The organism is Stenotrophomonas sp. ESTM1D_MKCIP4_1 (assembly GCF_003086895.1).
Lineage (GTDB): Bacteria > Pseudomonadota > Gammaproteobacteria > Xanthomonadales > Xanthomonadaceae > Stenotrophomonas.
In genome coordinates this window covers 3,962,850-4,020,520 of sequence record NZ_CP026004.1, presented here as the reverse complement: position 1 = coordinate 4,020,520, position 57,671 = coordinate 3,962,850, and the positions used below count along the sequence as shown (strand labels likewise).

General features: G+C 67.9%; 34 protein-coding genes (2 of these 34 cut by a window edge). 19 read left to right on the top strand and 15 right to left on the bottom strand.

What is annotated here, in order from left to right; all coding sequences use genetic code 11:
- From C1924_RS18165 to C1924_RS18150, 4 genes are all read right to left on the bottom strand, one after another.
- On the bottom strand, positions 1–1,105 hold the 5' portion of the coding sequence (locus C1924_RS18165) for a sensor domain-containing diguanylate cyclase (protein ID WP_108766559.1). 470 nt of this gene lie to the left of the window's left edge; the window shows 1,105 of its 1,575 coding nt (coding positions 1–1,105); its start codon is at positions 1,103–1,105; its stop codon lies off the left edge, out of view.
- Positions 1,106–1,213: 108 nt separating this feature from the next.
- Positions 1,214–2,230 carry a cupin-like domain-containing protein gene (locus C1924_RS18160; protein WP_108766558.1) on the bottom strand — a complete coding sequence of 339 codons (1,017 nt, stop codon included), beginning with the start codon at positions 2,228–2,230 and terminating at the stop codon, positions 1,214–1,216.
- A 62-nt stretch (positions 2,231–2,292) separates the two neighbouring features.
- Complete coding sequence (locus tag C1924_RS18155) at positions 2,293–5,280, bottom strand: TonB-dependent receptor (RefSeq protein WP_108766557.1); 2,988 nt, start codon at positions 5,278–5,280, stop codon at positions 2,293–2,295.
- 542 nt (positions 5,281–5,822) lie between these two features.
- A complete protein-coding gene (locus C1924_RS18150) occupies positions 5,823–6,830 on the bottom strand; it encodes a LacI family DNA-binding transcriptional regulator (protein ID WP_108766556.1) in 1,008 nt (335 codons plus the stop codon).
- A gap of 341 nt (positions 6,831–7,171) precedes the next feature.
- Between C1924_RS18150 and C1924_RS18145 the strand changes: the two genes are divergently transcribed.
- On the top strand, positions 7,172–9,703 hold the full coding sequence (locus C1924_RS18145; protein ID WP_108766555.1) for a glycoside hydrolase family 3 protein: 2,532 nt from the start codon (positions 7,172–7,174) through the stop codon (positions 9,701–9,703).
- 88 nt (positions 9,704–9,791) lie between these two features.
- Positions 9,792–10,895: a hypothetical protein gene (locus C1924_RS18140; RefSeq protein ID WP_254051171.1), complete on the top strand. Its 1,104-nt coding sequence runs from the start codon at positions 9,792–9,794 to the stop codon at positions 10,893–10,895.
- Positions 10,896–11,000: 105 nt separating this feature from the next.
- On the opposite strand, the gene rho is transcribed toward C1924_RS18140, so the two are convergent.
- Both rho and trxA read right to left on the bottom strand, forming a co-directional pair.
- The gene (rho, locus tag C1924_RS18135) at positions 11,001–12,752 is read right to left on the bottom strand and encodes a transcription termination factor Rho (protein ID WP_108754357.1); all 1,752 of its coding nucleotides are present in this window, start codon (positions 12,750–12,752) and stop codon (positions 11,001–11,003) included.
- Between the two features lie 227 nt (positions 12,753–12,979).
- Entirely contained in the window at positions 12,980–13,309 is a 330-nt protein-coding gene (gene trxA, locus C1924_RS18130; RefSeq protein WP_025878607.1) for a thioredoxin, read from the bottom strand.
- Between the two features lie 521 nt (positions 13,310–13,830).
- On the opposite strand from trxA, the gene rhlB reads away from it, so the two are divergent.
- The 5 genes from rhlB to ung all read left to right on the top strand — a co-directional run bounded on the left by rhlB (position 13,831) and on the right by ung (position 18,985).
- Positions 13,831–15,555 (top strand): ATP-dependent RNA helicase RhlB, encoded by a 1,725-nt coding sequence (rhlB, locus tag C1924_RS18120; RefSeq protein WP_108766553.1) that lies wholly within the window; start codon positions 13,831–13,833, stop codon positions 15,553–15,555.
- A gap of 218 nt (positions 15,556–15,773) precedes the next feature.
- Positions 15,774–16,460, top strand: coding sequence for a cell division ATP-binding protein FtsE (ftsE, locus tag C1924_RS18115; RefSeq protein WP_108766552.1), 687 nt, complete (start codon positions 15,774–15,776; stop codon positions 16,458–16,460).
- A gap of 3 nt (positions 16,461–16,463) precedes the next feature.
- Entirely contained in the window at positions 16,464–17,411 is a 948-nt protein-coding gene (gene ftsX / locus C1924_RS18110) for a permease-like cell division protein FtsX (RefSeq protein ID WP_108766551.1), read from the top strand.
- A 7-nt stretch (positions 17,412–17,418) separates the two neighbouring features.
- Positions 17,419–18,261, top strand: a complete 843-nt coding sequence (locus C1924_RS18105) for a response regulator (protein ID WP_108766550.1) — start codon at positions 17,419–17,421, stop codon at positions 18,259–18,261.
- A 10-nt stretch (positions 18,262–18,271) separates the two neighbouring features.
- Positions 18,272–18,985: a uracil-DNA glycosylase gene (ung, locus tag C1924_RS18100; RefSeq protein ID WP_108766549.1), complete on the top strand. Its 714-nt coding sequence runs from the start codon at positions 18,272–18,274 to the stop codon at positions 18,983–18,985.
- A gap of 16 nt (positions 18,986–19,001) precedes the next feature.
- Here the strand turns inward: ung and C1924_RS18095 are convergent, their stop codons facing one another.
- On the bottom strand, positions 19,002–19,355 hold the full coding sequence (locus C1924_RS18095) for a helix-turn-helix transcriptional regulator (protein ID WP_301554024.1): 354 nt from the start codon (positions 19,353–19,355) through the stop codon (positions 19,002–19,004).
- Positions 19,356–19,679: 324 nt separating this feature from the next.
- On the opposite strand from C1924_RS18095, the gene C1924_RS18090 reads away from it, so the two are divergent.
- The 4 genes from C1924_RS18090 (at position 19,680) to rpoH (ending at position 41,880) form a co-directional block, all read left to right on the top strand.
- Positions 19,680–21,836, top strand: coding sequence for a DUF11 domain-containing protein (locus C1924_RS18090; RefSeq protein ID WP_159094837.1), 2,157 nt, complete (start codon positions 19,680–19,682; stop codon positions 21,834–21,836).
- A 108-nt stretch (positions 21,837–21,944) separates the two neighbouring features.
- A complete protein-coding gene (locus tag C1924_RS18085; protein WP_159094836.1) occupies positions 21,945–37,001 on the top strand; it encodes an Ig-like domain-containing protein in 15,057 nt (5,018 codons plus the stop codon).
- A gap of 1 nt (position 37,002) precedes the next feature.
- Positions 37,003–40,686, top strand: a complete 3,684-nt coding sequence (locus C1924_RS18080; protein WP_216821561.1) for a TonB-dependent receptor — start codon at positions 37,003–37,005, stop codon at positions 40,684–40,686.
- 318 nt (positions 40,687–41,004) lie between these two features.
- Positions 41,005–41,880: an RNA polymerase sigma factor RpoH gene (gene rpoH / locus C1924_RS18075; RefSeq protein WP_108766545.1), complete on the top strand. Its 876-nt coding sequence runs from the start codon at positions 41,005–41,007 to the stop codon at positions 41,878–41,880.
- A 176-nt stretch (positions 41,881–42,056) separates the two neighbouring features.
- Here rpoH and purD read toward each other — a convergent pair whose 3' ends face one another.
- The 4 genes from purD to purH are packed head-to-tail and all read right to left on the bottom strand — an operon-like array spanning position 42,057 to position 46,474.
- On the bottom strand, positions 42,057–43,355 hold the full coding sequence (purD, locus tag C1924_RS18070; protein ID WP_108766544.1) for a phosphoribosylamine--glycine ligase: 1,299 nt from the start codon (positions 43,353–43,355) through the stop codon (positions 42,057–42,059).
- A complete protein-coding gene (rhuM, locus tag C1924_RS18065) occupies positions 43,352–43,990 on the bottom strand; it encodes a RhuM family protein (RefSeq protein ID WP_108766543.1) in 639 nt (212 codons plus the stop codon). The genes purD and rhuM overlap by 4 nt, the downstream gene beginning before the upstream one ends.
- Positions 43,991–44,006: 16 nt before the next feature.
- The gene (locus C1924_RS18060) at positions 44,007–44,873 is read right to left on the bottom strand and encodes a hypothetical protein (protein WP_108766542.1); all 867 of its coding nucleotides are present in this window, start codon (positions 44,871–44,873) and stop codon (positions 44,007–44,009) included.
- A gap of 17 nt (positions 44,874–44,890) precedes the next feature.
- Positions 44,891–46,474 carry a bifunctional phosphoribosylaminoimidazolecarboxamide formyltransferase/IMP cyclohydrolase gene (gene purH / locus C1924_RS18055; RefSeq protein WP_108766541.1) on the bottom strand — a complete coding sequence of 528 codons (1,584 nt, stop codon included), beginning with the start codon at positions 46,472–46,474 and terminating at the stop codon, positions 44,891–44,893.
- Between the two features lie 212 nt (positions 46,475–46,686).
- Here purH and C1924_RS18050 point away from each other — a divergent pair, with 212 nt between their 5' ends.
- The 6 genes from C1924_RS18050 to C1924_RS18025 are packed head-to-tail and all read left to right on the top strand — an operon-like array spanning position 46,687 to position 52,488.
- Positions 46,687–47,304 carry a CDP-alcohol phosphatidyltransferase family protein gene (locus tag C1924_RS18050; protein WP_108766540.1) on the top strand — a complete coding sequence of 206 codons (618 nt, stop codon included), beginning with the start codon at positions 46,687–46,689 and terminating at the stop codon, positions 47,302–47,304.
- Between the two features lie 30 nt (positions 47,305–47,334).
- A complete protein-coding gene (locus C1924_RS18045) occupies positions 47,335–49,086 on the top strand; it encodes a bifunctional alpha/beta hydrolase/class I SAM-dependent methyltransferase (protein ID WP_108766539.1) in 1,752 nt (583 codons plus the stop codon).
- The gene (locus C1924_RS18040; protein ID WP_108766538.1) at positions 49,086–50,420 is read left to right on the top strand and encodes a phosphatase PAP2/dual specificity phosphatase family protein; all 1,335 of its coding nucleotides are present in this window, start codon (positions 49,086–49,088) and stop codon (positions 50,418–50,420) included. Before C1924_RS18045 ends, C1924_RS18040 begins: the two co-directional genes overlap by 1 nt.
- Entirely contained in the window at positions 50,417–50,854 is a 438-nt protein-coding gene (locus tag C1924_RS18035; RefSeq protein WP_108766537.1) for a hypothetical protein, read from the top strand. Before C1924_RS18040 ends, C1924_RS18035 begins: the two co-directional genes overlap by 4 nt.
- Positions 50,855–50,866: 12 nt before the next feature.
- Positions 50,867–51,496: a lysophospholipid acyltransferase family protein gene (locus C1924_RS18030; RefSeq protein WP_108766536.1), complete on the top strand. Its 630-nt coding sequence runs from the start codon at positions 50,867–50,869 to the stop codon at positions 51,494–51,496.
- Positions 51,493–52,488, top strand: a complete 996-nt coding sequence (locus tag C1924_RS18025; protein WP_108766535.1) for a phosphatidate cytidylyltransferase — start codon at positions 51,493–51,495, stop codon at positions 52,486–52,488. The genes C1924_RS18030 and C1924_RS18025 overlap by 4 nt, the downstream gene beginning before the upstream one ends.
- Positions 52,489–53,161: 673 nt before the next feature.
- On the opposite strand, the gene fis is transcribed toward C1924_RS18025, so the two are convergent.
- The 3 genes from fis to prmA all read right to left on the bottom strand — a co-directional run bounded on the left by fis (position 53,162) and on the right by prmA (position 55,258).
- Entirely contained in the window at positions 53,162–53,437 is a 276-nt protein-coding gene (fis, locus tag C1924_RS18020; protein ID WP_006397198.1) for a DNA-binding transcriptional regulator Fis, read from the bottom strand.
- A gap of 114 nt (positions 53,438–53,551) precedes the next feature.
- The gene (locus C1924_RS18015; RefSeq protein ID WP_108766534.1) at positions 53,552–54,295 is read right to left on the bottom strand and encodes a DUF3426 domain-containing protein; all 744 of its coding nucleotides are present in this window, start codon (positions 54,293–54,295) and stop codon (positions 53,552–53,554) included.
- A gap of 42 nt (positions 54,296–54,337) precedes the next feature.
- A complete protein-coding gene (gene prmA, locus C1924_RS18010) occupies positions 54,338–55,258 on the bottom strand; it encodes a 50S ribosomal protein L11 methyltransferase (RefSeq protein ID WP_108767117.1) in 921 nt (306 codons plus the stop codon).
- Positions 55,259–55,421: 163 nt separating this feature from the next.
- On the opposite strand from prmA, the gene C1924_RS18005 reads away from it, so the two are divergent.
- Positions 55,422–56,387 carry a hypothetical protein gene (locus tag C1924_RS18005; protein WP_108766533.1) on the top strand — a complete coding sequence of 322 codons (966 nt, stop codon included), beginning with the start codon at positions 55,422–55,424 and terminating at the stop codon, positions 56,385–56,387.
- Positions 56,384–56,758 (top strand): hypothetical protein, encoded by a 375-nt coding sequence (locus C1924_RS18000; RefSeq protein WP_108766532.1) that lies wholly within the window; start codon positions 56,384–56,386, stop codon positions 56,756–56,758. Before C1924_RS18005 ends, C1924_RS18000 begins: the two co-directional genes overlap by 4 nt.
- Positions 56,759–56,886: 128 nt before the next feature.
- Here the strand turns inward: C1924_RS18000 and accC are convergent, their stop codons facing one another.
- On the bottom strand, positions 56,887–57,671 hold the 3' portion of the coding sequence (gene accC / locus C1924_RS17995; RefSeq protein ID WP_108766531.1) for an acetyl-CoA carboxylase biotin carboxylase subunit. It continues 583 nt past the right edge of the window; the window shows 785 of its 1,368 coding nt (coding positions 584–1,368); its start codon lies off the right edge, out of view; its stop codon occupies positions 56,887–56,889.

The window sequence follows — 57,671 nt, the reverse complement described above, 5'->3', positions numbered from 1 at the left end:
CGGTACGGCTGGCGCGGTTGAGGGTGCCGATGCGGTCCTGCAGCGCATTGAAGCTGTACAGCACGGCCTGCTTCAGCTGCGCGACTTCAAAGTACCAGGCGCGGATGCCGGTGACGTGGTTGATCGCATTGCCGGTGTCTTCGCCTTCCTGCACATTGCGCGCCAGCTGCCACAGCGGCATCGAAATGCGCCGCGCGAACCACCAGGTGATGAGCAGGGAGAGTACCGCCAGCGGAATGGCGTTCCAGATGACCGACGTCATCAGGCGTGACAGCGGCTGCAGCGTGGCTTCGGTCGGGCGCTGGGCGATGATGCCCCAGCCGGTGGCGGGTACCGGCGCATAGCCGGACAGCTGCGCCACGCCATGGTTGTTGACCAGTTGCTGGCTGCCGGAACGACCGGCCATCACGGCTTTCACCGCCGGATTGTCCAGCGCGTAGGTGCCCACTTCCTTCGGATTGTTGTGGTAGATGATGCGACCGTTGTGGTCGACCACGTACAGGTAGGAACCATCGCGGTAGTAGTGCTTGCCCAGCAGCGTATGCAGCGCACTGCGCTGGCGCAGGTACAGGGTGCCGCTGACGTAGCCCAGGTAGTCGCCCTTGCGGTCGAAGATGGGGTGGGACAGCGAGATCAGCAGCTTGCCGGTGGCCGACTGGTAGGGATCGGTGATCAGCGGCTGGCGTCGTGCCAGCGCCATCTGGCTGCCTACGCTCTTCAGCACTTCGCCCTGCAGCTGCAGTGTCTGCGGCGACGTGGCGATGACCAGGCCATCCACGTTCACCACCAGCGATGAGTTGAAGCTGCTCGATTGCAGCTGCAGGCGGCTGGCTTCGCGCTGTGCCTGGCCCGGCTCCAGCCCGGTCTCGCCCAGGCGGGTGGCGGCGTAGGCCAGTTGCTGCTGCGCCGACAGCAGGAAGGTCTGCGTCGTCTCGGCCAGCTTGCTGGTGTAGACGCGGTTGGCTTCCAGGGTGTTGCTCACCAGCTGGTCGCGCTGCACGCGGTAGCTGGCCAGCAGGGTATTGGCCAGGGCGATGAGCGTGCTGAGCAGGGCCAGCGCTAGGATCAGCTTGCCCAGGTTGAGGCGGTTGGAGATCGGCGGCATGCGGCGGCGGTGCGCAGCGCAGCGGGGGCGCTGCCTCGCACGGAGGGTGGGGGAACCGCCATTATGGGCACATTCGCTTGCCCTGGGGTTAAGTACGGTCTCCCGGTGTCAGCGCTGCAGGCGCCGCCGCAAGGTGTCGCGCACGCGTTCGGCGCCCGCAGCGTCCAGCGGCGCCAGCACGCCACGTGCGTCCTGCGGCACGTGCGCTGCCGTATGCTCGCCGGCATCGAACACATAGTGGTCAAGCATCACGCGCCAGTGCGTGCGCTGTTCCGGTGGCAGGTCGCGCAGGGCGAGGATGGCCAGCATCAGCGCGTTCATCGGCGAATCCATCCAGGCCGGCACCGGTCGCCACCAGCTGTTGACCAGCACGTTGAACGCCTCCAGCCCTTCCATGTGGTGCCACCACAGCGAGGGAATGAACACCGCATCGCCGGGTTCCAGCTCGGCCACCAACGCATGTTCCAGCGCCTGCGCGAAACGCGGGAAGCGCTGCAGGTCAGGGGCGTGGAAATCCACCAGGCTGATGGCCTGGCCAGCCGGGGTGAAATCCAGCGGCCCCACATACAGGTTGTCGATCTGCTGCGGCGGGAACAGCGTGACCCGGCGGCGGCCGGCGGCCACGCAGGCCAGGTTGTCCGGCACGTCCTGGTGGGCGGCGATGCGCGAGCGGTTGCCGATCCAGATGCTGGCCAGGGGCTCGGCCACGCCCAGCTGCAGCGGGTTGGCCTGGCTGAAGCCGGGCAGGAAACTGTCCAGCGTGGTCGAGGCCACGTAGATCGACGGTGGCGCCGGATCGGGGGCGTACTTCAGCAGTGTGGCCAGCACCACCTTCAGCGGTATCTGCTCGCGGCGGAAATTGAAGCCGCTCATGTCCTCGTTGTAGAACAGCCGGCCGTGCGTATCCGGCGCCGTCGTCGTCGCCGTCACCGGCATCTGCCCGTGGTCGAAGCGGGCCAGGTGGGCGACGGCCTCGGCGGCGGACCGGCGTGCTGCGCTGACCAGCGGCCAGTGCGCCACCAGCCCCCGGATCACCTTCGGCGTGGTCCAGGTGGGCAGCTGGGTGGGCAGCTGCGCCGGGTCCAGGCCGTGGATCTCTTCAATGGGGCGGGGCTGGGGCAGCATGCGCGGGTATCCGGGGCAGTGTGGAGCCGGGCCTGGGCTCTGCTCCACACTACTGCAGCCGATCAGAACTTGTAACGCACGCCGAACATGTAGCGCGGCCCGGTCTGGGTGGCGTAGCGCAGCATGTTGGTGTGGCGCGAGTAGGTGCGCATGGTCTCGTCGGTCAGGTTGATCGCTTCCAGGCTCAGGGAGAGCTGCTCGCTCACCGCGTAGCTGATGTTCAGATCGAGCTGGCCGTAGGCCGCGGTGTAGTTCGGGTTCGGGCCCTGGCCGCCGATGCCGTTGAGGAACTTGTCGCGCCAGTTGTACGCCGCACGGATCTGCCACGCGTTCCTGTCGTAGAACGCAACCAGGTTGGCCGAGTCGCTCAGGCCGATCATCGGGTACTGGTCACCCAGGCTGAGATTGTTGAAGGTCAGCCCGGACTTCACTTTGGTGTAGTTGGCGGCAACGCCGAAGCCGGATTGGCCGAACAGGTGCTGCACCGCTACTTCCCAGCCATCCAGGTGGTCCGAATGCTGGTTGGCCGGCACGGTGATGTCGAAGCCGGCGATCGGGTCGGTCGGCAGGCCTTCGATGGTGCCGGTCAGCTGGCCGGCCGAGTTGACGCCGGTGAAGTTCACGCCCGGATCGCCCGCGTGGTTGGTGAAGATGTAATCGCGGATGCAGGGCATGTCGGTGCCACCGCAGGACGCCAGCGCTTCATTCCAGTAGGCGCCGCCGACCGGCGTGTGCAGGTTGCCGCTGTTCTCGCGCACCACGGTGTCACTGATGAAGTTCTTGATGTTCTTGCGGAAGAAGCCGGCCGAGGCGTAGCTGGCTTCGCCGTAGTACCACTCCAGCGAAAGATCGAAGTTGTCCGAGATCAGTGGCTCCAGGCTGGGATTGCCGCGGCTGCCGCTGCCACCCTGGGTACGCACGATGTCCGCCAGCGACTGGCCGCTCTGGATCTGCGTCCAGCTCGGGCGGCCCAGCGTGCGGCTGTAGCTGCCGCGCAGCGCCAGTGATTCGCTCAGGTCCAGCTTCAGGTCGACGTTGGGCAGCACGTAGTCGTACTTGCCACGACCACCGACGAAGCTGCTTTCCGGCGCGTAGACGATGTTCAGCTCGTTGGCCGAGCCCCAGCTGATGCCGGTCGGCACGCGCACCATCGCACTGGATTCCACTTCGGTCTGCTCGTAGCGCACGCCGGCGGCCACGTGCAGCGGCATCGACCAGTCGAAGGTGGTGCGGTACTGCAGGTACGCGCTGCGCGTCTTCTCGGTGGTGCGGATGTCCTCGGAGTATTCGGTGGGCGCGTAGTAGCAGGTCGGGCAGGCCGGGTCGGAGGCGGTGCCTACCTGGGCGGCGCGGTCGATCAGGCGGTCGAAATCGAACACCAGGAACTGGCCGGTCAGGCGCGGATCGCTGTGCCCGGAGAACGCCTTGAAGTACTTGGCCATGTTGTCCGCATACCAGATGTCATCGGCATAGTCGGATGGCGAGCCCAGGCCGCCCCAGGTATTGCGCTGCATGATGGCCGAGGCCGAGCGGTTCTCCACCTGGCTGTGGCCGATGCCGAAGTCCAGCGCCGAATAGTCGGCGAAGCGGAACGTACCGCGGCCCTGGTACTGCTGCACCTCGGACTTGTTGTAGCTGTTCTGGAACACCGAGCCGGTGACCAGTGCATCGGACGCCTGCACGCCGCCCGGCGGCAACGCGATGTTGATGATCGGCAGGTCGCCGCTGTAATCGACGGTGGTCTTGCCGCGCACGAAGGCGGCCACGCCGAGCACGCCGGCCGAACCGTACGGGCTGTCCGGCTGCGATTCGGCGGTGGAGTTGTGCGCATCGAACGACAGGTCCAGTGCGTCGTTCACTTCCCAGTCCACGTTGAAGCCCAGCGAGTGCATGCCGGTCTTGGTGGCCAGCCGCGCGCCGCCCATCGACACGTCCGAATTGGTCATGTCTTCGCTGTAGATGATCGGCGCGGACACCGGCCCGTTGGTCCAGGTGCTGTCGCCCGGGCCGTAGTTGAACCACACCGACAGTTCGCTGCGCTGCTGCTGCACCTTGTTCTCGACATAGGTGTAATCCAGCGTGGTGGTGACATTGTCGGCCGGCTTCCACTGGAACGTGGCCTGCGCATTGGTGCGCTGGCGCTGCACGCCGTTGACGTTGTAGGCGGTGTTCTGCGGCCGGCCGTACACATCGTTCGGGCCGGGCCGGTTGGTGATGCGGTCCGAATAGCCCTGGCCCGGCTGTGGCAGGGCGCGCCAATCCGTGGTGTCGTTGCCGTACATGGTGGCCCAACCCTCGGCCACGGTGGCCTGGTTGAAGCCCGAATCACGCTCCTGGTGGCTGGCGCTGAAGGCCACGCCGAAACGGTCGTCCGCATAGCGCTGGCTGAAGATGCCCGACAGTTCGCCGGTGATGTTCGAGCCCTGCAGCGTGCGCGGCAGGTTGTCGTTGGACGAATCGTTGACCGCCTTCAGGCCCAGGCTGATCACCGGCTCCGATTCCAGCGGCCGCAGCGTCTTGATGTTGATGGTGGCGCCGATGCCACCGGCCGGATTGTCGGCGCGGCTGGTCTTGTACACCTCCACCGCCGATATCGATTCGGAGGCGAGGTTGGCGAAGTCGAAGGAGCGCGAACCGTTGAGGCCACCGCCGCCATTGCCGAGGTTGGAGGCCGGCATCTGCCGTCCGTTCAGCAGCACCAGGTTGTAGTCCGGGCCGATGCCGCGCACGGTCACCTTGGAACCTTCGCCGCTGGACGTGCGGTCGATCGATACACCGCTGATGCGCTGCAGTGATTCAGCGAGGTTGGTGTCCGGGAACTTGCCGATGTCCTCGGCAACGATGCCATCGACCACGCCTTGGCTGTCGCGCTTGAGGTTCATCGAGGACTGCAGGCTGCCGCGGATGCCGGTGACCTGCACCGTGTCCAGCGTGGCCGGGTCCGGCGTTTCGCCGGCCGGTGCATCCTGCGCCCAGGCCGGTGCAGCGAGCGCTGCCAGCAGCGCGGAAGTGAGCATCGTCTTGCGAGGTACTGCCTTGTACGTCTTCATGGAAGCTCCCTCCCCAGGGAATTCGGTGGTGTCGTTGCGGCGTTGTCTTGATCGCGGGTTGTGCACGTGGCCGGATTGGAGCCACGGTTGACAGCGTTGTCAACAAACTGCCATCAAGCGCGCCCTGCGCGCCGTGGTGCGCGTCGCGATGTAACCGTTGCCATGCGTCCACTCATGTCGATGAATTGCCTTTGATGGCGGCGCCTGCGGCGCTTTTTCAGGGATGACAGCGCTGCCAATCCAGCTACCAGGGAGTGTTGTGCGGTGCAGAACGGAACTGCGCGGATGCAGGGAGAGAATGCCGTCGGGGCGTCTTCGCAGCGCGTTGACAGCGCTGGACAACCAGGCGCGATGCGGCCTGTCGCGCGTGACCGATCTATGGCTTGAGTCACGGGTCATGAGGACAGCGACCGGACACGGGAACAGCCGTCAGTGGACATCACGCGCAGCACGGCGCCGTGCCCGCGCGCAGATGCTTCACGTCCTTTCAGTGTCGAGGTGGCATGGAAGGCGCCGGCTGCGAGTGCCGGCGCCGGCGCGGGTCAGCGTCGCCGCGGCGGCGCGGTCGATTCGCGTTCCAGTACCGCGTGCTCGACCGTGATCATGCGCCCGGCGGCATCGGCACGGATGTGCTCGATCAGCTGCTCGGTGGCCAGCCGGCCCATCTGCGCGGTCGGCTGGCGCACGGTGGTCAGGGCAGGGTAGATGTGGCCGGCAATCGGGGTGTCATCGAAGCCGCACACCGACAGATCGCGCGGCACGCGCAGGCCACGTTCGCCAGCCACGCGATAGACCGCAGCGGCCATGTCGTCGTTTGCGGCGAAGATCGCGGTCGGCGGGTCATCCAGATCCAGCAGGGCATTGGCCGCATCCACGCCCGACTCGAACGAGAACTGGCCGTTGACCACCAGCGACGGATCGTAGGCGATGCCGGCCTCGCGCAGCGCCTGCCGGTAGCCGGCGTGGCGCCACTGGCAGGCACCGTGCGCGCGCGGGCCCTTGATATGGCCGATGCGTCGATGGCCCTGCGCGACCAGGTGACCGATCAGTTCGACCACGGCGGTGGTCTCGTCCATGCGCACGCCGATCCGGCCTTCCGGATGTCGCGGGGCGATGCACGCGAAGGGAATCCCGTGCTCTTCCAGGTAGGACAGCACCACCTCGTCATCGGTCAGGGGTGGGATCAGCACCACCCCGTCCGGGCGCGAGTTCTCGAACAGCGCGGCCAGGTCGGGCAGGGTGCGGCGGCCGATCCCGACCGGGCCCAGGATCAGGTTGTAGTGCTGCGCATGACAGGCCTCCAGCATGCCGCTCTGGATTTCCATCAGATAATTGCGCGAGGGATTGTTGTAGACCAGCGCCAGTGCATACGAGCGCTGGCCGGCCAGGCTGCGTGCCGACAGGTTGGGCTTGTAGCCCAGCCGCGCCACGGCCGCCAGCACGCGCTCGCGCGTCTGCTCGCGCACGTTGGGCTCGTGGTTGAGCACGCGGGACACGGTCTTGATCGATACCCCGGCAACGGCGGCGACATCCTCGATTCGACTGCGCATGGGGCGATGGTTCCTCCTGGAAGGCGGCGGGCACGTGCCGATGGTAGGTCGCGCGTGCCCGGTCGATGTTGCCGAAGCAGGCGGATGTTGCCACGACATGAGGGGCGCTGGCACGTGCGGATTTCTTGTCGCATTGCAGCACCCGCAGGCCCGTGCAGCACACGGTGGAAGCGCCGGGGCCCGCTGTTGCGGGACGCGCACCCCAGTGCATGCGATCAACGATTGACAGTGCGTGGGCAGGCTTATATGACAGCGCTGTCAGGAGCGGCGCGCAGGCGCCCACGCCGACGTGCCGTCGCAGCTGCGCACGCCAGGAACTTCATCCACGGAGGTAGAGCCCAGTGAATCGCCCCACCCAGAGCCTTCTTGCCAGTTGTCTGCTGGCCGCCCTTGCCGCACCGCTCGCCGCCGCCCCGGCCAGCGGCGAACGCCTGCAGGACTGGCCACGCGTGCAGAGCGCGATCACCGCCGATGCGGACATCGAACGCCGCGTGCAGCAGATCCTTGCGCAGATGACGCTGGCCCAGAAGATCGGGCAGATGACCCAGGCCGAGATCAAGACGATCACGCCCGAGCAGGTGCGCCGCTACTACATCGGTTCGGTGCTCAACGGCGGCGGCTCGTGGCCGGGCATGGACAAGCACGCCAGTGTGCAGGACTGGCTGAAAATGGCCGATGCCTACCACGCCGCCTCGTTGGCCACCGATGCGAAGACGCCGGTGCCGGTGATCTGGGGCACCGATGCGGTGCATGGCCACAACAACGTGCTGGGCGCGACCCTGTTCCCGCACAACATCGGCCTGGGCGCGGCCGGTGATCCGGAGTTGATCGAACGCATCGGCGAAGCCACCGCGCGATCGGTGCGCGCCACCGGCATCGGCTGGGTGTTCGCGCCCACCCTGGCCGTCGCCCACGATCCGCGCTGGGGCCGCACCTATGAAAGCTATTCGTCCGACCCGGCGGTGATCCGCAGCTTTGCCCACGCATACGTGAAGGGTGCGCAGGGCCGCTTCCAAGATGACGGCAACGTGGTCACCACGGCCAAGCACTACCTGGGCGACGGTGCCACCGACAACGGCCGTGACCAGGGCGAGGCGCTGGTCGACAAGGCGACGATGGTCAACGTGCATGCGCAGGGCTACTACGGTGCGCTCGCCGAGGGCGCGCAGACGGTGATGGCGTCGTTCAACAGCTGGAATGACCGCGCCGCCGGTATCGACTACGGCAAGATGCATGGCAGCAAGGCGCTGCTGACCGATGCGCTGAAGGACAAGATGGGCTTCGACGGCTTCGTCGTCTCCGACTGGAACGGCATCGCCCAGGTGCCCGGCTGCCGCAACGACAGCTGCGCGCAGGCGATCAACGCCGGCATCGACATGGTGATGGTGCCCGACGACTGGAAGGCCTTCATCGACAACACCACCGCGCAGGTGCAGAAGGGCGAGATTCCGATGGCGCGCATCGATGATGCGGTGACGCGCATCCTGCGGGTGAAGCTGCGCGCCGGGCTGTTCGAGCACGCGCCGTCCGACAGCCGCTATGCCGGTGATGCCACGGCCGTGCAGCACCGCGAACTGGCACGTCGTGCGGTGCGTGAATCGCTGGTGCTGCTGAAGAACGAAGGCAAGGTGCTGCCGTTGCGCCGTGATGCGCGCGTACTGGTGGTGGGCAAGGGCGCCGACAACATCGGCGACCAGTCCGGTGGCTGGTCGCTGACCTGGCAGGGTACCGAGAACACCAATGCCGATTTTCCCAACGCCGATTCGGTGCTGGGTGCGCTGCGCGCCGAGCTCGGTGCCGACAAGGTCAGCGTCAGTGCCGATGGCCAGGGCGTCGACCCGAAGACGTTCGACGTGGTGCTGGCGGTGATCGGCGAAACGCCGTACGCGGAAACCAACGGCGACATTCTCGCGTCGGACACGGTGAGCCACAGCCGCGCCTATCCGCAGGATCTGGCCGCGCTGAAGGCGGCGGCTGCCACCGGCAAACCGGTGGTGACGGTCTTCATGTCCGGGCGGCCGATGTACACCAACGACCTGCTCAACCTGTCCAGCGCGTTCGTTGCGGCCTGGCTGCCGGGTACCGAAGGCAAGGGCGTGACCGATGTGCTGGTCGCTGGCAAGGGGGGCAGGCCCGCGCATGACTTCCGTGGCCGTCTCAGCTTCCCGTGGCCGGGCGTGCCGTGCCCGGCGCCGATCGACCAGCCGGACGCGAAGAAGCCGGCGCTGTTCGCGCTGGGCTATGGCCTGAGCTACGCCAAGGGCGGCAAGGTCGCGCGGCTGGACGAAGCCAGCCCCGACAGTTGTGGTGAGGTCACGATGCTGCCGATCTTCAACCGCGCCGATACACCGCCGTTCGCCCTGCACGTGGCCGCTGCAGGTGCGACCCAGCCGCTGGGCAACGATCTGAATGCCACGCTGCGCTGGCCCACCGCCAGGCCGGTGGTGCAGGTGCGCACCGTGCAGGTCAACACCCAGCAGGACGCCAGGGAAGTGACCTGGCTGGCCCCCGCGCAGCTGATCGCACGCAGCACCTCGCGCCGCAACCTGGGCGCGCTGGCGCGCAGCAACGGCGCGCTGCAGTTCGACGTGCAGCTGGTGAAGCGTCCGGCTTCGCCGGTCAAGGTAACCATGCAGTGCGGCACCGGCTGCGAGGGTGGGGTGGATATCGCCCCGCTGCTGGGCAGACTCTCGCCGGGGCAGAAGCAGACGGTCACCGTGCCGCTGGCGTGCTTCGCAAAGCAGGGTGTGGCACTGGGTGCGGTGGAAGCGCCGTTCGTGGTGACCGCAGACACGCCGTTCGCGGCGGCCTTCACCCAGGTCAAGCTGACCGCCAACACGGCGAGTGCCGAAGGCGCGGTGGCCTGCCCGTGAGCCACACGGTAGCGCCGGGCCATGCCCGGCGTTTTCCCGGCACGTTTTACAACTTGTCCGATGGCGTAGGGGCCAGAGGCGGAAGACGATGGATGACTTTGGCCAAGGTCATTCCATCATGCGACGCTTTCTCCAGACCCTTCGGGTGATTCCCTGTGCGATGCACCGGTCGCACTTCATCGAGCTGCATGTTTCGCGGGCGTTGGCTGCGCTGAAGAACGGGGACTTCGCCTTGCTTGATGGCTGGATGGCCACGCTGCCGGCCGAAACCTACGAACCCCTCGTGTGGCGGCTGGCATCGAGCCGCCACGCGCGCCTTAGGCTGCAGGCGTGGTCAGGCGCCATGCCGACATCTCCCCATCCGCCACTGATCGCTGCGTACGGCGATGTGGTCGACGCCTGGGCGGTACGCGGGGAAACCTATGCCAACGACATTCCCTTCCTGCGTCGGCGTCGGTATCCGAAGATCATGACGAAGGCGTACGAGAAGTTCACCTGCATCGTTGAACGGAACCCGGCAGATGCGATGGCACTGGCCGGGCTTATCCACTGCAACATCGTAGTGGGTGCAGGTGAGGGAAAGCGGACCGAGTGGTTGAACCAAGTGCTGGCGACCAGCGGATTCCACACTCCGGCCATTTACCAGTATGCGCGTGGCACGCTGCCGCGGTGGGGTGGGGAATACGATGAACATGTCCGGTTCGCCGAATGGGTCGTGCAGCAGGCGCCTGCCGGCAGCTGCTCCCACATCGTGGCTGCACAGGCGGTACTGGATGACGCGCTGACCGTTGCTGGGGAAGATGACAACCACACGATGCGTGGGATCGCCGGTCAGCTCGGCGACGGGGAGACGGCTGCCTGGCTGCGCCGCGCGATCCTCAAATGGGCAGATGCGGTTCCGGAGACCTTGCAGGATCGTCTGCAGGACATCGCCTCCCACCAGGGCGACAGCTATCACGGCATCTGCATGGAGACATTTGCGTTTGCAGCGTACTTCGCGGGTGCGAAGGATGAGGCCCGGCTGCTGCTGACCACGCTGAAAGGACGATTGCAGGCTGACGTCTGGGAGATGCTGACGCCCCCGGTTCCCGGCTGGCTGGGTGCCGTCGGCCTCAGGCATCGAGCAGCGCACCTGGTACATGATCGCGTCTGTCGTGACCTGGAACTGGACCCGCGGCAGGTTTGCGCGTAGATGCATTCCGCCGGGCATGGACCGGCGAACGCAGTAGATCCACGCCATGCGTGGATGCGGCCGCCGCGAAGGCAGAAAAAAGCCCCGCAATGCGGGGCTTTTCTCTTATCGCTTCATGGAACCGAAGAACTCATCGTTGGACTTGGTGTTCTTCATCTTGTCCAGCAGGAATTCCATCGCGGCCATTTCATCCATCGGATGCAGCAGCTTGCGCAGGATCCAGATCTTCTGCAGCAGCTCCGGTTCGATCAGCAGGTCTTCGCGGCGGGTGCCCGAACGGTTGATGTCGATGGCCGGGAACACGCGCTTTTCAGCGATGCGACGGCTCAGGTGCACTTCGCTGTTGCCGGTGCCCTTGAACTCTTCGTAGATCACCTCGTCCATCTTCGAGCCGGTGTCGACCAGCGCGGTGGCGATGATGGTCAGGCTGCCGCCTTCTTCCACGTTGCGGGCCGCACCGAAGAAGCGCTTCGGGCGGTGCAGGGCGTTGGCGTCCACACCACCGGTCAGCACCTTGCCCGAGCTCGGCACCACGTTGTTGTAGGCACGGGCCAGGCGGGTGATGGAGTCCAGCAGGATCACCACGTCCTTCTTGTGCTCGACCAGGCGCTTGGCACGCTCGATGACCATTTCGGCCACCTGTACGTGGCGCGCGGCCGGCTCGTCGAAGGTCGAGCTGATGACCTCGCCGCGCACGGTGCGCTGCATTTCGGTCACTTCTTCCGGGCGCTCGTCGATCAGCAGCACGATCAGGTGCACGTCCGGGTGGTTGGTGGTGATGGCGGTGGCCACCTGCTGCATCATCATCGTCTTGCCCGCCTTCGGCTGGGACACGATGAGCGAGCGCTGGCCCTTGCCCTGCGGGGCCATCAGGTCGAGGATGCGGCCGGTGATGTCTTCCGACGAACCATTGCCGCGCTCCAGGGTGAAGCGGCGACGCGGGAACAGCGGGGTCAGGTTCTCGAACAGCACCTTGTTCTTCGATGCTTCGATCGGCTCACCGTTGATGGTGTCGACGATGTTCAGCGCGAAGTAGCGTTCGCCGTCCTTCGGGAAGCGGATGCGGCCGGAGATGTGGTCGCCGGTGCGCAGGTTGAAGCGGCGGATCTGGCTGGGCGAGATGTAGGTGTCGTCCGGGCCGGCCAGGTAGCTGGCCTCGGCCGCGCGCAGGAAGCCGAAGCCGTCGGGCAGGATTTCCAGCACGCCGTCGGCGGCGACGCCGTCACCATGGCGGGTCAGCACCTTCAGCAGGGCGAAGATGACGTCCTGCTTGCGGGCGCGGGCGACGCCTTCGGAGATCTGCAGCTGCTCGGCGATTTCCAGCAGCTTCTGCGCCGGCATGCGCTTGAGGTCGCTCAGCGAATAGACCGGGAAGCCTTCCGGCACGTTGGCGTGCGGGCGCGGCACGAAGGGCTGCTGCTCGCCGCCGTCCTGCGGCATGCCGTCATCGCGGCCACCGCGGTTGCGGTCACGGTCGCGACGGTTGCGGAAGCGGTCGCGGCGGTTGCCCTGGCCCTGCTGGCCATTCTGGTTGTACGGGTTGTTGTTCTGGCCCTGGTTCTGGCCACCGCCCTGACCACCCTGGTGGTTCTGCTGGCGCGGCTGGCCGGATTCGCGGCCTTCGCCGGCATCACCGCCGCCGGAGGCGGGGGCTTCAGCGGCGGGCGCGCTCGGCGCGGGGGCGGCTGCGGCCGGTGCCGGCGCTTCAGGCGCGGCTGCCAGCGGCAGGGTCGGCTGCGCGGGGGCAGCGCTGGTTTCGGCGGCTGCCGGAGCGGCGGCCTTGCTCACGCGGGGCTTGCGCACGCGCTTTTCGGCGGGCGCATCAGCGCTGCCGGTTTCGGAAGTGTGATCGGACAAGAGCGTTATTCCTCGCTTGAAGGTGCGAGCGCCCGGCTGGGGCGGCGAACGTTGGGAATGGGTCTGGAAGAAACTGCGTCCAGAGGGTGCGGCACGCGAACGCGGCCGGATATGCCGACACTATCATCGGCCTGCGGCGCCTTGCAAGGGTCACCGGAAATGACATTCATGCGGGCGCGGGGCGCCCAGCGGCAGCCGCGGTCAGCGGCTGCCGTGGAACAGCGGGATCAGGCCAGGGCCTTGTCCAGCAGGCCGGCCAGCTGGGCCTTGCCCACCGCACCGATCTGCTCGCCGACCTTTTCACCGTCCTTGAAGACCACCAGGTACGGGATGGAACGCACGTGGTACTTGGCCGCCAGTGCGCGGTTGTTGTCGACGTTGACCTTGGCGATCTTGGCGCGGCCCTGGTAGGCGTCGGCCAGTTCGTCCAGCGCGGGGGCGATCATCTTGCAGGGGCCACACCACTCGGCCCAGAAATCGACCAGCACCGGTTCCTTGGAATTCAGTACGGCGCTATCAAAGTCGGCATCGCCGACGTGTACAACCTTGTCGCTCATCTTGGTTTCTCGTCTTGGATTGCACCCGGCCAGGCCGGAGGTGGGTGAACTGGGCCATGCCCGGTGGCGCGACCCTCGTCGTTGCCTCGCGGCGGGATGCCGCGGTGCGTTCGGCGGGATGCCTGGACGCTCACGGCCGGCAGTGTACCCCTATCGCGCGGCGGGGACAGTTGCTGGTTGGAACCCAGCGTATCGTGATCGTGTCCCGGCCCGGTAGGTGCCGCATTTCACTGTCCCGGAGAACATGGGGATGGCAGCCCGACGGGGCCAGTGGGCGCCGGCAGTCCATTCAAGTGGCGTCCGGGTCGGTGAAGACGCGCCGCAAGACCTGTCTCCCTGGGTTGTGAGACGGGTGATTCCGGTTTGCCGGCCCGAGTGCGTTAAACTGGGGCATTGTGCGGCGTGCGGACCGGAGGGTCCCCGCCTGCCAACCCGCCGCAGGGGCCGCAGTTTGCGACGGTGCCCCTAGACGCTGAAGTGCCAGCCGCCCCGTGGGCCGGCGGCCATACCAAGACGGACTCATGAGCGACAAACCGCTGACCGATTTGACCTTTTCCTCCTTCGAGCTGCATCCGGCCCTGCAGGCGGGCCTTGAAGGAGCCGGATTCACCCGCTGCACCCCGATCCAGGCGCTGACCCTTCCGGTCGCGCTGCCCGGCGGTGATGTTGCCGGCCAGGCCCAGACGGGCACCGGCAAGACCCTGGCCTTCCTGGTCGCTGTCGTAAACCGCCTGCTGACGCGCCCGGCGCTGGCCGATCGCAAGCCGGAAGATCCGCGCGCCCTGATCCTCGCGCCGACCCGCGAACTGGCCATCCAGATCCACAAGGATGCAGTGAAGTTCGGTTCGGACCTGGGCCTGCGTTTCGCCCTGGTCTACGGCGGCGTGGATTACGACAAGCAGCGTGAACTGCTGCAGCAGGGCGTGGACGTCATCATCGCCACCCCGGGCCGCCTGATCGACTACGTGAAGCAGCACAAGGTGGTGTCGCTGCACGCCTGCGAGATCTGCGTGCTGGACGAAGCCGACCGCATGTTCGACCTGGGCTTCATCAAGGACATCCGCTTCCTGCTGCGCCGCATGCCCGAGCGCACCACCCGCCAGACCCTGCTGTTCAGCGCCACCCTCAGCCACCGCGTGCTGGAGCTGGCCTACGAGCACATGAACGAGCCGCAGAAGCTGGTGGTTGAAGCCGAGACCATCACCGCCGCGCGCGTGCGCCAGCGCATCTACTTCCCGGCCGACGACGAGAAGATCCCGCTGCTGCTGGGCCTGCTGTCGCGCAGCGAAGGCGCGCGCACCATGGTCTTCGTCAACACCAAGGTGTTCGTCGAACGTGTGGCCCGCTCGCTGGAAAAGGCCGGCTACCGCGTCGGCGTGCTGTCCGGCGACGTGCCGCAGAAGAAGCGCGAGAGCCTGCTCAACCGCTTCCAGAAGGGCCAGCTGGAAATCCTGGTGGCCACTGACGTGGCCGCCCGCGGCCTGCACATCGACGGCATCAAGTACGTCTACAACTACGATCTGCCGTTCGACGCCGAAGATTACGTGCACCGCATCGGCCGTACCGCGCGCCTGGGCGAAGAGGGTGATGCCATCAGCTTCGCCTGCGAGCGCTATGCGATGGGCCTGCCGGACATCGAGGCGTACATCGAGCAGAAGATTCCGTCCGAGCCGGTCACCAAGGAACTGATGACCCCGCTGCCGCGCCCGGAACGCCCGGCCCCGGCCGCAGGCGAGGAAGGCGAGGACAACGAAAGCGTCGGCCAGATCTTCCGTGAAGCGCGCGAAGCCCGCGCTGCCGAGGAAGAGCGTCGTGGTGGTGGCCGCAGTGGCGGTCGCTCCGGCGGCGGTGGCCGTGGTGGCCGTGAGGGTGAGCGCAGCGGCGAACGCCGTCCGCGTGGCCCGCGCAAGCCGCGCGTGGAAGGCGAGCAGGGTGCTGCCGCGCCGGCCGCCGCCGCTGCCGAAGGCGCAACTGCCCAGGCCCCGCGTCCGCCGCGCCCGCCACGTGCCGAAGGCGCGCCGGATGCGGTGGTGGACGGCGAGCACAAGCCGCGCAAGCGTCGTCGTCGTCGCCACGGCCGTCCGGTCGAAGGTGCCGAGGGCGTGCAGAACGCGGCCGGCAACGGCGCCAGCCCGGTCACCCCGGTGCAGGTGGTGGCCAAGCCGGTGCGAACCGCCGCCGACACCGGCGATTCGTTCCTGACCCGCATCGGCCGCAAGATCCGCCGGATGCTGTCGGGCAACTGATCCGGTAGCACCCGACCGCTGGTCGGGTGATCAAACCGGTAGCACCCGACCGTTGGTCGGGTGATCAAACCGGTAGCACCCGACCGTTGGTCGGGTGATCAAACCGGTAGCACCCGACCGTTGGTCGGGTGGCATGGCAGGGCGTGCCGGCCAGCGGCCGGCACTACCGTTCGTGCGGCCATCTCCACGACGTCGCGCCGCTCCTGCATAATCGAGGCATGAGTGTCCTGCGCTTCGACAATGTCAGCAAACAGTACGCCGGTGGCCACGAAGCCCTGACCGATGTCAGCTTCGAGGTCGCTCCCGGCGAGATGCTGTTCGTCACCGGTCATTCCGGGGCGGGCAAGAGCACGCTGCTCCGGTTGATCCATCTGGACGAGCGGCCCAGCCGCGGTGCCGTGGTCTTCGATGATCGCAACCTGCTGAAGGTGCGCGGCGGTGACATCCCGCGCCATCGGCGCGCGGTCGGCGCGGTCTACCAGGATCACCGGCTGCTGATGGACCGCTCCATCGCCGAGAACGTGGCCCTGCCGCTGATCCTGCGCGGCACCCGCCGCGGTGACATCGGCAAGCGCGTGCGTTCGGTGCTGGAACGCATGGGCCTGGGGCACCGCGAAAAGGCGCTGCCCTCGCAGCTGTCAGCCGGTGAGCAGCAACGCGTCGGCATCGCCCGCGCGATCGTCGGCGAACCCAAGCTGCTGGTGGCCGATGAGCCGACCGGCAACCTCGACCCCACGCTGGCAGCGGAGATCATGGCCCTGTTCGCCGAACTGCCTTCGCGCGGCACCAGCGTGCTGGTGGTCAGCCACGACCTGCCGCTGCTGCGCCGCATGCGCAAGCGCGTGCTGATCCTCGACCACGGCCGGCTGGTGGATGACATTTCGCCGCAGGACCTGGCGGAGTAACCCATGGCCAAGAACGAAAACAGCGAAGCCGCCGCACCCTCGCGCCTGGGCGTGTGGTTCCACCACCACGCGCACAGCGTGGTGTTCAGCCTGGGCCGCGCCTGCCGCAAGCCCTGGGCCACCCTGCTGACGGTGCTGGTCATGGCCCTGGCGCTGGCGTTGCCGCTGGGCCTGTCCATCGCCCTGGACAACCTCAAGCAGTTCGCCGGCAGCGTGCAGCAGTCGCGCGACATCAATGTGTTCCTGAAGGCCGATGTGGATGGCCCCGGCGCGCTGCGTCTGGCCGGCGAACTGCGGGACCGCCAGGATGTGGCCAACGTGACCGTGCGCACGCCCGAACAGGGCCTGCAGGAACTGCGCGATGCCGGCCTCGGTGAGGCCATCGACGCACTGAATGACAATCCGCTGCCCTCGCTGCTGGTGGTCACCCCCGGCCAGGGCCAGGATGACGCGCGCCTGGCGCGCGCGCTGGAAAGCCTGCCCGGTGCCGACCTGGTGCAGCACGACGCCCTGTGGCGGCAACGCCTGGATGCCTGGCTGGCGTTCGGCGCCCGCCTGGTGCAGGTGCTGTCGGCCCTGCTCGGCGCCGGTGCGGCGCTGGTGGTCGGCAACACCGTGCGCCTGGACATCCAGGCCCGCCGCGAGGAAATCGGCGTGCTGCAGCTGCTGGGCGCCAGCGATGGCTTCATCCGCCGCCCGTTCCTGTACCTGGGCGCTTGGTATGGCCTGGGGGCCGGTGCGGTTGCGCTGGCCCTGATCGGCGTGGCCGGTGCCGCCCTGCGCGCGCCGCTGGCCGAACTGTCGCGCAGCTACGGCAGCCCGTTCGTCCTGCACGGCCTGGACCTGCTGCACGGCAGCCTGGTGCTGCTCGGCACGCTGCTGCTGGGCTGGCTGGGCGCCTGGCTGGTGACCGGCCACTTCCTCCGCCAGACCCGCCCCACCGACACCTGAGACCGGCATGCGACCGCAAGCGTTGAAGCACCTTGAAGGGCCCGCGACGCGGGTGATGGTGGTCGATGGTTCCAAGCTGGTGCGCAAGCTGATTGCCGATGTCCTGCAGCGCGACCTGCCGGGCGTGGAGGTGATCGGCTGCGACAGCATCGAGGAGGCGCAGGAAGCGCTCGCACAGGGGCCGGTGGACCTGGTGACCACGTCGCTGACCCTGCGCGATGGCGACGGCCTGGCACTGGCCAAGCGCGTGCGCGAAGCGGCCGGCCAGGCCTACGTGCCGGTCATCGTGGTGTCCGGCGATGCGCAGCAGCACCTGGAACAGCGCCGCTTCACCGAGTTCGTCACCGATTACTTCGACAAATCACTCGGCCATGAAGCGCTGGCGACGTTCATCCGTGGCTACGTGCAGCCGCAGACGATTCCCGGTGCCACCATCCTGTACGTCGAGGACAGCCGGGTGGTGGCCGAGGCGACCAAGCGCATGCTTGAGCGGCAGCAGCTGAACGTGCTGCACGTGGTCAGCGCCGAAGAAGCGTTCACCCTGCTCACCGCCGAATCGCTGGGCCGCAGCCGCCACCGCATCGACCTGGTGCTGACCGACGTCACCCTGAAAGGTGAGTTGAGCGGCCGCGATGTGGTGCAGCGCGTGCGCGTGGACTTCGGCTACGGCAAGCGGCGCCTGCCGGTGCTGGTGATGACCGGCGACGGCAACCCGCACAACCAGACCGGGCTGCTGCAGGCCGGTGCCAACGATCTGGTGCTCAAGCCGATCGAGGAGCGTCTGCTGGTGACCAAGGTGCTGTTCCAGCTGCGGCTGGCGCGTTTGAACGATGGACCCCTGTTGCGATAGAAGTGGCGCGATGATTGATGAAGTAGTGGACACCCCGACGATCCAGCTGGAACCGAGCTGGAAGCAGCATGTCGGTGATTACCTGTTGCAGCCGCAGATGCGCGAGCTGTCCACGTTCCTGCGCCAGCGAAAGGCAGCAGGGGCGGCGGTGTTCCCGCCGGGCCCGCAGATCTTCGCCGCCTTCGACGCCACGCCGTTCGAGCAGGTGAAAGTGGTGATCCTCGGCCAGGACCCGTACCACGGCCGTGGCCAGGCCCATGGCCTGAGTTTCTCGGTGGCCCCGGGCGTGCCCGTGCCGCCTTCGCTGCTGAACATCTACAAGGAAATCGAGGGCGACCTCGGCATTGCCCGCCCCGACCACGGCTGCCTGGTGCCCTGGGCGCAGCGCGGCGTGCTGCTGCTCAATGCGGTGCTGACAGTGGAAGAGGGCCAGGCCGGCGCGCACCAGGGGCGTGGCTGGGAAGGTTTCACCGACCACGTGGTGGACGTGCTCAACCGCGAGCGCGAGGGTCTGGTGTTCATGCTGTGGGGCGCTTACGCGCAGAAGAAAGGCAAGGTGATCGACAGCCGCCGCCACCGCGTACTGAAGTCGCCGCATCCCTCGCCCTTGTCGGCGCATCGGGGCTTCCTCGGCTGCCGCCATTTTTCGATGGCCAACGAGTACCTGCAGCGCCAGGGCCAGGCGCCGATCGACTGGTCACTGCCACCGCGCGCCACGCTCTGACGGCACGCGCCCGACCTTACTCGGTCAGCATTTCGATGATGGCGTGGGCGACCTGCCGCTTGCGCGGTGGCAGGCGCCGCAGCAACGACAGGATCGCGCTTTCCTGGGTGCTGCGTGCCGGGTCGATTGCGACAGATTCCGGAGCGACCAGCTCGCCGTCCTCGGGACGTCCGGGGCCGCGGCCCGTGGCGAGCCATTCAAAATGGACCTGCGTCACGATGGCAATTTGTGAGAGATGCTGCACACTAGGAACGGTACCTCCGTCACGTTCCCATTGAGCGACGGCGCTTCGCCGAACGCCGCAGTGCAACGCCAACTGCATTTGGGACAGGCCAGCCGTTAGTCGGGCTCGCCGGATTCTGTCGCACATGACCTGCATTTTTCACCCCCTCTCCATGTTCGGTAAGCGCTGCTTCCCTGACAGCAATACTTTTTCTGCGTGTACAGCATTGCTGTCCCTTTCTGCACTGCCAGAGGCCTGCACGTGCGTCCTGCACGCGGGTAAGCGCCTCTTCCCCCTGATTTCACGCCGTCGTGTTTGACGGTATTTCGTTGCCTCGCATTAATCACATCGAACCGGCAATGAACGCCGCCCGGAACGGGCAGCGACACCGGCAGAGGGATTAGGCCAGGACGACGCGCTGATTGCCGTCGCCGCGGGATCTCTCTGCCTCAATTCGGCGGAGACGGGTGCATGGTTAATGTGAAGAGCGTGAAAGCATCGTCATTGCGCTGGCCGGCAATGGTGCTGCTTGTCGTTCTGGTACTGCTCTCCAGCCTGGGCCGTGCGCATGCACAGTCCGCCTGTACATCCGGCGCCTGTGTCAGTGCCGGGCCGCGCCTGGTCTCGGTGGATTCCACCCAGAGCCCGATCCTCAACCTGCTGTTCGGCGCGCTGCTGCCGGGCACCAGCCTCAACCTCAGCGTGGCCGACTGGAACAGCCTGGCCGGCGCCAACGTCAACCTCAACGCGCTGCTGACCCAGCTCAACGGCGGTGTCACCGTCAGCGATCCCAGCCAGGTGCTCAACACCAACATCACCCTGGGCCAGCTGCGCGCAGCGATGGTGCAGGTGCTGCAGGCCGACGGCCAGACCGCCGCCGCCAACGTGCTGAACGCGCTGCCGCTGGGCGTGGCCGGCACGTCGGGCAGCATCCGCCTGGCCGATATCCTGCAGGTGTCGCTGCCCACCGGCTCGCTCACCACAGTACGCCTGAATGTACTGGACCTGCTGACCGGCGGCGTGCAGCTCTACAACTTCCGCAACGTGCTGACCACGCCCACGCCGATCGCGGTGAACACCGCTGCACTGGGTCTCAATGGCGTGGCCAACGTGCGCCTGTGGGCGCAGGTGATCGAACCACCGAGCTACAACTGCGGCACGGTGGGCGCGGCGTTCCACAGCGCAGCGATCCGCATCAAGCTGGACATGGACCTGGTGCAGGGCCTGAACACCGGCACCCTGACTGCCGCGTTGAACGGCCTGAACCTGCTGGGTGTATCGCTGTCCAACACCAGCGTCAGCGCCGATGTGCTGCACCTGCAGGTCTACGCAGACGTGGCACGTGCCGAGGGTTCGATCTCGGCGGTGAACCTGGTCGGCAATGCAGTGACCCTGCAGGCGCGCCCTGGCCTGGTCAATCTGTACGTCGGCCAGATCAGCGATGCCACCTTCTTCAACCGCAGCACAGTGCTGACCGACACCGCGCTGTCCGCCGCCACCCTGACCAACCTCAGCGTGAAGGTGCGGGTGGGCGTGAACGTGCTGGGCTCCATCGTGCCGGTGGCCGATATCACGATCCCGATTGCGGTCAGCATCCGCGGCTACGCCACGGCGACGCCGGGCCTGCAGAGCGCCAGCTTCACCGGGCCCTACCCGCAGACACGCACGCTCAGTGCCGGTACGGTCAGCGCGGCCACGCTGGTCTCGACACTGGTCAATTCGCTCAGCATCCAGCTCACCAGTGGCAACCCGCAGGTGACGCTGCTGGGTTCGCTGTCATTACCGCTGCCCGTGGCCGATCTGGTCAACGGCATCGTCAACACGCTGCTGACGCCGGTACGCACGCTGGTCAATGCGCTGGTGACGCCGGTGCTGACCGCCGTGCTGGGGGGCGTGGTCGACAACCTGCTGGGCCTGCTCGGCATCCGCGTGGGCCAGGCGGTGTTCACCGTGGAAGGCGTGACCCAGGCCTGCGCGGCCACCCTGCAGCTGGTGAAGGATCTGCAGCCGACCAGTGATACCGGCCGCTTCAATCTTTCCATCACCTACAACGGCAGCACGGTGGGCTCGGCCAGCAACGTCGGCAACAACGGCGCCACCGCCGCGATCATCACCGTGCCGGGGGGCAGCTACGCGCTGGCCGAGGCCGCGGCGGCCGGCACCACGCTGACCCGCTATGCCAGCACATGGCAGTGCACCGACCAGAACAACACCGTGGTGTCGTCCGGCAGTGGTGGCAGCTTCACCCTGCAGGCGCCGGCGATGACCGCCACCGCCACCACCCTGGTGTGCCGCATCACCAACCGCACGCGGCAGGCCGATCTGTCGATCACCAAGAGTGATGGCAGCGGCACCTACACGCCCGGCGGTACCGCGACCTACACGTTGCAGGTGATCAACAACGGGCCCGATGCGGTGACCAATGCGACGGTCACCGACACCTTGCCCAACGGTGCGACGTTGCGCGGTGCGTGGACGTGCAGCGCAACCAGCGGCAGCACCTGCGCGGCTGCCAGTGGCGGCGCGGTGGGCGGCAATGCGGTGAACGTGGGCGTGAACCTGGTCAATGGCGGGCAGGCCACGATCAGCGTGCCGGTCAGCTTCAGCAACAACCCGGGCGCCTACTAGCGCGCGGTGCGGTGCAGTGCGCGCGGGGTTGCCCTGCGCGGGGGAAGGACAGCGCTACCGATGCCGGATGCCTGCAGCAGGCCAAGGCGCGTAATCGAGGACGGACGCATGGCAGCAACGGACAGGCAGGGCAGGGCAGGCAGGGCTTCGGCCGGCATCGCGCATGCCGTGGCCATGCTGGCATTGCTGCTGCCACCGCCGCTGCTGGCACAGAGCTATCCGAACCCGCTGAACAACACCGCCACGGTGACCGCGCCGACCGACGTGGCCGATCCCACACCGGGCAACAACAGCGCGACCGACACCAATGCGCTGGCCCTGCAGGCGCAGCTGAGCGTAAGCAAGACGCTGGTCAGCGCCAGCCCGGTGGCGGCCGGTGGCCCGGTGCAGTACCGCATCCAGGTCAACAATGCGGGGCCGTCGGCAGCCAGCGGCGTCGGCGTGGTCGATACGGTGTCCTCGCTGCTGACCAATGTGACCTGGACCTGCCAGCCGACCACGGCGGCCTCGTCCTGTGCGCAGCCCAGCGGCAGCGGCAACGCGGTGAACGTGCTGGTCAGCGTTGGCGTGGGCGACAGCGTGGTGCTGCTGGTGAACGGCACCGCCCCGGCCGCAACACCGGCCACGGTGCCGGCCAACACCGTGTCGCTGGTGCTGCCGTCGGGTACCACCGACCCGACCCCGGGCGACAACACGGCCACCACGCCGGCGGTACCCGTGCAGGCCAATGCACTGGTCGCCGTGAACGACAGCTTCGCCACGCCCATTTCCTCCACCAGCGGCGGCAGCACGCCGACCGTGCTGGGCAATGACACGTTGAATGGTTCGCCCGTGGTCGGCAGCAACCTGATCATTTCGCTGCAGAACGCACCTGCGGGCTTCACCATCAACAGCGCGGGCGTGATCGCGGTACCGGCCGGCGCCGCGGCGGGCGCAACATCGATCGGTTACCAGATCTGCGAGAACGCTTCACCGACCAACTGCGCCACCGCGACCGCGAGCCTGATCATCGCGCCCACCGCGCTGAACGACAGCTTCAACGCGCTGGCCGGTGCCGCCACGATCAGCGGCAACCTGGCCGCCAACGACAACGCACCGGCCGGCGCGACGTTCAGTGCGTCCGGTACGCCGGTCGCGGGTGCCACCATCAGCAGCACCGGTACGCTCACCTACGCGCCGACCGGCGGCATCACGCAGCCGGCCTCGATTCCCTACCAGGTGTGCCTGCCGGCACCCAATGGCAGTGTCTGCGCCACCGCCACGGCGTCGGTGCTGGTTGACGCCAACGTGCTGGTCGCCACCGATGACACCTTCACCGCGCCGTTGCCGCCGGGCGCGGGGGGCACCACGCCCAGCGTGCTGGGCAACGATACCTACGATGGCAACCCGGTGCCGCCAGCCAGCGTGACGCTCAGCCTGGTCGGCGCCCCCGCCGGTTTCTCGATCAACCCCGACGGCACCCTCGTCGTGCCGGCCAGCGCTGCGGCCGGTGCGCTGTCGCTCACCTACCGGTTCTGCGACAACGCCGCGCCGAGCAACTGCGCCACGGCAACCGCCAACCTGCTGGTCAGCCCGGATGCCGTGAACGATGCAGTGAGCACCCCGGGCGGCGGCCGACCCGTGACCGGCACCCTGGCCGGCAATGACAACTTCCCCAGTGGCGCGGTCTTCAGCCTGGGCACCCAGGGCACCCGCGGCACCGCCGTGGTCAGTGCCGATGGCACCTTCACCTACACCCCGGCCAATGCCAACACCGGGCCCGATACCTTCACCTACCAGCTGTGCCTGCCGGCACCCAACGCCAGCGTCTGCGACACCGCCACAGTGAGCGTGACCGTGGCCGACAACCAGCTGGCCGCCGCCGACGATCTGTTCGCCACGCCGCTGCAGCCGGGTACCACCACTGCGATCAGCCTGCTCGGCAATGACACGCTCAATGGCACCGCCGTGGCGCCCGCCGGTGTCAGCCTGGCACTGACCGGTGCACCGGCCAGCATCACCACCAACGCCGCCGGGCAGCTGCAGATCGCAGCGGGCGCTGCAGCGGGCGCCTATGCGTTCACCTACCAGATCTGCGAATTGCCGGGCGGCAGCAACTGCGCCACTGCCAACGTGCAGCTGGTCATCGCCCCCGATGCGGTAGATGACAGCTTCGCCGCGACGGCGGGCGTGGCGCTGGCCAATACCGTGGCCGGCAATGACAACGTGCCTGCGGGTTCGCAGTTCAGCCTGCTGGCCGGTGCTGCGCACGGCACCGTCAGCGTCAATGCCGATGGCAGCTTCAGCTATACCGCGCAGGGCACGTATGCCGGTGCGGACAGCTTCCGCTACCAGGTCTGCCTGCCGGCGCCCAATGGCGGCATCTGCGATGCCGCGACGGTGACCTTGAACGTCGCCGTGGCTGCGGTCGTGGCCGGCAATGATGACTTCACTGCGGCGCCCGTGCCGGGCACCGGCGGCAGCACGGCCAGCGTGCTGGCCAACGACACCCTCAATGGCGTGGCGATCGACCCCGCACAGGCCAGCCTGTCGCTGATCAATGCGCCGCCGGCCGGCTTCACCCTGGCGCCGACGGGCGAACTGCAGGTGCCTGCAGGATCGCCGGCGGGCCCGCTGAGCCTGACCTACCAGCTGTGCCAGGCCGGAACCAGCAACTGCGCCACGGCCACCATCGCGGTGGTGATCGCGCCGCAGGCGGTGGCCGACAGCTTCAGCACCCAGGTCGGGCGCCCGGTCGGTGGCAATGTCGGGGTGAATGATCGTGTCGCGGCCGGTACGACCTATGTGGTCACCGGCACCCCACCGCCGGGGCTGGTGTTCAACGGCGATGGCAGCTTCACCTACACGCCACCGGCGCAGTACACCGGCACCACGACCTTCAGCTACCAGGCGTGCCTGGCAGCGCCGTACACCAGCGCCTGCAGCACCGCCACGGTGACCCTCAATGTCAACGCCGGCACGCTGGTCGCCAACGATGATGACTTCCGCAGCAGCCTGCTGAATCCCGCCACTGGTGGCACCACCATCAGCGTGCTGGCCAATGACACCATCAACGGCGCGATCCCGCCGGCCCCGGCCGAGGTGATCCTGAGCCTGCTGGGTGCGCCGGGCGGCTATGTACTCAATGCCAACGGCACCATCTCCGTACCTGGCGGTGCCGCTGCGGGTGCGGTCAGCTTCGGCTACCGCCTGTGCGAGGCGGCGCTGCCGAGCAACTGCGATGACGGCGCGGTGCAGCTGCTGCTGGCACCGGTGGCGGTGAACGACAACGTCAGCACGGCCGTGGGCGTGCCGGTCAGCGGCAATGTCGGCAGCAACGACAATGTGCCGGCCGGTGCCACCTTCAGCGTCACCGGCACCGCGCCTGCGGGCCTGGTGCTGGCCGCCGGTGGTGCGTTCACCTACACGCCGCCGGCAGGAACCCAGGGCGTGGTCACGTTCGCCTACCAGGCCTGTCTGCCTGCGCCGGATGCCAGCGTGTGCTCGGGCGCGACGGTCACCGTGAACGTCAACGCCGGCACCTTGGCCGCCGCCGATGATGACTTCCGCGCCACGCCGATCGGCGCTGGTGGCGGCAGCACCCTGTCGGTGCTGCTCAACGACAGCCTCAATGGCACCCAGCCGCCGGCATCGGCCGACGTGCTGCTGGGCCTGGTGGGCGCGCCGTCGGGCTTCACCCTGGATGCCAATGGCGTGCTGAACGTCGACGCGGGCGTGCCGTCCGGCGCGCTGACGCTGACCTACCAGCTGTGCGAAACCGCGTTGCCCAGCAACTGCGATTCCGCACAGATCCTGCTGGTAGTCTCGCCCACTGCCGTGGCCGACGTGTTCTCCACGCCGGCCGGGCAGCTGCTGTCGGGCAGCGTAGCCAGCAATGACAACGCGCCGGTCGGTGCGGTGTTCACCGTATCGGGCACCACGCCGGATGGCCTGCAGCTGGGCCGTGATGGCAGCTTCCAGTACACACCGCCAGCGGGATTCACCGGGCCGGTGAGCTTCAGCTACCAGACCTGCCTGCCGGCGCCGGACAGTGCGCTGTGCAGTACCGCGGGCGCGACCATCAATGTCAACGCGGGCACGCTGCAGGCGATGGACGACGACTTCACCGCCACGCCGCTGGCGCCGGGGTCGAGCAGCAGCACCAGCGTGCTGGCCAACGACAGCCTCAATGGCAGCGAGCCGCCGCCCGCCGGCAGTGTCAGCCTGGCCCTGGTGGGCGCGCCGTCGGGCTATGCGCTGACCGCTGCAGGCCTGCTGCAGGTGCCTGCCAGCGCCGCTGCCGGTGCCACGGTGCTGAACTACCAGGTCTGCGAACTCGCTGCCCCCAGCAACTGCGCCAGTGCCAGCATCCGCCTGGTGGTGACGCCGTCGGCGCAGAACGACAGCTATTCCACTGCAGCGGGCCAGCCGTTGAATGGCAGCGTCGGTGACAACGACAACGTGCCGGCCGGTGCGGTGTTCACCCTCGTCGGCACCACGCCTGCCGGGCTGAGCTTCGGTGGCGGTGGCAGCTTCACCTACGTGCCGCCGGTCAATGCGGTCAGCCCGGTCAGCTTCACCTACCAGGTCTGCCTGCCGGCGCCGGACAGCGCGCTGTGCGCGACCGCCACGGCCAGCATCAACATCACGGTCGGCAGCCTGGCCGCCAATGACGATGACTTCAGCAGCGCGCCGGTCAATCCGGTGACCGGTGGCAGCACCGCGTCGGTGCTGCTCAACGATGCGCTGAACGGCAGCACGCCGCCGGCCGCGGCGGACGTGCTGCTGAGCCTGGCCGGTGCACCGGCAGGCATCAGCCTCAACCCGGACGGCACGGTGAGCGTTGCCGCCGGCGTGCCGGCCGGTGGCCGCACGTTGACCTACCAGCTGTGCGAAGCCGCGGCACCGGGCAACTGCGCCAACGCCAGCCTGCGTCTGGTGGTCGCGCCGTCGGCCATTGACGATGCACTGTCCACGCCGGCCGGCGTGGCGCTGACCGGCTCGGTGGCGGGCAACGACAACGTGGGCAGCGGCGCGCAGTTCAGCGTGGTCGGCACGGCACCGGCCGGGCTGGTCTTCGCTGCCGATGGTGGTTTCGTCTACACCCCCGCGGCGGGCTTCAGCGGTGCGGTCACTTTCAGCTACCAGGTGTGCCTGGCGGCGCCTGACAGCGGCATCTGCGCCACGGCAACGGCCACGATCAACGTCAACAGCGGCACTCTGGTCGCGGTGGACGACAGCGTTGCTGCGCCGGTTGCGGGCGGTGGTGCTACGCCCAGCGTACTGGGCAACGACACGCTCAACGGCGCGACGCCGGCCGCGGATGCGGTGGTACTGAGCCTGGTGGGCGCGCCTTCGGGCTTCTCGATCGCCGCCGATGGCACGATCGCCGTGGCCACCGGCACCGCCTCCGGCGCGGTCACCCTGACCTACCAGGTCTGTGAAGCGGCAGCGACGACCAACTGCGCCACGGCCAACGTGGCCCTGGTGGTTGCACCGGCACCGGCCAACGACGCCTTTGCGGTGCAGGCGGGCCTGTCGGTCACCGCCAACGTGGCCGGCAATGACGGCATGCCGGTCGGCTCGACCTTCAGCGTGCAGGGCACGCCGCCGGCCGGGGTCACCTTCAATGCCGACGGCAGCTTCACCTATGCGCCGCCGGCCGGTACCACCAGCCCGGCCAGCTTCGTCTACCAGGCCTGCCTGCCCGCGCCGAACGCCGCGGTGTGCGGCACCGCCACGGTCACGCTGAACATCAACAACGGCGCGCTGGTGGCAAACAACGACAGCTTCGGTGCGGTCGCGCCGGGCGCCGTCACCGCCAGCGTGCTGGCCAACGACACCCTCAACGGCCTCAGTCCGCCGGCGCCGGCCAACGTGGCGCTGTCGCTGGTGGGTGCACCGGCCGGCTTCATCATCAGCCCCACTGGTACGGTGACGGTACCGGCCGATGCCGCCAGTGGCGCCACCACGCTCACCTACCAGGTGTGCGAAACGGCGGCGGCCAACAACTGCGCCACCGCCAGCATCGCGCTGGTGGTACGGCCGACGCCGGTGAACGACACGATCAGCGTGCAGGCCGGGCAGGCCAACACCGGCAATGTCGCCGGCAATGACGCGATGCCTGCCGGCTCCAGCTGGAGCGTGCCGTCGCCGCCGCAGGGCCTGGTGTTCAACGCCAACGGCAGCTTCACCTACACGCCGCCGGCCGGCACCCTCGGCCCGGTCACCTTCAGCTACCAGGCCTGCCTGCCCGCGCCGGATGCCGCCGTGTGCGGCACCGCCACGGCCACCCTCACCATCGCGGTCAGTGCCATCGTCGCCAATGACGATACCTTTGCCGCGCCGCTGACGGCCGGCTCGGTCACGCCCAGCGTGCTGGCCAACGACGTGCTCAACGGCGTCACCCCGCCGCCGTCCGCAGCGGTGCAGCTGCTGCTGGTGGCGGCGCCGACCGGCTTCGTCATCAACAACGATGGCAGCGTGCAGATTCCCGCCAGCGCGGCGGCAGGGGCGACCACGCTGACCTACCAGCTGTGCGAGACCGCCTCGCCGACCAACTGCGCCACCGCAGCCATCGCCTTCGTCGTCACCCCGGCACCGCAGGCCGATGCATTCGCCGTGCAGGCCGGTGCGAGCCTGACCGGTGCCAGCGTGGCGACCAACGACAATCTGCCGGCCGGTTCCAGCTGGGCCGTGCAGGGCACGCCGCCCGCCGGCCTGGCGTTCAATGCCGATGGCAGCTTCAGCTACACGCCGCCGGTGGGCACCACCGGCGCGGTCACCTTCACCTACCAGGCCTGCCTGCCGGCACCGGACAACGCGGTGTGCGGCACGGCGACGGCCACCATCAACGTCAATACCGGCACGCTGGTGGCGGCGGATGACAGTTACAGCGGCATCGCAGGCGGTGGCACCACGCCGAGCGTGCTGGCCAACGACAGCCTCAATGGCGTCACGCCGCCGGCAGCGGCCAGCGTGCAGCTCAGCCTGGTCGGCGCACCGGCCGGCTTCGTCATCAATGCCGATGGCACGGTGGCGGTGCCGACCGGCGTGCTTTCCGGTGCGACCACGCTGACTTACCAGATCTGCGAAACCGCCGTGCCCAGCAACTGCGATACCGCCACGGTGGCCCTGGTCATCACGCCGTCGCCGCAGCCCGATGCGTATTCGGTGCTGGCCGCAGGCACGATCAGCAACGGCAACGTGGCCGCCAACGACAACATGCCGGCTGGCTCGCTGTTCTCGCTGCCAGGGGCGGTACCTGCCGGGCTGAACTTCAGTGCCGATGGCAGCTTCACCTACACCGCGCCGGCCAACACTCCCAGCCCGGTGACCTTCACCTACCAGGCCTGCCTGCCTGCACCGGATGCGGCGCTGTGTGGCACCGCCACGGTGACGCTCAACATCAATGACGGCACGCTGGTGGCGGTGGATGACAGCTTCACGGTTGCCCCGGGTGGCAGCGCCACGACCAGCGTGCTGGCCAACGATTCGCTCAACGGCGTTTCGCCGCCGGCCGCAGGGACCGTGCTGGTCAATCTGGTCGGCGCGCCGGCCGGCGTGGTGCTCGACGCCGACGGCGTGCTGACCGTGCCTGCCGGCATCGTGTCCGGTCCGCTGACGCTGACCTACCAGGCCTGCGAAGCGGCGGCGAGCGGCAACTGCGATACCGCCAGCATCGCGCTGGTGATCCTGCCGGCACCGCAGAACGACGCCTTCAACGTGCAGGCCGGCCAGGTGCTGTCGGCCAGCGTGGCCGGCAACGACAACATGCCGGCCGGCGCCAGCTGGACGCTGCAGGGCGCTGCGCCGGCAGGGCTGCAGTTCAATGCCGATGGCAGCTTCAGCTACACCCCGCCGACCGGCACCACGGGTGCGGTGACCTTCAGCTACCAGACCTGCCTGGCGGCGCCCAATGCCAGCACGTGCGCGACCGCGCAGGTGACGCTGAACGTGGCCAACGGCACCTTGCTGGCCGGCGACGACACGCTGGCCGGCATCGCCCCGGGCGGTACCTCCGCCGCCAGTGTGCTGGCCAATGATTCGCTCAATGGCGTCAGCCCGCCTGCGCCGGGCGACGTGGTGCTGAGCCTGGTCGGTGCACCTGCGACGTTCACCCTCAATCCGGACGGCACCATCACCGCCGGCAGCGGCGCGATGTCCGGCCCGACCACGCTGACCTACCAGATCTGCGAAGCGGTGGCGCCAGGCAACTGCGTCACTGCCAGTGTCACCGTGGTGGTCAACCCGGCACCGCAGGACGATGCTGCCGCCGTGCAGGTGGGGCAGAGCCTCAGCGCCAGCGTGGCCAGCAACGACAACATGCCGGCCGGCTCCAGCTGGAGCCTGCCGGGCACGCCGACGGCCGGCTTCAGCTTCTCTGCCGATGGCAGCTACACCTACGCTCCGCCGGCCGGTACCAGCGGCCCGGTGGTGGTGGCCTACCAGGTCTGCCTGCCGGCACCCAATGCCAATCTGTGCGGCACCGCCACGCTGACCCTCAACATCAACAACGGCGCCCTGGTCGCGGCCGATGACACCCTGTCCGGCGTCGCTGCCGGCACCACTTCCAGCGCCAGCGTGCTGGCCAATGATTCGCTCAATGGCAACTCGCCGCCGGCTGGTTCCTCGGTGGTGCTGAGCCTAGTCGGCGCGCCGGCCGGCTATGCGATCACCCCGCAGGGCACCATCAGCGTGCCGTCCACGGCGGTGTCCGGTCCGGTCGTCCTGACCTACCAGATCTGCGAAGCGGCGGCGGCCAACAACTGCGATACCGCCAGCGTCACCGTGGTGGTCAGTCCTTCGCCGCAGCCGGATGCCTTCGCCGTGCAGGTCGGGCAGACGCTGTCGGCCAGCGTGGCCGGAAACGACAGCGTGCCGCCGGGTGCGCAGTACAGCGTGCAGGGCACCGCGCCCGATGGCCTGCTGCTCACCGCGACCGGTGCCTTCACCTATACGCCGCCGCCGGGCCGGCTGGGCGTGGTCACCTTCGATTACCAGGTGTGCCTGCCGGCGCCGAACGCCGCGGTCTGCGGTTCCACCACGGCGACCATCACCATCAACAACGGCACCCTGGTGGCCGGTGACGACAGCTTCAGCAACATCGCGCCCGGCAGCACCGTCGGCACCAGTGTGCTGGCCAACGATTCGCTCAACGGCGTGTCGCCGCCGGCTGCCGGTACGGTGACGCTGGCCCTGGTGGGTGCACCGGCCGGCTTCTCGATCAGCGCCGATGGCCTGATCACGGTGGGCACGGGCGTGCAGTCCGGCCTGACCACGCTGACCTACCGGATCTGCGAGGTGGCCTCGCCGGCCAACTGCGACACCGCCAGCGTGCGGATCGTGGTCAGTCCTGCACCGCAGCCCGATGCGTTCGCGGTGCAGGCCGGTGCAACGCTGGCCGGCAGTGTGGCCGGCAACGACAACCTGCCGACGGGTTCGAGCTGGAGCCTGCAGGGCACCGCACCGGCCGGGCTGAGCTTCAACGCCGATGGCAGCTTCACCTATGCGCCGCCTGCCGGCACCGCCGGGCCGATCACGGTGACCTACCAGGCCTGCCTGCCGGCACCGGACGCGGCGCTGTGCGCGACCACCACCTTCACCCTCAACATCAACAACGGCGACCTGGTGGCTGGCGATGACGTCATCACTGGCGTGGTAGCGGGCGGCACTTCGGCAGCCAGCGTGCTGGCCAATGATCGCCTCAACGGCGCCAGCCCGGCGCCGGCAGCCGATGTACGCCTGTCGCTGGTCGGCGCACCGGCCGGCTTTACGCTGAACCCGGATGGCACGCTCAGCGTCGGCAGCGGTGTGGTGTCGGGCAGCACCACGCTGACATACCAGCTGTGCGAAGCCGCGGCTGCCAACAACTGCGATACCGCCAGCGTCACCGTGGTGGTCAGCCCGACGCCGCAGGCCGATGCCTTCTCGGTGCAGGCCGGGCAGCAGCTGGTCAACACGGTGGCCGGCAACGACAACCTGCCGGCCGGTTCGACCTGGAGCGTGCAGGGCACTGCTCCGGCCGGCCTGGTCTTCAACGCCGATGGCAGCTTCACCTACACGCCGCCGGCCGGCACCCTCGGTGCGGTCACCTTCAGCTACCAGGCCTGCCTGCCGGCGCCGAACGGCAGCGTCTGCGGCAGCGCCACGGTCACCCTCAACGTCAACACCGGCACCCTGGTGGCCGGCGATGACAGCTTCAGCAACATCGCGCCGGGCACGTCCACACCCAGCGTGCTGGCCAATGATTCGCTCAACGGCGTATCGCCGCCGTCCGCAGCATCGGTGGCACTGAGCCTGGTGGGGGCGCCCGCCGGCTTCGGCATCAATCCGGATGGCACGATCAGCGTCGGCAGCGGCGTGGTGTCGGGCAGCACCACGCTGACCTACCAGATCTGCGAAGTGGCGGCATCGAGCAACTGCGCCACCGCCAGCGTCAACGTGGTGGTCAGCCCGGCGCCGCAGGCCGATGCCTTCAGCGTGCAGGCCGGGCAGTCGGTGAACAACACCGTGGCCGGCAATGACAACCTGCCGGCCGGTTCGACCTGGAGCGTGCAGGGCGCGACGCCTGCGGGTCTGGTGTTCAACAGCGATGGCAGCTTCAGCTACACGCCGCCGGCGGGTACCACTGGTGCCGTGAGCTTCACCTACCAGGCCTGCCTGCCGGCACCGGACGCGGCCCTGTGTGGCACCGCGACGGTCACCCTGAACGTCAACACCGGCACCCTGCTGGCCGGCAACGACAGCTTCATCGGTATCGCGCCGGGCACGTCCACGCCCAGCGTGCTGGCCAATGATTCGCTCAATGGCGTATCGCCGCCGGCCAGCGCTGCCGTCACCCTCAGCCTGGTCGGCGCGCCGGCCGGCTACAGCGTGTCTCCGGATGGCACGATCAGTGTCGGTACCGGGGTGGTTTCCGGCAGCACCACGCTGACCTACCAGGTCTGTGAAGCGGCGGCGCCCGGCAACTGCGCCACCGCCACGGTAAGCGTGGTGGTCAGCCCGGCACCGCAGGCCGATGCCTTCAGCGTGCAGGCCGGCCAGGTGCTGTCCAACACGGTGGCAGGCAATGACAACCTGCCGGCCGGCGCCAGCTTCAGCGTGCTGGGCGCCACGCCGCCGGGCCTGGTGTTCAACACCGATGGCAGCTTCACCTACACGCCACCGGCCGGTACGACCGGCGCGGTCGACTTCACCTACCAGGCCTGCCTGCCGGCGCCGAATGCGTCGCTGTGCAACAGCGCCACGGTCAGCGTCACCATCGGCACCGGCACTCTGCTGGCGACCAACGACAGCTTCAGCGCCATCGCACCAGGCGGCATTACCCCCAGCGTGCTCAGCAACGACTCGCTCAATGGCGTGTCGCCGCCGGCCACTGCTACGGTGACCCTGAGCCTGGTGGGTGCACCGGCCGGCATTGCGATCAATGCCGACGGCACGATCAGCATCGGCGGCGGTGTCAGCTCCGGTGCAACCACGCTGACCTACCGTGTCTGCGAAGCGGCCGCGCCCAGCAACTGCGCCACCGCCACGGTGAGCGTGGTGGTCAGCCCCGTGCCGCAGGCCGATGCCTTCAGCGTTCAGGCCGGGCAGACGCTGAGCAACTCGGTGGCGGGCAACGACAACCTGCCTGCGGGTTCGACCTGGAGCGTGCAGGGCACGACGCCGCCGGGCCTGGTGTTCAACACCGATGGCAGCTTCACCTATGCGCCGCCGGTCGGTACGACCGGTGCGGTGACCTTCACCTACCAGGCATGCCTGCCGGCACCGGATGCGGCCGTGTGTGGCACCGCAACGGTCACCCTCAACGTCAACACCGGCACGCTGGTGGCCGGCAATGACAGCTTCACCGGCATCGCACCGGGCGGCAGCACGCCCAGCGTGCTGGCCAATGATTCGCTCAACGGCGTCACCCCGCCGGCGGCGAACACCGTGACGCTGGGTCTGGTCGGTGCGCCGGCCGGCATCAGCATCAACCCCGATGGCACGATCAGCATCGGCAGCGGTGTGCCTTCCGGCCCCACCAGCGTCACCTACCAGGTGTGTGAAGTGGCCGCACCCAGCAACTGCGCCAACGCGACGGTGAGCGTGGTGGTCAGCCCGGCGCCGCAGCCGGATGCCTTCAGCGTGCGCGCAGGCCAGGTGCTGTCGAACACGGTGGCCGGCAACGACAACATGCCGGGGGGGTCGACCTGGAGCGTGCAGGGCGCCACGCCGCCGGGCCTGGTGTTCAACGCCGATGGCAGCTTCACCTACACGCCGCCGGCCGGCACGCTCGGTGCGGTCACCTTCACCTACCAGGTGTGCCTGCCGGCACCGGATGCTGCACAGTGCGGGACCGCATCGGCCACCCTCAACGTCAACACCGGTACGCTGGTGGCCGGCGATGACAGCTTCACCGGCATCGCACCGGGTGGCAGTACGCCCAGCGTGCTCGCCAACGATTCCCTCAACGGCGTCTCGCCGCCGGCAGCGAACACCGTGACGCTGGGTCTGGTCGGTGCACCGGCCGGCTTCGGCATCAACCCGGATGGCACCATCAGCATCGGTACCGGCGTCACCTCCGGGCCGACCACGGTCACCTACCAGGTCTGCGAAGTGGCCGCCCCGGGCAACTGCGCCACCGCCAGCGTGACCGTGGTGGTCAGCCCCGCGCCGCAGCCGGATGCCTTCAGCGTGCAGGCCGGGCAGACCCTGGCCAACAGCGTGGCCGGTAACGACAACATGCCGGCCGGCTCGGTGTGGAGCGTGCAGGGCGCAACCCCGGCGGGCCTGCTGTTCAATGCCGACGGCAGCTTCACCTACACGCCACCAGTGGGCACCAGCGGGCCGGTCAGCGTCACCTACCAGGTCTGCCTGCCAGCGCCGAACGCGGCCCTGTGCAGCACCGCCACCGTCACCTTCAACGTGGGTGGTGCGGCCAATGTGGTGCTGGCGGTGAACGATGACTTCAGCAGCACGCCGGTCGATCCGTCGGTGGGCGGCACCATCGCCCGTTCGGTGCTGGACAACGACAGCTTCAACAACGTCTCGCCGCCGCCGGTCGGCAGCGTGGTGGCCAGCCTTACCGGCAGCACGCCGGGCTACACCATGAACAACCAGGGCCAGATCATGGTGGCCCCGGGCGTGCAGGCCGGGCAGGTGCAGCTGGCGTACCAGCTGTGCGAGAACGGCGTGCCGACCAACTGCACCACCGCCATCGCCACCGTGCTGGTGCAGGGGCCGGTGGGCGCGCTGCTGGCGGTGGACGACACGGGTGGCCCGGTCGGTCCGGAAGGCCGCACCCGCCTGCTCAACGTGTTCGCCAATGACACCTTCAACAGTGCCGCGCTGGATCCGGCCCAGGTCAACTTCGCGCCGGTCGCCACCAACGCGCTGACCTTCAGCGCCGATGGCTGGGTGGACGTGGCCGCGGGCCTTGCGCCGGGCAGCTACGGCACCACCTACACGCTGTGCCTGGTCAGCCAGCCTACCGTCTGCGATGTGGGCACCGTCACCGTGACCGTCATCGCTGCCGAGCCGGGCGTGGTGGCCGAGGATGACCGGATCGACATGCCGCAGAACGGCGTGGTCGAGATCGACGTGCTCGGCAACGACCGCGTGGATGGCACGCCGGTGGATCCGGCCACCGTCACCGTCACCATCACCGCACCGCCGCCGTATGGCGATGCGACGGTGCTGCCGAACAAGCGCATCCGCTTCGCGGTGCTGGCCAACTTTGCCGGTATCCAGAGCCTGGATTACCAGGTCTGCCACGTCGATGATCCTTCGATGTGTGCCAGTGCATCGGTGACCATCGCCGTGGAGCCGAACGTGCTGACCCTGGCCGACGATGCGGTGACTGCCGAAGCCAGCGGCCCGCTGCTGATCGACGTGCTGGCCAACGACACCACCCGCACCGCGGCGCTGGACCCGGCCTCGCTGCAGGTGGCCGCAGCGCCTGCGCACGGCACGGTGCAGTGCGCCAACGGCACATGCACGTACACGCCGGTGGCGGACTTCAGCGGCACCGACAGCTTCCGCTACCGCGTCTGCGACCTGAGCGTGCCGACCCCGCTGTGCGCCGAGGCCAACGTGGCGGTGACCGTGACCGGCCAGCAGGCCGTGCTGCGGCTGACCAAGGTGGCCGCCAAGCGCAGTGCGCAGATCGGCGACCTGGTGCGCTACACGGTGACCATCGACAACGTGGGCGAGGTCGATGCCAACGGTGCCACGCTGCTGGATACGCTGCCGCCGGGTTTCACCTTCGTCAGCGGTGGCTTCGCGGTGCAGGATGCGGACAACGATGCGCGCACCAGCGGCGTGCAGCCGCTGCGCATCGACGGCATCGACGTACCGGTGGGCGAGCGCGCCACGGTGGTCTACTACCTGCGCGTCGGCGCAGGGACCGGCACCGGCGTGCATACCAACCGCATCACCGCCATCGACGGGCAGAACCGCAGCATCGGCAACGTGGCCACGGCCGACGTCGATGTCAGCGTGGATCCGCTGCTGGATGAAAGCCTGGTCATCGGCAGCGTGTTCGACGACCGCAACGGCAACGGCATCCAGGACGAGGGCGAGCGCGGCATCCCCGGCGTGCGCGTGGCGGCGGTGGAAGGCCTGGTGATGGAAACCGATGCCTTCGGTCGCTACCACCTGGTCGGCATTCCGGGCGGCGAAGCCCGCGGCCGCAACTTCATCCTCAAGGTCGATCCGTCGACGCTGCCGGCCGGTGCGCGCTTCACCACGCCCAACCCGCTGGTGCGACGCATCACCCCCGGCCTGCCGGTGCGCTTCGACTTCGGCGTGCGCATGCCGGATGGCGCGCTGAGCAGCGAAGGCACCCCCGCCGCCGTCATGCCACGTCCGGTGCGCGTGGAACTCGGCAGCGCACTGTTTGCCAGTGGCAGCGCCACGCTGGCCGCCGACCGCGCCAGCGTGCTGGACAAGGCCGCCCAGGCACTGCGGGCGCGCGGCGGTGGCCGCGTGCTGCTGGCTGCCACGGCGGGCGGGGAGGCCCTGGCCCAGCAGCGGGCGCAGGCGGTGCGTGCCGCCCTGGCCAGCCGCCTGCCGGCCGACGTCGCCGCCGCCACGCGCATCGAGGTGCGTGGCAGCGATGGCCGCGTGCTGCAGCAGCTGACGATCGAGCCGCCCAGCGGACCGCCACCGGCCGCCGGCCCCAACAGTGGGGAGGGGCACTGACATGAAGACCCACCACCGGAGTCCTGCCCTGATCCTGCGATCAACCTCATGCAGCGTGTTCGCCCTGCTGCTGGCCACCACCCCGGTGCTGGCCCAGCCGATCGTGCCGGTGCCGGCCAGTGATGTGCGCTGTGAGGGTGACACCTGCCGCAGCGATGACGGCGAACTGCTGCGGATCGGCGATGACGCCGACGCGCCGCTGCTGCCGTTGCCGGGCCAGCGTGATCCGTCTGCCACTGGCAGCGTGCCGCTGGCACCTGCGGTTACGCCGGACGTGTCCGCACGCGGCGGGCAGTTCATGGCCGAGCTGCCCAACGGCGGCGTGGTCTGGGCCACCGAAGACCCCAGCATGGTCCCGCCCAGCCTGAGCGTGCAGGCGGCGGCCACCGTGCCGTTCGAGAACGGCCGGGTGATCCGCCCGCTGCGCTTCCACAGCTACAACAACTACGCCTCGTTCATCGAGAAGCTGGAAGTCACCCTGTACCGCGGCACCGATACCGATCTGGTGACCCCGCTGGCGCGCATCGAACTGCCGTCCGACTACGTGGGCGATGCCGAATGGGACGGCACCGTGCCGGAGCAGTTCAAGCTGCGCACGGGTGATGAGCTGATCTACGTGGCGCGTGCCTACGGCGCCGGCGGGTCGTTCGATGAAACGCAGATCCAGCGCATCCAGCTGGTCACCCCGGCGGACTTCGACCGAGGCCTGCAGGTGACGCGCGACAACGTGCAGAAGACCCTGGGCCAGGCGCTGGATGGAGCCAGCGCACAGGACCTGCAGGTCAGCAACAGCATCTACGGGCAGAGCATGCTGCGCCTGCAGAACATCCCCATCCACGGCTCGCGCGTGCGCCTGTACGGCCGCAATCTTGAGCCGAACAGCCGGGTGCGCATCAACGGCCAGGATTTCCCGGTCGATCTGGAACAGAAGTTCGCTGCCGAGTTCCTCGAACCGGTGGGCCAGCACCGCTATGACGTGCGGGTGGAATCGCGCGACGCGCCGTCTGCGCAGCGCCAGCTGGACGTGGACGTGACCGGCCGTTACCTGTTCCTGGTCGCCATCGCCGATGTCACGTTGTCGAAGAACAGTGCCAGCGGCAACGTGCAGCCGCTGGCCGCCGATGACCGCGACACCGATGGCTTCCTCAGCGAAGGCCGGCTGGCGTTCTACCTGAAGGGCAAGATGCGCGGCAAATACCTGGTGACCGCTCAGGCCGATACCCAGGACCGCGAACTGAAGTACCTGTTCCGCGATTTCACCCGCGCCGATGCGCAGGATGTGTTCCGCCGCCTCGACCCGGATCTGTACTACCCGGTCTACGGCGATGATTCGACCACCTACCGCGACGTCGATACCCAGGGCCGCCTGTACCTGCGCGTGGACTGGGACCAGAGCCAGGCGCTGTGGGGCAACTTCGCCACCGGCATCACCGGCACCGAGTACGGTCAGTACGTGCGCTCGCTTTACGGCGGCGCGCTGAACTGGCGTTCGCTGTCGGCCACGCCGCTGGGCGAGGCGCGTTCGCAGCTGAAGGTGTTCGGTTCGGAAGCGCAGTCGGCGCCGGGCCACAGCGAATTCCTCGGCACCGGCGGCAGCCTGTACTACCTGCGCCATACCGACCTGTTGCCGGGCTCGGAGCAGGTGGTGCTGGAAGTGCGCGACCGCACCACCGGCCGCACCGAAACCCGCGCCACCCTGCAGGAAGGCGTGGACTACGAGATCGACGACCTGCAGGGCCGGCTGATCCTGACCCGCCCGCTGGCGCAGCTGACCCGCGAGAACGTGCGCAGCATCACCCGCGACATGCCGCTGGATGGCTACGACCAGCTGCTGCTGGTGGACTACGAATACGTGCCGCTGGGTTTCAGCAGCGACGATGTGACCTATGGTGCGCGCGGCCGCCAGTGGATCGGCGATCACGTTGCCGTGGGCGGCACCTGGGTGGAAGAGAACCGCAGCGGTGAGAACTACAGCCTGAAGGGGGCCGACCTTACCCTGCAGGCGGGCCGCGGCACCTACCTGAAAATGGAACAGACGCGCACCGATGCCACCGCAGCGCCGGTGTTCTATTCGGACAATGGCGGCCTCAGCTTCATCCGCCGCAATCCGTACGAAGGCCGCCGGTCGGGCAAGGCTTCGGCAGTGGAGGCGCGCGCCAACCTGCGCGAACTGGGCTGGACCACCCAGGACTGGAGCCTGGGCGCGTGGTGGCGCGATGTCGATGCGGGCTTCTCGGTGGCGCGCCAGGACACCGGCCTGCCGATCCAGGAATACGGCGCGGAGTTCCTGGGCTACCTCACCGATGATTTCAGCCTGTACGGCCGCCACACCCGCACCGAACAGGGCGAACTGGCACTGGAACAGAGCCAGCTGACCGCCGAATGGCGGCTGGGCAACGATGGCCAGCTGACCGGCGAACTGCGCCGCGTGCGCGAGGAGCAGGAGCTGCAGGACGTCTCCGCGCTGCTGGCGGCCATCGGTTACCGCCAGCGCTTCGGTTCGTCGTGGGAGCTGTACGGCACCGGCCAGGTGACGCTGGACGATGATGGCGGTGCCTATGAGAAGAACGACCTGCTGACCCTGGGCGCGCGCTACCTGTTCGGCGACCGCAGCAGTGTGGGGGCCGAGCTGAGTGGCGGCAGCCGCGGCCATGGCGGCAAGGTCGATGCCGAATACCGCATGGCGCCCGACCACAGCCTCTACGGCAGCTACAGCTACAGCACCGACCGCACCGGTACCGATCCGTTGTTCGACAACGGCCTGCAGAGTGGCTGGACCGTGGGCCAGCGCTGGCGCCTGAGCAACCAGGTGAACGTCTACAACGAAAGCCAGTACCTGAAGGACCGCCGCCAGGACAGCGCGGGGCTGGTGCACACCTTCGGCATGGACTTCTACCCGGCGCAGGGCTGGAACCTGGGCTTCACCGTGATGGACGGCGAACTGGAATCCACCGTGGGCCGCATCAACCGCCGCGCGTACAGCGTCAGCGGTGGCCGTACCGACGCGGTGGCGCAGTGGAACAGCAAGCTGGAATACCGCCGTGACAGTGGTGCCGAGCAGCGCGAACAGTGGGTGACCACCAACCGCCTGCTGTACAAGCTCAACGAAGACTGGCGTTTCGCCCTGCGCGCCAACTATGCGGACACCCAGGACCGGATCAACCCGGTGGCCGATGCCAAGCTGGTGGAAACCAACGTCGGTTTTGCCTGGCGCCCGCATGACAACACGCGCTGGGCCGGCTTCGGCAAGTTCACCTACCTCTACGACGTGGCCTCGCTGGGCCAGGAAGGCGGCAACCTGTACGACCAGCGCTCGCAGGTGCTGTCGCTGGAAGGCATCCGCCAGATCGGCGAACGCTGGGAGATGGCGGCCAAGCTGGCCTCACGCTGGGGTGACTACCGCACCGGCCGCGGCGAGGGCGCCTGGCTGGACAGCCGCGCCGACTTCGCCGCCCTGCAGCTGCGCTACCGCCTGTTCGCGCAGTGGGAAGGCCTGGCCGAGCACCGCTGGTTGAAGGTACGCGACGGTGGCGTGCGCAAGGGCTGGCTGCTGGGCGTGGACCGCCGGGTGGGGGAGAACTTCAAGATCGGCGTGGGCTACAACTTCACCGAGTTCAGCGATGACATGACCGAGCTGAAGTACGACCAGAAGGGCTTCTTCCTGAACATGGCCGGGTATTACTAGCGGGGCCTGCCACGCATGGCGTGGCACTATGGGCGTGTCGGATAGGGTCGTCTGGCTCGCCGGGCTGAACGACCGGCAACATTGCCGGGCTGAATGGGGTACCGCCGTGGGATTTTGCGGCCCAAAACGACCATTCATGCACGTGTTTCACCTCAAGTTGTTGATTTTGAAGGCATTAGACCATGGTCGCGGCTGCTCGCCATTGTCATCAATTCGCGATAGGGTAGGGTTGTTGAACGGCCCATTGTTTCGCCTGCGGAACACTGGAACTTCCTACCGCTTTAGCAGTCCAAAACCCGGACTGCTAAGATGAGCCCTATGAGCCAGAACACCTCTACTGCCCTTGTGGCAAACAATCTCCCGATTCCCAGTGCGCTCGGTTCGCTGGACGCCTACATCGGTGCCGTGCACCAGATCCCGGTGCTGTCGGTCGATGACGAACAGGACCTGGCCCGTCGCTTCCGCGACGGTGACGATCTGGACGCCGCACGTGAGCTGGTGCATTCGCACCTGCGCTTCGTGGTGCACGTGGCCCGCGGTTACAACGGCTACGGTCTTGCGCTGGGCGACCTCATCCAGGAAGGCAACATCGGCCTGATGAAGGCGGTCAAGCGCTTCGACCCGGACATGGGCGTGCGCCTGGTCTCCTTCGCCGTGCACTGGATCCGTGCCGAGATGCACGAGTTCATCCTGAAGAACTGGCGTATCGTCAAGGTCGCCACGACCAAGGCGCAGCGCAAGCTGTTCTTCAACCTGCGCAAGTCGAAGACGCGCCTGGGCTGGATGAACGCGGCCGAAGTCAGCGCCGTGGCCAAGGACCTGAACGTGTCCGAGCGCGAAGTCATGGAAATGGAGTCGCGCCTGTCCGGCCGCGATATCGGTTTCGATGCACCGACCGACGAGGACAACGAGCACGCGCCGCCGTCGCCGGCTGCGTTCCTGGTGTCCAACGACGAAGATCCGTCGATGGCCTACGAACGTGAGGACAGCGAAGACAACCAGATGCAGCTGCTGCGCGAAGGTCTGGCCGAACTGGATGCCCGCTCGCGCGACATCATCCGCCGCCGCTGGCTGGACGCCGACAGCAAGGTGACGCTGCAGGAACTGGCCGATGAGTACGGCGTGTCCGCCGAACGCATCCGCCAGGTCGAAGCGAACGCGCTGAAGAAGATGAAGGCGCTGTTTACCGCGTAAGCGGTCAGGCGTTGGAATGAAGAAAGGCCCGGCAGTGATGCCGGGCCTTTCTTGTTTGTGGGGCTTATCCACGCATGGCGTGGATCTACCCTGGCGGTACGGCATCCGTTGACCTACGCCACGCGTGGCGACACGGCCCCGGTAGAGCCACGCCATGCGTGGCTGCGCCCCGTCCGTTACCCCTCGCGTGCGATCGCGCGCCAGCCGATGTCGGTACGGTGGAACTCGTTGGCCCAGGTCACCTTGGCCACGGCGGCATAGGCAGTGGCCTGCGCGTCGCGCACGCTGTCGCCCAGTGCGGCCACGCACAGCACGCGGCCGCCGGCACTGAGCACCTGGCCCTGCGCATCCAGCGTGGTGCCGGCATGGAACACCTTGGCGTTGGCGGGCACCTCGTCCAGACCAGAGATGACGTCACCGGTGATCGGCGCTTCCGGGTAGGGCTTGGCGGCCAGTACCACGCCCAGCGACGGGCGCGGATCCCACTGCGCGTCCACCTGGTCCAGGCGGCCATCGATGGCCGCTTCCACCAGATCCACCAGGTCCGACTGCAGGCGCAGCATCACCGGCTGGGTTTCCGGGTCGCCGAAGCGCACGTTGAATTCGATCACCTTCGGTGCGCCGCTGGCATCGATCATCAGGCCGGCATACAGGAAGCCGGTGAACGGGATGCCGTCGGCGATCATGCCCTGTACGGTCGGGTTCACGACCTCGCGCATCACCCGCGCATGCACCTCCGGGGTCACCACCGGCGCGGGCGAATAGGCGCCCATGCCGCCCGTATTGGGGCCGGTGTCGCCGTCGCCGACGCGCTTGTGGTCCTGCGAGGTGGCCATCGGCAGCGCGTGCACGCCGTCGACCATCGAAATGAAGCTGGCCTCCTCGCCATCGAGGAATTCTTCGATGACCACGCGCGCACCGGCATCGCCGAAGGCGTTGCCCGACAGCATGTCACGCACCGCGTCCTCGGCTTCGGCCAGGGTCATCGCCACGATCACGCCCTTGCCGGCGGCCAGGCCATCGGCCTTGACCACGATCGGCGCGCCCCCGCTCTTATTGGATTTGTCGCGGAGGTAGGCCAGCGCCGCGTCCACCTCGGTGTGCACCGCGTAGAACGCTGTGGGGATGTTATGGCGGGCCAGGAAATCCTTGGCGTAGGCCTTGCTGCCTTCCAGCTGCGCGGCGGCAGCGGTCGGCCCGAAGATGCGCAGGCCGCCAGCGCGGAAGCGGTCGACCACGCCGGCCACCAGCGGCACTTCCGGGCCGACCACGGTCAGCGCCACGCCTTCAGCCTGGGCCAGCGCCAGCAGGCCGTCGATGTCGGTCACCTTCACCGCCACGTTGCGGCACTTGCCTTCATTGGCGGTGCCGGCATTGCCGGGCGCCACGATCACTTCGGTGATACGGGAGGACTGGGCCAGCTTCCATGCCAGGGCGTGTTCGCGGCCGCCAGAGCCGATGACGAGGATTTTCATTGCGGGGAGATCCTGGGGGACAGAAGTGGAAGGGATCGGGGAAATCGGTCAGGTGGGCTTTCTGCTGGACGCCAAGCGTTTTGCCTCGGCGTTGAGATTGGCAAGATCAAGCTCGGCTTCGCGTAGTCGGAACTGCTGGCTTTGAACAGATCGCGCAGGGTCTGGTAGAAACGCTTCTCCGAACTGCGGATATCGCGGATGCGGTGCAGCAGTTCCTTGAAGTAGTCCGCACGCTCGGCATCCTTCAGCCGGGCGTCGTTGAGCAGGAAGCCCTTGGCCAGATATTCGGCCAGTGACGAGCCGGCCCAGCGCCGGAACTGGCTGCCACGCGGCGACCGCACCCGGAATCCGACCGCCAGGATCAGCTCAAGGCGATAGGTTTTGACGTTGCGCCGGACGTCGCGGTCACCCTCCCGACGAACCTGTAAGTAATCCTTACAGGTTGTGGACTCATCAATCTCACCCTCGTCATAGACGGCGCGAACGTGCTGGGTGATGTTCTGCGGTGTCGTATCAAACAGCTCGGCCATCTCGCCCTGGGTCATCCACACCGTCCCCTCCGCTGCGCGCAGGTGGACCTCCGTCCGGCCATCGTCGGTGCGATAGAGGATCAGTTCGCCGAGGGGGCTGTTCATGGCCGGTCGATGTGCCTCACTCGCAGCCCTCGCGTTGCAGCGCGTCGGGGAAGGTGTAGGTCCAGGTATTCGGGTCCAAGGTGAAGCGGTGCTGCTGGCGTACGGCGGTGCCGCCGCAGGTGCTGCCGGTTTCCTCAACCTGCAGCGGCCACACGCGGGCGGTGCGGTCGCTGTCGTCGAAGCGCTGGGTGAAATCGATGTTGAAGACCTTGCTGCGGCAGTCTTCGGCCGAGTCAGCATCGTCGCAGTCGTAGGCGGCGCCGTTGTCGATGTGGCTGCGCATGCTGCCGGTGTCGATCAGACCCTTGGGGCCGGGCAGGACCAGCGATTGCGAGATCAGCGAATAGCCTTGCCCGAACCAGCCGTCTTCCACGCGGAAGCCATAGAAATCGCTGCCGGCACGCACGATCTGCACCGTTCCGGGCTGGCCGCTGCTGCCATAGGTGCCGCCGGTCAGCTCGGCGGCCACGTCGAAGCCGGTGGCCGTCGGGCGCAGCACATAGAAGTCGATGGTGCCCGGCTCGGGGTGGCCGGCCTCGACCAGCGCGCCGCAGACGGCCAGCAGCTGCTGCCAGCTGTCACCGCTCACCACCGGCTGCTCGGCGCAGACCTGCCAGCTGACCGGGCGCGTTTCGTCGTCCTGGGTCCAGCGGCCGCGCCAGTCACCCGACAGCTGGGCGTCCTTGCCGTAACGCGCGGTCAGGAAGGCCTGCAGGCGCGCGGTGCGGCTGACATGCCCGGCCGCCGCAGTGCTGGTCGCTGGAAGCGCCTCTGCCTGGGGGGCAGAGGCGGGTACCGGCTCGGCGGCCGGTTTGCAGCCGGCCAGCAGGGCCGTGCCGGCGAAGGCGAGCACGGTGAGCGGTTTCAAAGAGGCTGCAGACATCCGTGTCGCTCCCTGTATCAGTGGCGGAAGTGACGCACGCCGGTGAACACCATGGCCAGGCCATGTTCGTCGGCGGCGGCGATCACTTCGGCGTCGCGCATCGAACCGCCCGGCTGGATGACCGCCTTGATGCCGGCGGCCGCCGCGGCATCGATGCCATCGCGGAACGGGAAGAAGGCGTCGGAGGCCATCACCGAACCTTCCACCACCAGGTTCGCATCGGCCGCCTTGATGCCGGCGATGCGCGCCGAGTACACGCGGCTCATCTGCCCGGCGCCGACGCCGATCGTGCGGTTGTCCTTGGCGTAGACGATTGCGTTGGACTTCACGAACTTGGCCACCTTCCAGGCGAACAGCAGGTCGGTGAACTGCTTGTCGGTCGGTGCCAGCTTGCTGACCACCTTCAGTTCGTCGCGGGTCATGCCACGGTTGTCCGAGGACTGCAGCAGCAGGCCCGAGCCCACGCGCTTGCTGTCGAAGTTGTTCAGGCCATCACCGTGCGGGATGCGCAGCACGCGCACATTGGCCTTCTTCTGCGCGTATTCCAGCGCGGCCGGCTCGTAATCCGGGGCGATCAGCACTTCAACGAACTGGCGGTCGAGGATGACCTTCGCAGTGGCCGCATCCAGCGGCTTGTTGAAGGCGATGATGCCGCCGAAGGCGCTGGTCGGGTCGGTGGCGTAGGCCAGTTCGTAGGCATCGCCGTTGCCGGCACCGACGGCCACACCGCACGGGTTGGCGTGCTTGACGATGACGCAGGCCGGCGCATCGAACTGGCGCACGCATTCCCACGCGGCATCGGCATCGGCCAGGTTGTTGTAGCTCAGTTCCTTGCCCTGCAGCTGCTGGAACGTGGCCAGGGTGCCCGGCACCGGGTACAGGTCGCGGTAGAACGCGCCGCTCTGGTGCGGGTTCTCGCCGTAGCGCAGGTCCATCACCTTCACGAAAGTGGAATTCATCTGCGCCGGGTATTCGGCACGCACCGGCACGGCGGCGTCGGTGGCGGTGACCGCCGACAGGTAGTTGCTGATGGCCGCGTCGTACTGGGCCACGCGGTTGAACGCCGCCACCGAGAAGGCGAAGCGGGTGGCAGCACTCAGCTGGCCGTCGTTGGCGTCCAGCGAGGCCAGCAGTTCGGCGTACTGCGACGGATCGGTGGCAACGGCCACGCGGGCGAAATTCTTGGCCGCCGAACGCAGCATGGCCGGGCCGCCGATGTCGATGTTCTCCACGGCATCGGCCAGGGTGCAATCGGCCTTGGCGGTGACCGACTCGAACGGATACAGGTTCAGCACCAGCAGATCGATGGCGCCGATGCCGTGCTCGGCCATCACCGCATCATCCAGGCCCGAACGGCCCAGCAGGCCGCCGTGCACCATCGGGTGCAGGGTCTTCACCCGGCCATCCATCATTTCCGGGAAACCGGTGACGTCCGCCACGTCCTTCACGGCCAGGCCCAGATCGCGGATGGCCTTGGCGGTGCCGCCGGTGGACAGCAGCTCGACGCCGCGGGCGGCCAGCGCGGTGGCCAGCTCGGCCAGGCCGGTCTTGTCGGAAACGGAAAGGAGGGCCCGACGGACGGGCAACAGATCAGCAGTCATGGGGACAGGGCAATCGGCAGCGGAGCGGGGCCGATATTGTAGTTGTTGGCGGCCAGCGGCGGGCGCTGGTTGCCCAAATCGACCTGCGCGGTGGGGCGGGGAGCCGCTTCGGCACTGTCGGGTCCCACCCGCTACGCAAGCATTTCGATACGTGGGGCTGCCCTGATCGGGTAGGCTGTGCCGGAACTGCCAAGGATCAGCGGGTTCAGATCGTGTCGATCTATGCATTGAAAGGACGTTTCCAGGACCTTCTGCGTCCGGCCGTACGCGGGCTCCACCGCCTAGGCGTCACCGCCAACGCGGTGACCGTGGCCGCCGCCGTGGTCTCGCTGCTGGTGGCCGCCGCCGTCTGGTGCTGCGGCCCCGCGCAGCCGTTGCTGTACCTGCTGCTGCCGCTGTGGATGCTGCTGCGCATGGCGCTCAACGCCGTGGATGGCATGCTGGCCCGCGAGTTCGGCCAGCAATCGCGGCTGGGCGCCTACCTGAACGAATTGTGCGATGTGATCGCCGATGCCGCCCTGTACCTGAGCCTGCTCAGCGTGCCGGGCGTGCGCCCCGAGGCGCTGTGGCTGCTGGCCTGGACCGCCGCGCTGAGCGAATACGCGGGGGTACTGGGGCTGATGGTCGGCGCCAGCCGCCGTTATGACGGGCCGATGGGCAAGAGTGACCGTGCCTTCGTCATCGGCGCGCTGGGCCTGCTGCTGGCCTTCGGCTGGGTCGGGGCGCTGGCGGTCAGCGGCGTGGCCGCGGCGATGGCCGTGCTGTGCGTGCTGACGATGATCAACCGTGTGCGCCGCGGGCTGCAGGAAGCGGCGCTTCCGCCGCAGTAATCAAATACCAGAAGACAATCCGGAGATTGCATGCGTCAGGCGCAGGAACGGGAATTCCACAGCTTCGACCAAGTACCGCTGTTCTACCGGTACTGGGCGAGCACCACGACCACCACGCCGGCCAGAGCCATCGTGCTGCTGCATCGCGGCCACGAGCATTCCGGCCGGGTCACCCACCTGGTGGACGAACTGGATCTGCCCGATACCGCCTTCTTTGCCTGGGATGCACGCGGCAATGGCCGTTCGCCCGGCGCGCGCGGCGATGCCCCGGGCTTCCCGGCGCTGGTACGCGACCTGGACAGCTTCATCGCCCACATCGGCGCCGAGCATGGCATCGCGGTGGAGGACATCGTGGTGATCGCGCAGAGCGTGGGCGCCGTGGTTGCTGCCACCTGGGTGCACGATTACGCGCCACGCCTGCGCGCGCTGGTGATGGCATCGCCGGCCTTCAAGGTGAAGCTGTACGTGCCGTTCGCGCGGGCAGGGCTGGCGCTGATGCAGAAGCTGCGCGGCAACTTCTTCGTCAACAGTTACGTCAAGCCGCAGTGGCTGACCCACGATCCGGCGCGGGTCGAAAGCTACCGCACCGACCCGCTGATCACCCGGCCGATTTCGGTGCGCGTGCTGCTTGGCCTGTATGAAGCGGCTGACCGCATCGTGGCCGATGCACAGGCGATCAGCGTGCCGGTGCAGCTGCTGGTGTCCGGCTCGGACTTCGTGGTGCACCGTGGCCCGCAGGACCGCTTCTACGAGCGCCTGTCCAGCCCGATCAAGGAACGCGTGCACCTGCCGGGTTTCTTCCACGACACCCTGGGCGAACGTGACCGCGCCCCGGCACTGGCGCGCATCCGCAGCTTCATCCAGGCCCGTTTTGCCGAACCGCTGCGCACGCTGTCGCGGCGTGATGCGCACCGTCATGGCCCGACGTTTGAAGAGTCGGAAATCCTGGCCTGGCCGCCGGAGCGCAACAGCCTGGCCGACCTGCGCTGGCGCGTGGTGCGCGGCGGCCTGCGTTTCGGCGGCACGCTTTCCGAAGGCATTGCCCTGGGCCTGCGGACCGGCTTCGATTCGGGCAGCACGCTGGACTACATCTACCGCGACGAAGCACGCGGCAAGGGCCCGCTGGGCCGCATGGTCGACCGCAACTATCTCGATGCGATCGGCTGGCGTGGCATCCGCATCCGTGGCCAGCATCTGCAGGAACTGCTGCGCGATGCCGCCCAGCGCCTGCGCGGGCAGGGCGCGCCGGTGCACGTGCTGGACGTGGCGGCCGGGCATGGCCGCTATGTGCTGGAAGCGCTCGGCCAGGGCGAGCAGCGCGCCGAGCGCATCGTGCTGCGTGATTTCAGTGAATTGAACGTGACCCAGGGGCAGGCGCTGATCGAACGCCTGGGTGCAGCGGATATCGCCCGCTTCGAGCAGGGCGATGCGTTCGATCCGGTGCAGCTGGCGCAGGTCGACCCGGCGCCGACGCTGGCGGTGGTTTCCGGCCTGTACGAACTGTTCCCCGACAACGATGCGGTGCTGCGTTCGCTGCAGGGCATCGCCGCGACCGTGCCGGTGGGCGGCTACCTGGCCTACACCGGTCAGCCGTGGCACCCGCAGCTGGAATTCATCGCCCGTGCGCTGACCAGCCACCGCGGTGGCGCGGCGTGGGTGATGCGGCGTCGTACCCAGCAGGAAATGGATGAGCTGGTGCGCCTGGCCGGGTTCGAGAAGGTGGCCCAGCGCATCGATCCGTTCGGCATCTTCACCGTGTCGCTGGCGCGCCGGACCGCGTGATGGCGACGCTGGCTGCAACCCCATTGGCCACGGAAGGGCGCCCCTGGCGGCGCGCCCTGCTGTGGCTGGTACTGCTGGGTCCGTTCTTCTTCGCCAGTTATGGCTTTGCCAACTGGATGGCTGGCCGCCACGCCGTCGTGCCGGTGATGGCATTCGGCTGGGAAGCGCATATCCCGTTCGTGGCATGGACCATCGTGCCGTACTGGTCGATCGACCTGTTCTACGCGGTCTCGTTCTTCCTGTGCCGGCGGCGCCTGGAACTGGATCGGCATGCGCTGCGGCTGTTCAGCGCCCAGGTCATCGCGGTGGCCTGCTTCCTGCTGTGGCCGCTGCGCTTCAGCTTCCAGCGCCCGGAGATCGACGGCGTGTTCGGCTGGCTGTTCGACGTATTGCTGGGCTTCGACAAACCGTTCAACCAGGCCCCTTCGCTGCACATCGTGCTGCTGATCGTGCTGTGGGTGAAGTACGCGCAGTACCTGCAGGGCGCGTGGCGCTGGCTGCTGCACGGGTGGGCGCTGCTGATCGGCTTTTCGGTGCTGACCACGTTCCAGCACCACTTCATCGATGTGCCGACCGGCCTGCTGGCCGGCTGGCTGTGCGTATGGCTGTGGCCGGAGCAGGGCACGCCGCCGCTGCGGGCCTGGCGCACTGCGCGCACGCCGCAGCGCTGGCGGCTGGCGCTGCTGTACCTGCTGGGCGCGGCGGTCCTGCTGGTGCCGGTGGTGGTGCTGCGGGGTGCGGCACTGTGGCTGCTGTGGCCGGTGGTGTCGCTGCTGCTGGTGGCGTTGGCCTATGCCGGGCTGGGCACGGCGGTGTTCCAGAAGCGCGCAGATGGGCGACTGACGATGGCCGCGCGCTGGCTGCTGGCGCCGTACCTGGCCGCCGCCTGGATCAATTCGCGATGGTGGACGCGCGCTGCGCCGCAGCCGGTGGAGGTGGCAGGCGGGGTATGGCTGGGGCGTATTCCCTGCGCCGCGCTGCCTTCGCCGTTGCGTGGCGTGGTCGATACCTGTGCCGAGCTGTCCTGTTCCGCGCCGGGCGCGGCCTATGCCGGCGTGCCGATGCTGGACCTCGTGCCGCCTGCACCGGCACAGTTGGCCGAGGCTGCCGATGCCATTGAAGCCCTGCGTGCGCAGGGCCCGCTGCTGGTGTGCTGCGCGCTGGGCTATTCGCGCAGTGCGGCCAGCGTGGCCACCTGGCTGCTGCGCACCGGGCGGGTGTGCAGCCCTTCCGAAGCGGTGGCACGGGTGCGTGCCGCACGACCGTCCATCGTCCTGCATGACGTTCATCTACAGGCCATCGCGGCCGCCGCCGCACGGGAGAACACTGCATGAGCACCGCTGCCGATCTGCCGATGATGCTCCTGCTGCTGCGCCAGGGCCGGTTGCCGGCCGCGCTGTCACTGGGCCTGCTGCTGGTGGCGCTGTTGTTGCTGGGCATAGAGCCTGGGCTGGCGATGTTCGCCGCTGGCCTGCTGTTGCTGAGCGTGGCAGCAGGTGTGGTGCAGGCGTGGTACGCGGTTCGCGTGCACCTCGACGCCAGCCTGGTGCAGCTGCTGCTGCGCGAACACCTGCACGGCGACGCTGCTGCCGAGCGGGTGGACGCGGCCCTGCACACCGCTGGCCTGCGCCGCCGCGACGCGCAGGGGCCGGTACGCGGCTGGGATGCACGCTGGGCCGGCATGCGCCGGCTGCTGGTGCGGCAGTACGTGGCCACGCTGCTGCAGTTTTCGGTGCTGCTGCTGGCCGTGCTCTGGCCGCAGACCTGAAGGAAGGGAACCATGTTTGCTGAACTCATCGCCCGCGCCTGCAGTGGCGCCATCCATGTGGTGACAGGCGCGCGCGCACTGTGGATCGGCTGCGCGCCGTCCAGCGAACATCGCGTGTACTACGGCAACCACGCCAGCCATGGCGATTTCGTGCTGATCTGGTCGTCGATGCCGCCCGCACTGCGGCGCCAGGTGCGGCCGGTCGCCGCGGCCGAGTATTGGCAGGGCGACGCGCTGCGCCGCTACCTGATCGACGCGGTGTTCAACGGCGTGCTGGTGGAACGCGAAGCCGCGCGGCGCCAGCAGGACCCGCTGCAGGTGCTGCGCGACGCCGTGGATGAAGGATGCTCGCTCATCCTGTTTCCCGAAGGGACGCGCAACATCGGCGAAGAACCCCTGCTGCCTTTCAAGAGTGGCATCTACCACCTGGCGCGGCAGCGGCCGGAACTGGAGTTCGTGCCGGTGTGGATCGACAACCTGAAGCGGGTGATGCCCAAGGGGCGCTTCCTGCCGCTGCCCCTGCTGTGCACGGCTACGTTCGGCACGCCGCTGCGGCTGCAGGCCGATGAGGACAAGGCGGCCTTCCTGGCGCGCAGCCGCCAGGCGCTGCTGGACCTGGCACCGAACGGAGGCCGCGCATGAGCTTCGTGCTGGATGTCTCGGGTGACCTGGCCACGCAGAGCGTCGGCCAGCAGACCGGCCTGCTGTTTGCGGGCGTTGGTGCGGTGCTGGTGCTGGCGACGCTGGTATCGGAGACGCTGCGCTGGCGCCAGCGCGGGCAGCCCAGCGCGGTCATCGCCAACCTGGTCTCGCGCATCCGCGCGTGGTGGGTGATGGCGATCGTGGTGGGTGCTGCGCTGCTGTTCGGCCGCGCCGGGGTGATCGTGCTGTTTGCCATCATCTCGCTGTTCGCGCTGCGCGAGTTCATCACCCTGGCGCCCACGCGCTCGGGGGATTACTACGCGCTGCTGGCCGCGTTCTACATCGTGCTGCCGTGGCAGTACTACCTGGTGTGGATCGACTGGTACGGCATGTACACGCTGCTGATTCCGGTGTACGCGTTCCTGTTCCTGCCGATTCTTTCAACCATCGGTGGCGATACCACGCATTATCTGGAACGCACGGCCAAGGTGCAGTGGGGCCTGATGATCTGCGTGTTCTGCATTTCGCACGTGCCGCTGCTGCTCAACCTGCAGGTGCCCGGCCATGATCCGTCCCGCAACGTGCTGCTGCTTGCGTTCCTGGTGATCGTGGTGCAGTCCTCGGACGTGCTGCAGTACATCTGGGGCAAGCTGCTGGGCAAGCATCTGATTGCGCCGAAGCTGTCGCCATCGAAAACCGTGGAAGGCTTCGTGGGCGGTGTGCTCAGTGCCAGCGCGCTGGGTGCAGCGCTGTGGTGGATCACACCCTTCACCCCGCTGCAGGCATTCGGTCTGTCGCTGCTGATCAACCTGATGGGATTCTGGGGCGGCCTGGTGATGTCGGCGATCAAGCGCGATCGCGGGATCAAGGACTGGGGGCACATGATCGAGGGGCACGGCGGCATGCTCGACCGCCTGGACTCGGTGTGCTTCGCCGCGCCGGTGTTCTTCCATGTGGTGCGGTATTACTGGAAGGCCGGTGGCGGTGGGTGATCACCCCAGGGGCCGGATCCCTTCGCACAGCGAAGGGCCCTGATCCTGATTGCGATTCCGCCGGGAATTCATCCACGCATGGCGTGGATCTACCGGACGCGTGGGGTGGATTTACCGGGGTTGCCGGCCAGCGGCCGGCACCACCCGCGGCGGTGCGCTTACGCGCTGATGCCGTATTCCTCACCCCGGGGTCGGATCCCTTCGCGCAGCGAAGGGCTCTGACCCTGATTGCGATTCCGCCGGGAATTCATCCACGCATGGCGTGGATCTACCGGACGCGTGGGGTGGATTTACCGGGGTTGCCGGCCAGCGGCCGGCACCACCCGCGGCGGTGCGCTTACGCGCTGATGCCGTATTCCTCACCCCGGGGTCGGATCCCTTCGCGCAGCGAAGGGCTCTGACCCTGATTGCGATTCCGCCGGGAATTCATCCACGCATGGCGTGGATCTACCGGACGCGTGGGGTGGATTTACCGGGGTTGCAGGCCAGCGGCCGGCACCACCCGCGGCGGTGCGCTTACGCGCTGATGCCGTATTCCTCACCCCGGGGTCGGATCCCTTCGCGCAGCGAAGGGCTCTGACCCTGATTGCGACTCCGCCGGGAATTCATCCACGCATGGCGTGGATCTACCGGGGTTGCCGGCCAGCGGCCGGCACTACCTACAGCGGTGCGCTTACGCGCTGATGCCGTATTCCTTCAGCTTCTTGCGCAGAGTGGCGCGGTGGATGCCCAGCATGGCCGCCGCGCGGCTCTGGTTGCCTTCGCAGTGGTTGAGCACTTCCACGAACAACGGAATTTCCATCTCGCGCAGCACGATCTCGTAGACATCGTCCGCGTCGCAGCCATCAAGGTCACGCAGATAACGGCGCACGGACTGGGCGACGTGTTCACGCAGCGGTGGCCGGGCAGCGCCACGACTGTTGTCAGGACGAGAAAGGACTGCGTTCAAGGGGGTTCCCGATTCGGTGGCCCGTGCGCGCGGAGCGCGCGGCCGGACGAGGTGGTGGCGGCCAGTCTAGCGCGAGCGTGCCCGACCTGCCACGGCTGGACAGCTTCGTCCCGATCAAAGGAACTCGAAGGTGAATGCGACCGTGGACGCCGCCGGCTCCTGCACGCGGAACGCGATGCGTGCACTTTGCCCCGGTTCCAGCAGGGCCGCGCCCGGGTGCTCGCCCAGGTACTGCGCGGGCGGAAACACGCCGGTGCCGATCACCCGGCCATCGGCATCGGCCAGTGACAGACGCAGGTCGGGCCACGCCTGCGCCCAGCCCGCATCGTTGCGGATGCTGGCCTGTACCTGCAGCACGCCGGCCTGCCCGGGCAACGGGCGGATCTCGCGGCTGGTCATGGTCAGCGCCGTGGGTTCGCGCCATGCCGGCAGGCTGCAGTGCAGTACGCCGCACAGCGCGCTGATCCACGCACGGTGGCCGGCGTCGGCCGCCAGGCGCGTTCTATCGGCTACTACGCTCTGCAACACCAGCAGCAACGCCAGCGCGGCGACCAGCGCCCAATGCCAGCGCGGCGTTGGGCGTGCGCGCGGGCGGGCACCGAGGAAGCTCGGTGCATCGCTGGCCAGTGCTGCACCCATGGATGTTTCGCCGGCCATGTCATCGCTTGGCTGCGCATCCGGCGGTGGCGGTGTATCCCCTGCCAGCTCGTCGGCCTGCTCGAATGTCGCGGCCTGATCGGCTGCCGCATCGGCGGCTTCGTCCGCCGGTTCCGGTGCCGGCGCGGGCGACGCGTCGTTACCCGGCGCAGGACGCAGGAAGGTGGCCAGTGGACGACGCGGCGGGTTCGGCTCGGACATGCTCAGGGCGCAGGCTCGGATCCAGCGGTCATTCAACCACGATCAGGCGCGGCGTACGCCGGTGATGCGCATCCAATCGCCATCCTGGGTGGCCTGCAGATCGTCGAACCACGCGGCGTAGCGCTGCAGCAGTTCGCCTTCCTGGCCGTGCAGGATGCCCGACAGGGCAATGCGGCCGCCGGCAGCGACGCGCGCGGCCAGCAGCTCGGCCAGCGCATCCAGTGCCGAGGCGAGAATGTTGGCGACCACGATCGGATACGTGGCGACCGGCTCGTCCTGCGGCAGGTAGACGTGCATGCGCGCCTGCTCGCCATTGCGCTCGGCATTGTCGGCGGTGGCCACCAGCGCCTGCGGATCGTTGTCCACGCCGATGGCGTCTGCCGCGCCCAGCTTCAGCGCAGCCAGGGCGAGGATGCCCGAACCACAGCCGAAGTCGAGCACGCGCTGGCCCTGCAGCAGGCCTTCCACGGCCAACTGGTCCAGCCAGCGCAGGCACAGCGCGGTGGTCGGGTGGGTGCCCGAACCGAAGGCCAGGCCCGGGTCCAGCCGGACCACGGCGGCGTCGGTGGCCTGGGCCGCCTCGGGCAGTTCGTGGTTCCACGGCACGATCCAGGTGCGGCTGCCGAAATCCATCGGCTGGAACTGGTCCAGCCAGGCGCGTTCCCAGTCTTCGTCCTCGACCGCGCGGAAACTGCCGCCGGTCCAGTCCAGCTCGGGGTCGAACGCTTCCAGCGCGGCCAGCAGCAGCAGCGCGTTGCTGTCGGCCGGGAACAGGGCGCTCAGTACCAGCGTGTCCCACAGCGGGGTCTCGCCCACGCCCGGCTCGAGGATGGCCTGCTCGTTGCTGGTATCAGCCTCGGCATCAAGCAGGGTGACCGCCAGCGCGCCCACGTCCTCCAGCGCATTTTCATAGCGGGGCTGGGTGGCTTCGGTGCAGCGCAGGGTCAGTTCCAGGAACGGCATGGTGGTGGGGGCAATCGCGGGAAAGGGGGCCATGCTAGACCATCCGGCCGTCTCCGTATCCTCTGAGATGCAGATCCGAGCTGAACAAGGCCGATTCAGACAGCCCCTCCGGGCCTTGCTAAACTTGGCGCCTTCCTGCCCGACGTGCCGTAACCGACCGCCGATGGCCCTCGCCCCGACCCTGAAAACCTGGTTGCTCGTCCTGCCGGCCGTGGCCGTGCTGGGCGTGGCCGGTTATCGGGCCAGTGGTCACGGCCATGCAGTGCAGGACGAGGTGGGGTCGTCGCTGTCGGTGCCCACGGGCAGTGTGCAGGACGCCCTTTCGCCGGTGATGCCCGAGGCGCTCGCGCGCCGCCTGGCCGGCTTCGAGCGCAGCGCTGCATTGCCCTCCGGCCTGCCGCTGGACATCCGCGCCGACATCGAAGGTGAGACCGATCTGTTCGCCTACGCTCAGCGCCTGAAGGCGCAGGCCGAACAGGGCAACCATGAAGCGCGCTGGATGCTCAGCCGGGTCTACGACTACTGCGCGCAGTATGCGGTCGACCCCGGTGGCTACCGCCTGGACAACAACGTGCTGGCCGGCCTGGGCCTGAGCGCGGCACCGGCGATGGTGCAGGCGCGCGAGCGGGTGGCACAGCGCTGTGGTGGTTTCGTGCCCGGTGACAACCTGGGGCCGTCGCTGGTGTTCAACGAACGTCGCCGCGCCGCCCTGCAGGGCAACCTGGCCGCCGAAGCAGCGCTGTTTGCCGAGGGCGAACCGCTGCACAGCAACGACCAGTACCGGCGCGATCTGGTGGAACGCGTGCGTACCTCGCGCGATCCGGAAGCTTTCATGGCGCTGGCACCGGGCATGGGCGTGCGCGCGGCCGGCGACAAGGCGTTGACCAACATGGTGGCCGGCGAGCAGCTCAGTGAGATGGCATGGCGGGTGGCCGCCTGCCAGCTCGGTCTACCGTGTGGGGCCGACAGTGTGCTGATGAACAGTTACTGCGCGAACGGAGGGATCTGTTCGCAGGATGGGACGCAGGATTTCCAGGATTTCGTGTATGACGCTGCTGTATCGCGGCAAGGTGCGGGGAAGATGAACGAATGGATCAAGCAATTGATTGGAAAGAGGAACGGGCAATGAACTACCGTCGATTCCTGCACGGGGCCAAGTTCTGGTTCTGGGTGGCATTGTTTGTTGCTTACTCGGCCGGTGCGGTTGGCCTGCTGATGATCGACACCTATGAGGATCGCTACCGGCACCTTTCCAAGGTTGAGCTGACCTCGGTGAAGGCGCAGGAAGACGTGCGCCGCGCCGGTGCCAGCCAGGTGGCCGCCGTGTACCGCGCGCAGAGCGGTGCGCCGTTCGCTTCGCTGCCGGCCGGCAGCACCTTCCAGGTGGTCTGGCCCGATGGTTCGACCGAGACCATGGTGATCATCGACCCGACCTCGCCGAACGGTGTCCGCCCGCTGGCCAATTCGCAGATTCCCGCCGAAGTGGCCGACAAGCGCTGACGCGATTCTGTAGAGCCGGGCCCATGCCCGGCTGCTTTTTCCGGCCAGCCGAGCATGGGCCCGGCTCTACAGGAAAGAAAAAGGGCGGGGAAATCCCCGCCCTTTTCGTGTCCCGCCGTTGGCGTCGATCAGGTCAGCGCGATCGGCTTGTTCTTGCGCTCGGCCAGACGCTTTTCCAGGTAGTGGATGTTCTGCCCACCGGCCTGGAAGCCCTTGTCGCGCATGATGCGCTGCTGCAGGGCCACGTTGGTCTTGATGCCGTCCACCACCATTTCGCTCAGCGCCACCCGCATGCGGGCGATGGCGGTTTCGCGGTCCGGGCCGTGCACGATCAGCTTGCCGATCATCGAGTCGTAGTTCGACGGCACGCGGTAGCCACTGTAGATGTGGGTGTCCACGCGCACGCCGGGGCCGCCCGGCGGATGGAAGCCGGTGATGGTGCCCGGGCTCGGCACGAAGGTTTCAGCATCTTCGGCGTTGATGCGGCACTCGATGGCGTGGCCGCTGAGCACCACGTCGCTCTGCTTGATCGACAGCTTCTGGCCCGCCGCAATCTTCAGCTGCTCGGCCACCAGGTCGATGCCGGTGACCATTTCGGTGACCGGATGTTCCACCTGGATGCGGGTGTTCATTTCGATGAAGTAGAAGCGGCCGTCCTCGTACAGGAACTCGAACGTACCGGCGCCGCGGTAGCCGATGCGCACGCAGGCTTCGGTGCACACCTTGCCGATCTCTTCGCGCTGTTCGGCGCTGATGCCCGGTGCCGGCGCTTCTTCCACCACCTTCTGGTGGCGGCGCTGCATCGAGCAGTCGCGCTCACCCAGGTGGATGGCGTTGCCCTGGCCGTCGGCCAGTACCTGGATCTCCACGTGGCGCGGGTTCTCCAGGAACTTCTCCATGTAGACCTCGCCAT

Bases quoted from the DNA above. Each gene is read 5' to 3' on its own strand.
- rhlB (WP_108766553.1), top strand. From the start codon at position 13,831: ATGAGCGACAAACCGCTGACCGATTTGACCTTTTCCTCCTTCGAGCTG.
- rhuM (WP_108766543.1), bottom strand. From the start codon at position 43,990: ATGAACAGCCCCCTCGGCGAACTGATCCTCTATCGCACCGACGATGGC.
- C1924_RS18140 (WP_254051171.1), top strand. From the start codon at position 9,792: ATGGATGACTTTGGCCAAGGTCATTCCATCATGCGACGCTTTCTCCAG.
- C1924_RS18040 (WP_108766538.1), top strand. From the start codon at position 49,086: ATGGCGACGCTGGCTGCAACCCCATTGGCCACGGAAGGGCGCCCCTGG.
- C1924_RS18105 (WP_108766550.1), top strand. From the start codon at position 17,419: ATGCGACCGCAAGCGTTGAAGCACCTTGAAGGGCCCGCGACGCGGGTG.
- C1924_RS18160 (WP_108766558.1), bottom strand. From the start codon at position 2,230: ATGCTGCCCCAGCCCCGCCCCATTGAAGAGATCCACGGCCTGGACCCG.
- C1924_RS18080 (WP_216821561.1), top strand. From the start codon at position 37,003: ATGAAGACCCACCACCGGAGTCCTGCCCTGATCCTGCGATCAACCTCA.
- C1924_RS18150 (WP_108766556.1), bottom strand. From the start codon at position 6,830: ATGCGCAGTCGAATCGAGGATGTCGCCGCCGTTGCCGGGGTATCGATC.
- C1924_RS18015 (WP_108766534.1), bottom strand. From the start codon at position 54,295: ATGTCCGAGCCGAACCCGCCGCGTCGTCCACTGGCCACCTTCCTGCGT.
- purH (WP_108766541.1), bottom strand. From the start codon at position 46,474: ATGACTGCTGATCTGTTGCCCGTCCGTCGGGCCCTCCTTTCCGTTTCC.
- C1924_RS18060 (WP_108766542.1), bottom strand. From the start codon at position 44,873: ATGTCTGCAGCCTCTTTGAAACCGCTCACCGTGCTCGCCTTCGCCGGC.
- C1924_RS18025 (WP_108766535.1), top strand. From the start codon at position 51,493: ATGAGCTTCGTGCTGGATGTCTCGGGTGACCTGGCCACGCAGAGCGTC.
- prmA (WP_108767117.1), bottom strand. From the start codon at position 55,258: ATGCCGTTCCTGGAACTGACCCTGCGCTGCACCGAAGCCACCCAGCCC.
- C1924_RS18155 (WP_108766557.1), bottom strand. From the start codon at position 5,280: ATGAAGACGTACAAGGCAGTACCTCGCAAGACGATGCTCACTTCCGCG.
- ung (WP_108766549.1), top strand. From the start codon at position 18,272: ATGATTGATGAAGTAGTGGACACCCCGACGATCCAGCTGGAACCGAGC.
- C1924_RS18045 (WP_108766539.1), top strand. From the start codon at position 47,335: ATGCGTCAGGCGCAGGAACGGGAATTCCACAGCTTCGACCAAGTACCG.
- C1924_RS18030 (WP_108766536.1), top strand. From the start codon at position 50,867: ATGTTTGCTGAACTCATCGCCCGCGCCTGCAGTGGCGCCATCCATGTG.
- ftsE (WP_108766552.1), top strand. From the start codon at position 15,774: ATGAGTGTCCTGCGCTTCGACAATGTCAGCAAACAGTACGCCGGTGGC.
- C1924_RS18095 (WP_301554024.1), bottom strand. From the start codon at position 19,355: ATGTGCGACAGAATCCGGCGAGCCCGACTAACGGCTGGCCTGTCCCAA.
- C1924_RS18090 (WP_159094837.1), top strand. From the start codon at position 19,680: ATGGTTAATGTGAAGAGCGTGAAAGCATCGTCATTGCGCTGGCCGGCA.
- trxA (WP_025878607.1), bottom strand. From the start codon at position 13,309: ATGAGCGACAAGGTTGTACACGTCGGCGATGCCGACTTTGATAGCGCC.
- ftsX (WP_108766551.1), top strand. From the start codon at position 16,464: ATGGCCAAGAACGAAAACAGCGAAGCCGCCGCACCCTCGCGCCTGGGC.
- rpoH (WP_108766545.1), top strand. From the start codon at position 41,005: ATGAGCCAGAACACCTCTACTGCCCTTGTGGCAAACAATCTCCCGATT.
- purD (WP_108766544.1), bottom strand. From the start codon at position 43,355: ATGAAAATCCTCGTCATCGGCTCTGGCGGCCGCGAACACGCCCTGGCA.
- C1924_RS18000 (WP_108766532.1), top strand. From the start codon at position 56,384: ATGAACTACCGTCGATTCCTGCACGGGGCCAAGTTCTGGTTCTGGGTG.
- C1924_RS18005 (WP_108766533.1), top strand. From the start codon at position 55,422: ATGGCCCTCGCCCCGACCCTGAAAACCTGGTTGCTCGTCCTGCCGGCC.
- C1924_RS18035 (WP_108766537.1), top strand. From the start codon at position 50,417: ATGAGCACCGCTGCCGATCTGCCGATGATGCTCCTGCTGCTGCGCCAG.
- C1924_RS18085 (WP_159094836.1), top strand. From the start codon at position 21,945: ATGGCAGCAACGGACAGGCAGGGCAGGGCAGGCAGGGCTTCGGCCGGC.